Origin of the sequence: Pseudomonas sp. efr-133-TYG-103a (assembly GCF_030209235.1) — a bacterium.
Taxonomy (GTDB): domain Bacteria; phylum Pseudomonadota; class Gammaproteobacteria; order Pseudomonadales; family Pseudomonadaceae; genus Aquipseudomonas.
The window spans coordinates 1-57,159 of record NZ_JARVSK010000025.1; the positions used below are offsets into that span (position 1 = coordinate 1).

Genomic DNA, 57,159 nt, shown 5'->3' on the forward strand with positions numbered 1-57,159 from the left:
CTGTAGGAGCGAGCTTGCTCGCGAAGGCTGATTTCCAAACACTGCATAGCCAGCGATGTACCGGCCTCTTCCCGGCTGAAGCCGGTCCTACAGGCGCGGCAACCTTTCCGTAGGACCGGCTTTAGCCGGGAAGGCTGATTTCTCTTATTCCACAGGTGCCAGCCGTTCGCGGCTGTTGCTCAGGTGTGTCCACATTGCGGCGCGTGCGGCGTCGGGGTCCTGGCGGCGGATGGCGGCCAGGATCGCCTCGTGTTCGAGGTTCGCCAGGTAAGCATGGTGAGTGAGGCTCGACCCTGCGCGCTCGCTCGAGGCGATGCGGCTGCGCGGAATGACGGCGTTGCCGAGGTTCTGCAGGATTTCGACGAAATAAGGGTTGCCTGTCGCTTCGGCGATCAGCAGATGAAAGCGCCGGTCTGCTTCCACGCAGCTGTCCTCCTTGGCGAGCAGATCCTGATAGTCATCGAGCGCCGCGCGCATCGCCACCAATTGCTCCTGAGTACGACGCTGTGCCGCCAGGGCAACGGCCTGGGTTTCAAGCCCCATGCGCAGTTCGATGATGTGCCGCACGCTGAACACGGTTTCCATTTTCAGGTGCAAGCCGCTCTGCTCCGAACGTGGCAACACGAAGGTGCCCTTGCCCTGATGGGTTTCCACCAGCCCTGAAGCCTGCAACTTGGAAATGGCTTCGCGCACGACTGTCCGGCTGACGCCATGCTCGCGGACGATTTCGCTCTCGGACGGCAGCTTGGCACCCGGCGCGATGCTGCCCATCAGGATCCGCTGACTCAGATCGGTGACCAGGTCAGTGGCGAGGTTGTGCTGGCGTCTTTTTGGAGCAACATAAGCTGGCGTCGGCATGGAGGTTGTCCGATCAGTGGCAGATTTCACGCCGGAACCGCATCCGGCGCACTTGTATTTTTCCGGGCTGGATGAGTTGGCTCAATCGCCGCTTGCGAATATCAGCAAGCGCTCGGCGCAAGGCCAGACCCCCGCAAAGCAGGGCTTCTCAAGGCTGAGAGGCACTCATCCAACTTGTCAGACAAGCAAGATTATTCCGGCAAAAAAATTCCTGCAAGCCCGGTAAAACCGGTTGCGGAAGACGCCCTTACTTGTATGATGACTAACAACAAGGCGCACACACCTTGTCACACACAGAAGCTCCAACCCGCATAAAAATAATCAGTGGGAGTTAATCAGAGTGAATACATCCTCATCTCGGGTGCATGACGCGGACGATTCCGTCTTGCTGTCGGCGGTCTCGAAAGTCAAACGGCACATCCTGCCGCTGTTCGTCATCATGTTCATCGTCAACTACATCGACCGGGTCAATATCGGCTTCGTACGTAGTCACATGGAACATGACCTGGGCATCGGCGCCGCCGCCTACGGCTTTGGCGCCGGCTTGTTCTTCATCGCTTACGCGCTGTTCGAAGTCCCCTCCAACATCCTTCTGCAGAAGGTCGGCGCACGCATCTGGCTGACCCGCATCATGCTGACCTGGGGTCTGGTGGCCGCCGGCATGGCGTTCATCCAGACCGAAACCCATTTCTACATCCTGCGTTTTCTGCTGGGTGTGGCCGAGGCAGGCTTCTTTCCCGGGGTGATCTATTACTTCACCCGCTGGCTGCCAAGCGTCGAACGGGGCAAGGCGATTGCGATCTTCCTCAGCGGCTCGGCATTCGCCTCGCTGATTTCCGGACCGCTCTCCGGCCTGCTGCTACAGATCGAAGGCCTGGGCATGCACGGCTGGCAGTGGATGTACTTCATCGAGGGGATGTTCTCGGTCGGCCTGTGCTTCTTCGTCTGGTTCTGGCTGGACTCCAAACCCCACGATGCCAAGTGGCTGAGCGCCGCCGAAAAGGACGCGCTGGTCGAGGCCATCGACGCCGAACAGCGTGCCCGTGAGGCCGCAAGCCCGGTCAAGCTGACCATTGGCAAGCTGCTCAAGGATCCGCAGATCATCCTGTTCTGCCTGATGTATTTCTTCATCCAGCTGACCATTTATGCCGCGACGTTCTGGCTGCCCAGCATCATCAAGAAAATGGGCGATCTGAGCGACTTCCAGGTCGGCCTGTTCAACTCGATTCCCTGGTTCATCGCCATCGTCTGCATGTACGGCTTCGCCTCGTTGTCGGCCAAGTGGAAGCATCAGCAGGCATGGGTCGCGACGGCATTGCTGATCGCTGCCGCAGGGATGTTCATGTCCACCACCGGCGGCCCGGTCTTCGCGTTCATCGCCATCTGCTTCGCGGCCATGGGCTTCAAATCGGCTTCGTCGCTGTTCTGGCCGATCCCGCAGGGCTACCTGGATGCACGCATCGCCGCAGGCGTCATCGCGTTGATCAACTCGGTGGGCAACCTCGGCGGCTTCGTTGCGCCGACCACCTTCGGCATCCTCGAACAGCAGACCGGCTCCATCCAGGGCGGCCTCTACGGCTTGACCGCGACCTCGATCATCGCCGCGATTCTGGTGTTCACCGTGCGCACGACGCCAAAGCCCGGTGCCGTGCCGGTCGAAAAAGTCAGCGCAACCGCCAGCCATTCCTGATCCCTGAAACCTCGTTGCTACGGCTTCACGTACCACTAAGGATTTAGCCATGACCACACAGAACTCCGGCAGCACTCCCGTCATCACCGAGATGCAGGTCATTCCGGTTGCCGGCCATGACGACATGCTGCTCAACCTGAGCGGCGCTCACGGGCCTTATTTCACCCGCAACATTGTCATCCTCAAGGACAACGCCGGGCACACCGGCGTCGGCGAGATTCCAGGCGGTGAGAAAATTCGTCAGACCCTGGAAGACGCCCGCTCGCTGGTCGTCGGCAGCACCGTTGGCAACTATCAGAAAATTCTCAATGACGTGCGCCGCACCTTCGCTGAACGCGACGCCGGCGGTCGCGGCCTGCAGACGTTCGACCTGCGCATCACGATTCACGCAGTGACGGGCATCGAAGCGGCGGTGCTCGACCTGCTTGGCCAGCACCTGGAAGTGCCGGTGGCGGCCCTGCTCGGCGAAGGCCAGCAACGCGACCAGGTGAAAATGCTCGGTTACCTGTTCTATGTCGGCGACCAGAAGAAAACCAACCTGCCCTACCGCACGGAAAACGACGCCGAGAACGACTGGTTTCGCGTGCGTCACGAGGAGGCCCTGACCCCGGAAGCCGTGGTGCGTCTGGCCGAGGCTGCGTACGCGCAATACGGTTTCGAGGACTTCAAGCTCAAGGGCGGCGTGCTCAGCGGCGATGCGGAAATCGAAGCGGTGACCGCGCTGGCCGAGCGTTTTCCGAAAGCGCGCATCACCCTTGACCCGAACGGCGCCTGGTCGCTGAAAGAGGCCATCCGTCTGTGCCGCGATCAACATAAGGTGCTGGCGTACGCCGAAGACCCGTGCGGTGCGGAAAACGGTTACTCGGGACGCGAAGTGATGGCCGAATTCCGCCGCGCCACCGGCCTTCGCACGGCCACGAACATGATCGCCACCGACTGGCGCGAGATGGGCCACGCGATCCAGTTGCAGTCGGTGGACATCCCGCTGGCGGACCCGCACTTCTGGACCATGCAAGGCTCGGTGCGCGTGGCGCAGATGTGCAACGAATGGGGCCTGACCTGGGGCTCGCATTCCAACAACCACTTCGACATCTCTCTGGCGATGTTCACCCACGCGGCCGCCGCTGCGCCGGGCAACATTACCGCGATCGACACGCACTGGATCTGGCAGGACGGCCAGCGCCTGACTAAAGCGCCGTTGCAGATCATCGGCGGCAACGTGCAAGTGCCGAAGAAGCCGGGGCTGGGCGTGGAAATCGACATGGACCAGGTGGCCAAGGCGCATGAGCTGTACAAAGGCATGGGCCTGGGCGCGCGCGATGACAGCGTGGCCATGCAGTTCCTCGTTCCAGACTGGAAATTCAACAACAAGCAGCCGTGCCTGGTTCGCTGAACCCGGCCTGCCCGCCCGCTTGAACCGATCCACGTAAATTGCCGACTGGCGACCGGCGCGTAACCCCTTGCGCGCCGTTTTTCTTCACCCGCCGGTGCCATCACCGCATGCTATGGTTTGCCCATTCCACTGCTGCGACGCCGTCCATGTCCCATCTCACCCAGACTCATCCTCGCCTGACCATCGCCACCGGGCTCGGTATTGCCGCCGGGATCGCCGCTTCATTCATCGCACCCGACATCACACTGACCAGCAAATGCCTGATTGCGTGGAACGTGGCCGGGTGGATCTACATGATCCTGATCATGCAGCGCACGTTCAAATCCAATGCCGAAGACGTCAGACGCATCGCCGAAGTCGAAGACGAAAACGCCGGTCTGGTGCTGATGGTGGTGAGCGTTGCGGCGCTCGCGAGCCTGGCCGCCATCGTTCTGGAGCTGGCCGGCATCAAGGGCATGACACCCAGCGACAAGGCGCTGCATTACGCGTTTACCGGCTTCACGATTATCGGTTCGTGGCTGCTGACCGGCGTGGTGTTCAGCCTGCACTACGCGCGGATGTTCTACACCTGGAACGGAGAAAAGGCTGCCCTGCGCTTCGCCGACGGCGAGCAGAACCCTGATTACTGGGATTTCCTTTACTTCTCCTTCACCATCAGCGTTGCCGTGCAGACGTCAGATGTCGGCGTGGCCACCCGAAGCCTGCGAAAAGTGGTGCTGGCGCAGTCGCTGATTGGCTTCCTGTTCAACACCTCGATACTCGGGTTCTCGATCAACATTGCCGCCGGCCTGTTCAACTGAGCCACTTCGCAAGACGCCGGGGCACTTGCATCCCCCTGTTGCCTGCACCCTCTCATCGCGAAAAAATTCGCTCCGACACTTGCTCAGGCGTACTGTGAGCGCCACAAATCCAATGTGCTCCTTGAACGAGGCCTAGATAGATGACTCAGGATTCCGCGCTGAGAATTGCCGTACTCGATGACTGGCAATCCGTTGCACAAGACGTGGTGGACTGGACAGCCCTCAAGCCGATCGGCAACGTCACGTTCCTCCACGACTATCCTGCCGACACCGCGACGATGGTTGCCCGCCTGAAAGATTTCGATGTGATCTGCGTGATGCGCGAGCGCACGATCTTCGACGACGCCCTGCTCAGCCAACTGCCCGATCTGAAGCTGCTGGTCACCGGCGGCATGCGTAATGCCGCGCTGGACCTCAAGGCCGCAGCGCGTCTGGGCATCACGGTCGTGGGCACTGACAGCTACAAATATGCAGCGCCCGAGCTGACCTGGGCGCTGATCATGGCGCTGACGCGCAACATCGTCGACGAGGCCAATTCGCTGCGCGCCGGAAACTGGCAGATCGGCATCGGCAGCGACCTGTACGGCAAGACGCTGGGCATCGTGGGTCTGGGCAGCATAGGCCAGAAGATCGCCCGTTACGCTCAGGCGTTCGACATGAAGGTGATCGCCTGGAGTGAAAACCTCACCGCCGAGCGCGCTGCCGAGCACGGCGTGACTTACGTCAGCAAGCAGGCACTGTTCGAGCAGTCGGACGTGATTTCGGTCAATCTGGTGCTCAGCGACCGCAGCCGCGGTGTGGTGGACGCACAATCCTTGAATCGCATGAAACCGACGGCCTATCTGGTCAACACCGCGCGCGGCCCGATTGTCGATGAAGAAGCCCTGATCGAGGTTCTCCAGCAGAAGAAGATCGCCGGCGCGGCGCTGGACGTCTTCGGTATCGAGCCGCTGCCCAAGGACCATCCGTTCCGCAGCCTGCCGAATCTGCTGGCAACGCCGCACGTGGGCTACGTCACTCAGAACAACTACCAGATGTTCTTCAGCCAGATGATCGAGGATATCCAGGCCTGGCATGCCGGCAAGCCGATCCGCGTTTTCGCCTGACGAACCGGCCGCCACTGACGTGAATACCGGCCCGCGCGGGTCTGTGCGTCAATGGCGGTGTTTCCAGACACTGCTCAAGGACTCAGAGGATGACCACTTCCCTCGACCTGTTGCCCGGCGACCCGCGTGCTGCGCTGCTGGTCATCGACATGCAATACGACTTCATGCCCGGCGGCGCGCTTGCGGTGGCCGAGGGCGATGCGCTGGTGCCGCTGATCAACCGCCTCGGCGCGCAGTTTCGCAACGTGGTGATCACCCAGGACTGGCACCCTGCCGGGCATATTTCCTTCGCATCGAGCCATGCCGGGCGCAGCCCGTTCGACAGCATCACCCTGCCTTACGGCGCGCAGACGCTGTGGCCTGACCATTGCGTGCAAGGCACGCAGGGCGCCCGGCTGCACGCCGACCTCGACATCGCTCATGCCCAGCTGATCCTGCGCAAGGGCTGCAATGCCGGCATCGACAGCTATTCGGCATTCGTCGAAGCAGACCGCAGCACCCAGACCGGCCTGGCCGGCTACCTGAAGGAGCGCGGCATCGACAGCGTGTTCGTGGTCGGTCTGGCGCTGGATTTCTGTGTGGCGTGGTCGGCGCTGGATGCGCGAGCGGCCGGGTTCAACACGTGGGTGATCGCTGACGCGTGCAAGGCGATCGACCTCGGCGGGTCGCTGGAAAAGGCGTGGCAGGACCTGACGGCAGCGGGTGTGGTGCGGATTGATAGTGCTGATGTGACTGGCTGAACCCGCTTTTGAACATCAACGCGCTTGCTTTGTAGGAGCGTGGCTTGTCCCGCGAACTGGCGCGAAGTGGCAGTAAAACCAGACTGCTCGGTGTATCAGACACACCGTGGAAACAGGTTTTACGACCGCTGCGCAGCCGTTCGCGGGACAAGCCACGCTCCTACAGGATCTGATTTAAACGATAACTCTTCGTCAATCCTGCCCCGACGCAAACCGCTTCAGTCCTTCCCCTTCCATCCGATACCGCACCCACTCGTCCTGCGGCTCGGCGCCAATCGATTTATAGAAATCGATCGCGGGCTGGTTCCAGTCCAGCACGCTCCATTCGAAACGACCGCATCCGGTGTCATGGGCGATCTTCGCCAGATGCCGCAGCAGTTGCTTGCCCGCGCCAATCCCGCGCTGGCTGGCAGACACGAACAGGTCTTCCAGGTACAGCCCCTTGCGGCCCTGCCACGTCGAATAGCTGAGGAAATACACCGCAAAACCGATGGGCTGGTCGTCCAGCAGGCAAATCAGCGCCTTGGCCGGTGACGGCTCGTCAAACAGGCTGCGCTCGATGTCGGCGACGCTGGCCTTGACCTCGTGCTCGGCTTTTTCGTAGATCGCAAGCTCGGTGATGAAGCCCAGAATCACGGCGGCATCGGCGCGGCTAGCGTCTCGAATATGAAGGGTCACGGCGGGGTCTCCCGAATCAATGAAAAGCCGCCGCGCAGGGGCGAACGACGGGGAGCGGATTGTGTCTCAACCAACAGCACGGCGCAGCAGGTACACCGAAAAAACTGACCGTCTCCCTCAGCAAACCGCCAGACTACCCAAGAGAAGCAGCATGGACACTGAACAAGACGGCAAAACCCCCGGCCTGACGCCCGAAGAAGAACGCGATATCGATGAAAACCAGCCGCCCCGGGCCGCCGTTCTGCACGAGACGATCCGCATGCAGGGCGATCAGGAACTCGAGCGCAACGTCGCGGCGCTGTTCTGGTCCGCACTGGCAGCAGGTCTGACCATGGGCCTTTCGCTGATGGCCATGGGGCTGCTCAATTCCAGACTCCCCGACGGCGAAGGTTTCAAGGCCATCGCCAGCTTCGGTTACAGCGCAGGCTTTCTGGCGGTGATCCTGGCACGTCAGCAACTGTTCACGGAAAACACCATCACGGCGGTTCTGCCGGTGATGACCAAGTTCACCCTGAGCAATATCGGTCGCCTGTTCCGGCTGTGGAGCGTGGTGCTGGTGGGCAACCTGTGCGGCACCCTGCTGGTGGCCTACGTCATGCTCCATCTGCCGATCTTCGATCCAAAGACTGACGCGGCTTTCCTCGAGATCGGCCGCAAGGTCATGGAAAACGATGTGAACACAATGTTCGCCAAAGGCATCATTTCAGGCTGGATGATCGCGACGATGGTCTGGATGATTGCGTCGATGGAGAACGCCAAGATCGTGATCATCGTGATGATCACGTACCTGATGGCACTGGGCGATTTCACCCACATCGTCGTGGGTTCGGCGGAAGTGTCGTACCTGGTCTTCGCCGGTGAGCTGAGCTGGAGGGAGTTCTGGATGGTGTTCGCAGGCCCGACCCTGGCCGGCAATATCATCGGTGGCAGCTTCATCTTCGCGTTGATCAGCCATGCGCAGATTCGCAGCGAGAGCGGCGCGCCGAAGAAGCAAGGGGCGCAGCGCAAGCAACCCACGGGGCAGGATCGGGAAGACAACGGACGCAAGGGCGTATGACGCAGAGTCGCAAGACCCTGTGTTGAGCTGAAAACAATGCCCTTCGCCCTTCTTAAATTATTTTTAAGAAATTTTGGCTACGTTTAAAGGCAAAATATGGCCTTCAGTCACTACGTGGTTCAGACATCCAATGACCCGAATCCTGACAATCGAAGACGATGCCGTCACCGCCAAGGAAATCGTGGCTGAGTTAAGCAGCCACGGGCTTCAGGTGGATTGGGTCGACAACGGCCGCGAAGGCCTGGTGCGCGCGGTGAGCGGAGATTACGACCTGATCACCCTGGATCGCATGCTGCCGGAGGTCGACGGCCTGGCGATTGTCACGACCATGCGCGCACTGGGCATTGCCACGCCGATCCTGATGATCAGTGCCCTGTCCGACGTCGATGAACGGGTCCGCGGCCTGCGCGCCGGGGGCGACGACTACCTCTCCAAACCGTTCGCATCCGACGAGATGGCTGCTCGTGTCGAGGTCCTGCTGCGCCGCAGCAACCCCGTTACTCAGGCGGAAACCATGCTCAGGGTCGCCGATCTGGAGCTCAACCTGATCACCCGCGAAGCCAGCCGCGCCGGCCAGCCGCTGAACCTGCTGCCCACCGAATACAAGCTGCTGGAATTCCTGATGCGCAACAGCGGCCAGATCATCACCCGCATGATGATTTTCGAAGAAGTCTGGGGTTATCACTTCGACCCCGGCACCAACCTCATCGATGTGCACATCGGTCGCTTGCGCAAGAAAATCGATCCTCCTACCCTGACGCCGCTGATACGTACCGTTCGAGGCTCAGGTTATGTCATTGCCGAACCCGTCTAAGGGCTGGCGCTCCTCCAGCAGCCGACTGCTGGCGCTGTACAGTTTCCTGTTCGTGGCCTGGAGCAGCATCCTAATGGGGGTGCTGTACTGGGAAGTCACCAGTTATCTGAACACTCTCGCGCGCCATTCACTGATGCAGCGCCAGCAGCTGTTTTCCCGGTTCGAAGGCGCGCAGCTCGATGACGCACTGGCCACCAGCGACAAGTTCGACATGCGCTCGGTCGACGCCTACGGGCTTTTTGACAAAGACCTGAAACCCATCAGCGGGCCGATCCGCGAGATTCCCGAGGGCCTGAAGCTCACCGGCGAGATTCAGGAACTGGACACCTGCATCGACTCTGACGACCCCGATCTGCCCCGTGCCAGCTGCGATGCGGTGGCCATTCACACCCTCGATGAACGCTGGCTGGTGCTGGTGCGCGACAACGGCTCGCTGTTCGCCGTGACCACGCTGATCCTGCGGGCGCTGCTGTGGGGCATCTCACTGACGATCATCCCGGGCGCTGCGGGCTGGCATTTGCTGCGACGTCGGCCGCTGCGGCGCATCGGTGCGATTCAGGCGAGCGCGGAAGCCATCGTCACCGGCGACCTGACCCGACGCCTGCCGGTGTCCGATCGACGTGACGAGCTGGACATGCTCGCCGACATCGTCAATGCCATGCTCGACCGCATCGAGCGGTTGATGAACGAGGTCAAAGGCGTCTGCGACAACATCGCCCATGACCTGCGCACGCCCCTGACCCGCCTGCGCGCGCAGCTTTACCGGATTCAGCAGCAATCGCCGGAAGACTCCGCCCAAGGCGAGCAAATGGCCCAGGTCATTGCCGACGCCGATACATTGATGGCGCGCTTTCGCGGCCTGTTGCGGATTTCCGAGCTGGAAGATCATCAGCGTCGCTCGGCCTTCGGCCAGCTGGATCCGCTGCCGTTACTGCAGGAACTGCATGATTTCTACTTGCCGCTGGCGGAGGAAGGCCGCGTCTCGCTGCAACTGAAAGTCGCCGAATACCTGCCGCCGGTAGTGGGCGACCGCGCGCTGCTGTTCGAAGCCCTGTCGAACCTGCTCAGCAACTCGATCAAATTCACCCCGCCGGGCGGCCAGGTGCTGGTCATCGCCCGGGCCGAAGGCGACACCACGTTCATCGAAGTACAGGACACCGGCCCCGGCATCCCCGACGCCGAACGCGAAGCGGTTTTCAAGCGTTTCTACCGCAGCGAGACAGGCAATCAGCAAAGCGGCTTCGGCCTGGGGCTGTCCATCGTCGCGGCGATCGTCAACCTGCACGGCTTCAAACTGCGCATCGGCAACAGCCCCTCCGGCGGCGCAAGCCTGGTGCTGGAGTGCCGGCAGGTGTTGGCGTTGGGGTGATACAACAAAGCCGCCTCAGGGGCGGCTTTGTCATTGGGGGGGCGTTACATTTTTCGGGCTTGTTCGATGATCTTTTCCTGCCGCGCCCAGGCTTTCTCCATGACCTCCAGGTAAACGCGCTCCTTCTCCTCGAAAGTGGCGTTGCGGACGAAGTCGGATAACGGCGTCGACTTCACTGTTTTGAGTTTTTGTGGAGCAGCCATTATCCAAACCTCCTGGAGTTGAGCGTGCACTCAAGCGATGCCCGATCATAGGTTTCGGGTACATGAGAGTCAATTTGCTGAATGTTCTGGCGGTAGGACTTGGTGGAACCATCATGGTTCTTGATAAAAATATCGACGGTCACTGCATGGCCAAACTCGTATTTCAAACGATTCACCACCTCCCGGGCGGCGAAGTACTGATCCACGAATCCACGTATGGGAATGTTCCGCCCCCGCGCAGTATTGGCGAGGGTTTGGACTGCGCCTATTCGACGTCACAAAATGAAACAGGATGCGCGGGGAAGCATTCACATATCCGGAATCCTGCCGAGATATCGCACAGGAAAATGCGAAAAACCCAACCGCTTCCCGGCTAAAGCCGGTCCTACGAAAAACTCGCGGCGTCTGTAGGACCGGCTTCAGCCGGGAATAGGCCGGCGCATCTGGCAAGCGTGCGGCCTCTGTAAGACCGGCTTTAGCCGGGAAGAGGCCGGTGCATCCGGCAGGCGTGCGGCGTCTGTAGGACCGGCTTCAGCCGGGAAGAGGCCGATGCATCCGGCAGGCATGCGGCGTCTGTAGGACCGGCTTCAGCCGGGAAGAGGCCGGTGCATCCGGCAGGCGTGCGGCGGTGGGAATTCAGTCTTCGCGAGCAAGCTCCTCCCACCTGGATCGCGCTTCTGCCCCTGCAGCGACATTACCCGGATCACAAACCAGCTTTCCCATCACCCCGGCATACAGGTGAAATCCTTGCTACGCCCAATCTGATGCCCCCGCGAATCCTCAAGCTTCACCCGGTACTCTTCGCCCAGGCTCGATTCCACCAGCGTGTAATGCTCGCCCGCTTTGAATTGGCCGAAGCGAATGCCCGTCTCGCAATTCATTTGCCCGTCGTCCCCGCCCCGCTCCACGATCAGATCCAGGTCGAGGGTGTGGGCGCCGGGTCTGACTTCGAAATAGCGGCCGTCATTCAGGCGCTTGCCGTCCAGATCCTCGGCCATCAATACCCCGGAAGGCTCTTCCTGCAGGCCGATCCATGCTTCGCTCGGGTCGGCTTTGGGCATGGGCCCGGCACACGCCGACAGCACGCTGACGAGTCCTAACATGGGGATGAGCAACAACGATCTGGCTTTCATGAACACCTACCTCGGCAGTTGAAAAAGTCCCTGTGGCGCAGGGTGAATTTCGATGGGGCCAAGGCTGCGCGGCGCCCGCATGAACAACAAATGAATCCCCCATGAAAGCTCCTTGTGCACCGGACTAACTATTTGTTCATTCGCTCGAAAGCTGCCTGTTAGGTCGGCGCAACAAGACTGCGCTGATTCGAAATGGGAGGTTTCCGGCATGCTCGGGCTGGTCAAGACTGCATTGCTCAAGCCATACACGTTCATCGTGTTGGCGATTTTCATCTGTATCGTCGGGCCGATGGCGGCCGTGAAGACGCCGACCGATGTGTTCCCCGACATCGGTATTCCGGTGGTCGCGGTGGTCTGGCAATACGCCGGCCTGTCGCCCGATGCCATGGCCGGTCGGGTGATCTACACCTACGAGCGCTCGCTCAGCACCACGGTCAACGACATCGAGCACATCGAGTCGCAATCGTTGCCGGGCATGGGCATCGTCAAGATTTTCTTCCAGCCGGGCGTCGATATCCGGACGGCCAACGCCCAGGTAACGGCGGTCTCGCAGACCGTGCTCAAGCAGATGCCGGCCGGCATCACGCCGCCGCTGATCCTCAATTACAGCGCCTCGACGGTGCCGATCCTGCAGATGGCGTTTTCCAGCCCGACGCTGTCGGAAGCGCGGATCCGCGACCTGGTGCAGAACAGCATCCGTCTGCCGCTCAGCGCCGTGCCGGGCCTGGCGATGCCGACACCGATGGGCGGCAGACAGCGTCAGATCACCCTGGACCTCGACCCGCAGGCGCTGGCGGCCAAAGGCCTGTCGGCGCAAGACGTGGGCAATGCCCTGGCTGCGGGCAATCAGATCATTCCGGTGGGCACGGCGAAAATGGGCAGCGACGAATACACCGTGCTGCTGAACAACAGCCCCAAGGCCATTGACGAACTCAACGACCTGCCGATCAAGACCGTGGACGGCGCGCTGATCACCATCGGCCAGGTTGCCCACGTGCGCGACGGCTCCCCGCCGCAGACCAACGTCGTGCGCGTCGACGGCCGTCGCGCGGTGCTCATGCCTGCGCTGAAGAACGGCAATATTTCGACCCTGTCGATTGTCGACGACATCCGCAACATGCTGCCGCTGATCAACGAAACCCTGCCGCCGGCGCTCAAGACGTCGCTGCTCGGCGATGCCTCGGTATTCGTCAAGGAATCGGTCGGCAGCGTTGCCCGCGAAGGCATCATTGCCGCACTGCTGACCAGCGTGATGATCCTGCTGTTTCTGGGCAGTTGGCGCTCGACGCTGATCATCGCGGCATCGATCCCCCTGGCGGTCCTGTCGGCCATCGCACTGCTGTCGCTCAGCGGTCAGACACTCAACGTCATGACCCTTGGCGGCCTGGCGCTGGCGGTGGGGATTCTGGTGGATGACGCGACGGTGACGATCGAGAACATCAACTGGCACCTGGAACAGGGCAAGGCGGTGAAGGACGCGATCATGGATGGCGCGCGGCAGATCGTCGGCCCCGCGTTCGTCTCGCTGCTGTGCATCTGCATCGTCTTCGTGCCGATGTTCATGTTGCAGGGCATCGCCGGTTACCTGTTCCGGCCGATGGCGCTGGCAGTGATCTTCGCCATGGGCAGCTCCTTTCTGCTGTCGCGCACCCTGGTGCCGACGCTGGCGATGTTTCTGCTCAAGCCCCATGTGCTGGAAGGCGGCCCCGGCCACCATCCGGAAGATGCGTTCATCAACCATCACGAAGGCGATCAGCACGGCCGTCAGCACAACCTTTTCCTGCGTAGCGCGCTGCGATTTCAGCAAGGGTTCGAACATCGCTTCTCGGCGATTCGTGACGTCTACCACGGCCTGCTCGGGCTGGCGCTGAAGCGTCGCAGGGTCTTCCTCCTCGGTTTTCTCGCCTGTGTGCTCGCCAGTTTTGCGCTGTTGCCAAGCCTGGGCGAGGACTTCTTCCCGGCCACCGACGCGGGCGCGCTGTCGATGCATGTGCGTCTGCCTCTGGGCACACGGATCGAGGAAAGTGCAGCGGCGTTTGACCGGATCGAACAGCGCATCCGCGAGATCATTCCCGCTGATCAACTGGAAACGGTGATCGACAACATCGGCATTCCCCTCAGCGGCATCGACATGGCCTACAGCAGCAGCGGCACCATCGGCCCACAGGACGGCGACATTCAGGTCACCCTCAAAGAAGGCCACGCGCCAACCGCCGACTACGTCAAACGCCTGCGCGAAGCCCTGCCGCAGAGCTTCCCCGGCAGCCAGTTCGCCTTTCTGCCGGCGGACATCAGCAGCCAGATTCTCAACTTCGGCAATCCGGCGCCCCTGGACGTGAAGATCTCCGGCCCCAATGGCGAAGCCAACCGCGCGTATGCGCTGGAGCTGCAACGTCGGCTTGAGCATGTTCCCGGGATCGCCGACTTGCGCATTCAGCAGTCCACCGGTTACCCGTCGCTGCAAGTGAACGTGGATCGCCTGCGCGCCAAGCAGCTGGGCATCACTGAGAAAGACGTGACCACCAGCCTCGGCGCTTCCCTGGCCGGGACTTCGCAGGTGGCGCCGACGTACTGGCTCAACCCGAAAAACGGCGTGTCGTACTCGGTGGTCGCCGCCACGCCGCAATACCGGCTGGACAGCCTGCCAACCCTCGAAGCCTTGCCGATCACCGGCAGTGACGGCCAGTCGCAGATTCTCGGCGGGCTGGCGACGATCAAGCGAGTAAACAGCCCGGCAGTGGTCACCCACTACAACATCGAACCGACGCTGGACCTGTTTGCCAACGTTCAGGGACGTGATCTGGGTGGCGTGGCGGCCGACGTGCAGAAGGTCATCGATGGCATGGCGCACCTTCGGCCCAAAGGCGCCGTGGTGAGCCTGCACGGTCAGATCGACGCGCTGCACGAAGCCTTCAGCGATTTGAGCCTCGGCCTGCTCGGTGCCGTGGTGCTGATCTATCTGCTGATCGTGGTCAACTTCCAGTCGTGGGTCGACCCGTTCGTGATCATCACCGCCCTGCCCGCGGCGCTGGCCGGAATCGTCTGGATGCTGTTCCTCAGCGGGACGTCGCTGTCGGTGCCAGCGCTGACCGGCGCCATTTTGTGCATGGGCGTGGCCACGGCCAACTCGATTCTGGTGGTCAGCTTCTGCCGGGAACGTCTGGCCGAACATGGCGATGCCCTGCTCGCTGCACTGGAAGCGGGTTACACGCGCTTTCGCCCGGTGTGCATGACCGCGCTGGCCATGATCATCGGGATGCTGCCGCTGGCGCTTTCCCAGGAACAGAACGCGCCACTGGGACGCGCGGTCATCGGCGGTCTGATTCTGGCGACCACGGCCACGCTGCTGTTCGTGCCCGTGGTGTTCAGCCTCGTGCACCGCCACTCGAAACCTCAATCCGCCGACACCCCGGCAAGCGCCATCGATGGAGAAACACCCCATGTCGTCTGAACACGTCCCTACGCGCAAACGCCTCATGCTGACCGGGATCGGCGGCCTGACGCTGGCCGCGCTGCTGGTCGCCAACGGCCTGGCCGCGCGCACCCGCCACGAACACGCCGTCGCGGACTGGACCGAGCGCCAGTCGGTGCCGGTGGTCACCGTGGTCTCACCGTCGCAGAATGCTCAGGGAAATACCCTGCGCTTGCCGGCGCGACTCGAAGCCTGGAGCAACGCGGCGATCAACGCCCGTGTGAGCGGCTACCTCAAAGACTGGAGCGCCGACATCGGTGCGCAGGTTCAGGCCGGTCAGGTGCTCGCCCACATCGACAGCCCCGAACTGGATCAGCAACTGGCGCTGACCCGCGCGCACCTGGCCCAACAACAGGCCAACGCACGGATCGCCCAGACCACCGCCGAGCGCTGGCAGCATCTGCTTGCAACCCAATCGGTGTCACAACAGGAAGTCGACGAGAAGGTGTCCGCGGCCACGGCGGCAAAGGCCGATGTTCAGGCGGCCGAAGCCGACTGTCAGCGCCTGTCGGACCTCGCGGCTTACAAAACCATTCGCGCGCCTTTCAGCGGCACGATCACCGCGCGCAACACCGACATCGGCCAGTTGATCAAGGCTGACGATGGCGGCGGCCGTCCGCTGTTCAGCATGGCCGACACGCGCCGCCTGCGCCTGTACGTGCCGATCCCGCAGAATTACGCCAGCGTCATCCATCCCGCGATGCAGGTGCAACTGAGCGTTCCTGAGCATCCGGGCGTGACGTACCACGCCACGCTGCTCGGCGACTCCACCGCGGTCGATCCGCGCTCAGGCACTCTGCTCGCGCAGTTCGTGGCCGACAATCCGGACGGTTCGCTGCTGCCCGGCGATTATGCCGACGCGACCCTGCCCGTGGCGGCCGGCGGTCGGGGCGTCAGCATTCCCGCCAGCGCACTGATCTTCCGCGCCAAAGGCACACAGGTCGCCACCCTCGATGCAGCAGACCATGTGCACCTGCGCGACATCCATATCGCCATGGACCTGGGCGACCGGCTGGTGATCGATCAAGGCCTGCACGCCACCGACAAAGTGATCGACAACCCGCCCGACGCCTTGCGCGAGAACGACCCCGTACACATGGCCGATGCCGGAGGTGAGCATGCGCCCAAGGCTTGAAGGTCTGGCCCTGATCATCGCCATGACTCTGCAGGGCTGTTCGCTGGCGCCCGCCTATCAGACGCCGACGGTGTCGCTGCCGGCGCATTACAAGGAGGACGCAGGCCCGTGGCACCCTGCACAGCCCGCCGACCAGCTCCAGCGCCAGTGGTGGCAGGTATTCGAGGACCGACAGCTCGACGACCTGCAACAGCGGTTGCTCGCGGCGAACCCTGATCTGGCAGCGGCGCTGGCGCATTACGATGCTTCACAGGCCTACGCCAGTCAGTTGCATGCCGGGCTGTTCCCGCAGGTCGGGGCCAGTGTCGCACCATTGCGTCAGCGCCAGTCGGATCGCCGACCGCTGCGCGGCACCACGCAGCCTTCGATCTACAACAGCGACACGGCCGGTCTCAGCCTGAGCTTCGACATGGACCTGTGGGGCCGGATCCGCAATCAGGTCGCCGCAGGCGATGCACAGGCTCAGGCGTCTGCCGATGATCTGGCGGTCGCGCGGCTGAGCCTGCAACGCCAGCTCGCAACGCTTTACGTTCAGGCGCGCGGGCTGGATGCACAGGCGAAGATTCTCAGGGCGTCGCTCGACGATTATGGCCAGGCGCTGCAGCTGACCCGGGATCGCTATGAAGGCAAGATTGCCTCGCAACTTGACCTGACCCGCGCGCAAAGCCAGCTGGCGCAAGCGCAGGCGCAGCTGGACGACGTCAACGCCCAGAGCGACCTCAGCGAACACGCGATTGCCGAACTGGTGGGCGTGCTGCCCAGTGAATTCACGCGGGTGCATGACGCACAGCCGTTGAAACTGCCTGACATCCCTCAAGCATTGCCCGGCGATCTGCTGCAGCAACGTCCGGACATCGCCGCGGCAGAGCGTCGGGTGTTCGCCGCCAACGCCACTATCGGCGTGGCGAAGGCGGCGTGGTATCCGGATTTCAGCCTGAGCGGACTGCTCGGCGGGCAGACCCAGGGCAGCGGCAATCTGCTCGCTGCGGCCAATCGGTACTGGGCGTTGGGACCGCTGGTCAATTTGCCGCTGTTCGATGGCGGACGGCGCAGTGCCAACGAACGCCAGGCCAGGGCGGAGTTTGAAGAAGCCGCCGCGCAGTACCACAGCCAGGTGCTCAAAGCGGTGCGTGAAGTGGAAGACAATCTGGGGCAACTGAAGGACTTGCAGCAGGAATCGCAGGACCAACAGGCCGCGGTGGATGCCGCGAACAGCGCCGAACGCATGGCGACCAGCAGCTATCAGGCAGGCGCTGTGAATTACCTGGATGTGGTGACCGCCCAGACCGCCGCCCTGGACGCACAACGACGCTTGCAGGCGGTGGACACCAGCCGGTTGCAGGCCAGTGTCGGTCTGGCTGTCGCATTAGGCGGTGGCTGGCGTACGCAAGATGCACCAACGGAATCGACGCGCCACGCCTGGGCTGCGCATAGCCAGAATGTTGCGCGCCGATAGCGTAAATCTGAGGGGAGATTGCAGCGCGGCGCTTGATTAATCCAGCCGGTGAGCCTAACTGCTAAGTGCGACGTCGAGAAACGACGCGCGTCTTAATCACCATGCAAACGCTGAGGAGATTTTGACATGGCCACCACTGCTGCACTGGCGCCGCTGTTCCGCCAATCCGTGGGGTTCGATCGCTTCAATGAATTCTTTGAATCTGCCCTGCACAGCGAAACACCCCTTTGCTATCCGCCGCATAACGTCGAACGCTACGGCAGCGACCATTACCGGATCGTGATTGCCGCGGCCGGGCTGAGCGCCAGTGATCTTGAGTTGAAGCTTGAAAAGGATGTGCTCACGGTCTGTGGAAGCAACCCCCACTGCGATGAAGGTGCGACCTACCTGCATCAGGGCATCGCTCACGGGGCGTTTCGGCTGGTGTTCCATCTTGCCGACCACATTGAGGTTCAGGGCGCGACGTTCGAAAACGGCCTGCTGATCGTGTTCCTGCTGCGCAATGTGCCGGAAGGCGCCAGCGCCAGACGGATCAGGATCCAGTGCCCCGGAGACGGTCATGACCGGCTCATGCGCCCTTGATCCGCCAGCGCCGGCCGCGCAAGCCCGAACGGTTGGCCTTCCCGCACGATGCGCCCCCGATCGGCCCGACGCCTGCCCCGCGCATTACCGCCTGATCAGGCCTCGACCGGGGCGAAATCGAACAGCACCTGCGGTGCCTCGATGAGCAGCGAACGCATCACCTGAGGCGAGCATTCCAGCGCTTGCAACTGCTCCGTCACCGTCCGGTAACTCACCGTGCCTTCATGCTGGGTGTGCGGCCAGTCGCTGCCCCACACCATGCGCTGCGGGCCAAAGCTCTGCACCAGCAGCGGCAAGGCTTCGCGGGCGAAGCTCAGGTTCTGTCGCTCGTCGCCTTCAAGGCGATAAATGCCCGACACCTTCATCCACAGCTGACCGCCCAGCGCCAGTTCGAGCAGTTCCCGAAAGCCAGGCTGGTCCAGGCCCAGACGAGCGTCCGGCCGGCCGAAATGGTCGACCACGATCTTCACCCCGAACGGCATCAGCGCGCGGACCAACCCCGGCAGGTCCGCGACATGGCGATGCAGCTCGACATGCCAGTCCAGCTCGGCGATGTGGCCGAACAGGGTTTTCCACTGCGGATCGGAAAAGTCCGGCAGCGCCTTGCCCATCAGGTTCAGACGAATGCCGACCACGCCCAGGTGGTCCATCTCCTGCAGCGTGGCGCGGTCTGCGCTGCGATCGACCACCACCACGCCGCGCAACTGTTCAGGGGCCTGGTGCAGGGCGTCGAGCAAGTAGCGGTTGTCAGTGCCGAGAAAACTGGGCTGAACCAGCACGCCGTGGCTCAGGCCATGGGTGCGCAGGTTGCCTTGATACATCGCCAGCGTGGCGTCGTAGTCGGGTGAATAGCGTCTTGCCGATGTCAGATCCAGCTCCCTGCTGAATACGTGTGCGTGGCCGTCGATGCCAAGTATCGACGAGGGAAAAGTCTCGGACATGGGTCTCATCTATCGAAAATCGCGCGGCGTCCTGAAGCAAGCCTCAGGCCGCCGCGCAGGAAGGAACATCAGGCGCTGGCGGCCTCTTTGCGACCGGTCGAATCCTGTGCGGCAGCGGCGCTGTCTTCCAGGCTGCGGCCACGGGTTTCCGGCAGGCACAGGGCGGCGATCACGGCCACCCCGTAAGCGATGCCTGCATCGATGCCGATGGCGGAGCCCAGCGACATCGATTCACTCATGTGCCCGACCAGAAACGGGAACACCGAGGACAGCACGCGACCGAAGTTGTAGCAGAAGCCCACCCCGGCACCGCGCACGTCGGCCGGGTACAGTTCGTTGAACAGCGCGCCGAGGCTGGCCGGAATGCCGGCGGCAAAGAAGCCCAGCGGGAAGCCCAGGAACAGCATCTGGGTGTTGGTCAACGGCAGGAACACGTAGCACTGCACGGTGATCACGCAGCACAGGGCAAACAGCACGATGTTCATGCGGCGGCCGATGCGGTCGATCAAAAAGCCGCTGGCCACGCAACCGCACCAGAACGCGAAAATGATGACGGCCAGGTACCCGCCGGAGTTGAGCACCGACAGGTTGCGTTCGGTCTTGAGGAACGTGGGCAGCCAGGTCATCACCGCGTGATAACCGCCGTGTGCGCCCAGTCCCAACAGGCCGCCGAGCAGCGTGACGCGCAGCAGCTCAGGGCGGAAAATGCCCGCCAGCGATTTGAAGAAGCTTTGCGGAATCGCATTGGTTTTCTGCAGGCGCTGGAAGCTGTCCGGCTCCTCGACATTGCGACGCACCCAGATGATCAGCAGCGAAGGCAGCAGACCGACCAGGAACATCACTCGCCAGGCCATGTCTTGCGGCACGAACGAGTAGATCAGCGTGAACACGCCCACCGCCAGGCCCCAGCCCACGGCCCAGGCGCTTTGCACGGTGCCCATGACCTTGCCGCGGTATTTGGGGTTGATGGTTTCCGCCATCAGCACCGCGCCCGCTGCCCACTCGCCGCCGATGCCGAAGCCCTGCAGCGCCTTGACGATCAACAGAGAATGGAAGCCGGTGACGAACGCCGAGAGAAAAGTGAAGAACGAGAACCAGAGGATCATCCACTGCAGGGTGCGCACGCGGCCGTAACGGTCCGACAGCGTGCCGCCGACCCAGCCGCCCAGCGCCGAGGTGATCAGCGTCACGCCGCTGATCAGTCCCGCATCGCCTTTGCTCAGGGCGAACGCGGCGATCAGCGCGGGGATCGCGAGGCCGAACATTTGAACTTCGAGGGCGTCCAGCGACCATCCGCCGAAACAGGCCCAGAACGTCTTGCGCTCCCGAGGAGTGACTTGGCGATACCAGTTGAACATGGTTCTTGTCCTTATACGTTGTGAGGCGGCAGTTGTTGTGGAGCCTGCTCTGGGTGGCAGGTTGGCTTGAAAGCATGGGCCGCTCGCTGCCCTGCGGGATTGAGCTGGCTCACTCCCACGGGTCGGCGGTCGACGGTAAAGGGTATGTCGGGCTATCTGATATCGACGCTGTAACGAAAATGGCTGGCGTGCCCGCGAGAGCGGCGCCATTCCAGAGGCTGACCGGCGTAATTGCGAGCCAGACGCTCGATCACCACCACCGGGCTGCCGGCCGGCACCTGCAACAGGCGCCCGTGCACATCATTGACGGCCTCGGCGGTGAGGCTCTCTTCGGCGTAGGCCACGACCTGACCGCAGAGTTCTTCGTAGATGGGATAGAGCAGCGGGCCGTGCTGACTCAGATCGGTTTCCAGCAATGTCTGGAACTGCACTTGCGGCAACCAGATTTCTTCAGCCAATACCGGTTGCGCATCGAGCAGACGCAGGCGGATCATGCGAATCACCGGGGCGTCCAGCGACAGGCCGAGGGCCTGAGAAACTGCAGACGGCGCGCTCATCGGCTCGATGGACAGAATGCGGCTTTCCGGCACCTGACGCTCACCGGCCAGCCCCTGAAAGCGGAAGAAGCGAAACAGTGAAGATTGAAACTGCGGCCGACGAATGAAAGTGCCTCGGCCCTGTTGGCGCTCCAGGATATGCTCGTTGACCAGCATGTCGATGGCTTTGCGCACAGTGCCGGTGGACAGGCAATATTCGCTGGACAAGGCAGCTTCAGTGGGGATGGCTTCACCCGGGCGCCAGCGGTTGTTGGCGATCTGCTCAGCCAGTTGATCGCGCAGGCGTTGGTAAAGCGGCAGGCGGACATCACTCGAAAGACGGTTCATGGAGGCGCTTCGCTCTTGTATTTATCTAGTCATCTATATGAATCTGCGCGAAGTATTGTCCCGTTACAAATGATCGTCAAGGGTGCAACCGGGCACTGGCAGATGAGCGGCGGTTCGCGCACTCAGGGCGGCCTATCCTTGACCGCCGATAGCTCGGCGAAATTCAGGAATTGCAGACGGCGCCCTGCCGATAACAGGACGCCCCGCGTCCATGCCGCCGACAGCACTCAGCGATTGGCGACCTTACGCTCTTCAACCGCGCCGACGATGTGCTCGACCACGTACTCCGCATCCCGCGCCACGCCTGAGAAACGCCCCGATCCCCAGGTGTACAGCCACGGCAGCCCGAGGAAATACAGACCCGGCTGCGTGGTCACGCCGCGCACATGGCCCGGATGACCACGGCCATTGAACACCGGCGCCTCGACCCAGGTGAAATCCGGCGTGAAGCCGATGCACCAGATGATGCTGGTGATGCCCTGCTCGGCCAGATTCAAGGTGTGGCGTTCCTGCTCAGGTGTCCACACCGGCTCATAGCGCCCGCCTTCCGGCGCGTCGATGCCTTGCTCGGCGATGTATTTGTCGATGGAGCCGTTGATCCGGTTATAGACGGCATCGGCGCTGTCCAGGCTCTCGCGCAGGTTGCCCGAGAACTGCAATGTCTCGCCGTGCAGATCATTCAATCGGCCGAACAACTCCATGCCTTCCAGGGCGAACTTGCGCAGATCGATATCGCGGCCACCATCACGCCCGGTGACATAATGGTTGGTGTTGTCGCGCACGCCTTCGCGCAACGGATGGGTGTCGACGCCGATCTGGTAGTAGCCCATCTGCGCCAGCCAGTCGACCACATCCTTGCCACGGTAGAAGCGCGCGCAGCGCGGGGCGTCGCCAACGGCCAGGTACACCTTGCGCCCGGCCAGGTGCAGATCCTCGGCGATCTGCGCCCCCGACTGCCCCGACCCCACCACCAGAACGTTGCCCTCTGGCAAAGCCTGCGGGTTGCGGTACTGCTCGGAATGAATCTGCGTGATGCCGACGGGGAGCCGCTCGGCCAGACGCGGAATGATTGGCGTGTGATAGCCGCCGGAAGCGCAGATCACCTGATCGGCTGTGAATTCGCCCTGAGACGTGTGCACCTCGAAACCACCCGCCGCCCGCGGCACCACCCGCTTGACGGCAACGCCTTCTCGCACCGGCGCGTTGACGGCGTTGACGAAGCCGGCGAGGTAGTCGTTGATTTCGTCCTTCTTCATGAACCCGTGAGGGTCCTTGCCACCATGCTCCTCGCTGTAGCGATACCCCGGCAGCGCACACTGCCAGTTGGGCGTCACCAGACTGAATGCATCCCAGCGCTGATTGCGCCAGGTGTGGGTCAGGCTGTGTTTTTCCAGTACCAGATGGTCCACGCCCTGCTGCTGCAGGTAGTAGCTGGCGGACAACCCGGCCTGCCCGCCACCAACGATGATCACACTGTGGTGAGGAATTTTGAGGGGAGTGATTGAGCTGGGCATGGTCGGGGTCTCCGGGAGGTGCACTGTGTAGGGCAAACATCGATGGAATGGCGAGGGCTTCATGCGCAGGCTGAAGAAAGCGTCTGTACGCACAAGGCCCGGTTCAGATCGAAAAGCCGGTTGAAAAGCAGACTAAAAAGAACTCCAGCCAGCACCGGTCACCCGGCCGCCGCCTTCGGTGCGCATGCTCAGGATCTGCACTGGCCCGTCTTCCTGATAATGAGCCTGCCCTTTGAGCATGCTGAGGGTGTCCATTGCCGAACTGCAGTAGAACCCCTTGACCTGTTTCACCCGCTCGGAGGCGTTGTTCAGGCCGCCTTCGATTCGGGCGAGAAAGTCGGCCAGCGGGTAACTGGCGCCTTCCTGCAAGTGTTCGTAGATCACAGTCGATGGCGAGTAGCAGGCGGCTTCTTTGCCGTTGGGCCAGCGAATCTTGAAATTGACGGCGGGCATGTCAGTGCTCCTGGGTAGCGGACAAGGGTGAGAGGTCGAGGTCGGCGTAGCCGAATCCGGTGAACGGCTGTTGCTTGAGGTCCCAGAACGTACGGCGCTGCAGGCCATGCTGAACGCTGAGCTCGGCCGTGTCGGTGACATGACCGATGCGCTCGCAGCGCAGCCCTTCGAAGGCGAACGCGGCCTGCACGTTCGGCCAGTCGGCCTCATCCAGCGTCATGAGAAAGCCGTAGCTGGGAAACACCTGCAGCCAGCGCGCCCAGTCGAAATCCGCGCCGGCGTCCGACGGGCAGGGCAACTGCAGCAGGTCGATATCGCCGCCGCAGCCGGTGGTTTCCAGCAGCATTAGCAGGCTGCCGAGCACGCCGGCGTTGCTGATGTCCTTGGCCGCCTGCAGCAGTTGTGCTTCTGCCAGGCGCGGCAGTACTTCGAGCTTGCTGCGCAGGCGCTCGGCGGGAACGCCTTCGAAGGCTTTCCAGTACGTGCTGTCGGCATGCCAATAGCCTTCGAGATCCACCGCCATGGCGATGACCTGACCGGGCCTGACATGAAAGGTCGAGAGCAGCTTGCTGGCGACACCGGTGATCGCCACCGCCAGCGCCGTGGGATTGCCGTGCGCAAGGCTGGTGTGGCCGCCGGCAAGCATCAGGCCGTAGGCTTGGCACGCCGCGCGGATCCCGGCGAGGATCTCCTGCGCTGCGCTGTCGTCGTGGTGCCAGTACGCGTTCACCACCGCTGTCGCGCGACCGCCCATGGCAGTGATGTCGCTGACATTGGCCATCACCGCCGACCAGCCGGCGAACCAGGGCGCCGCCTTGACGAAGCCCGGCAACATGCCTTCGATCGCCAGCAATTGAAAGTGGTCGCCGCAGGCAATCGCTGCGGTGTCGTCGCCCGGCAGCGCATAGAGCTCGGCCCGTGAAAGGGTTTTCGGCGTCGCTCCCAGAACAGCGGCCGGCTGCTGGATTGCCTGTTTGGACAGCATCGCCGGGGTGCTGCGCAGCGTCTGCAACAGCGCAGTCAAATCCAATGAGTCAGCCATGGCGAGGCACCCTCAAGGCGCGCAGCGAAACCTGACGCGGCATCAGCGGATAGCTCGCCAGATCCGCCTGCATCAGGCAGTGGGGCTGGCCGAGCAATTGCAGATGGTCGAGCGTCTGCCACTGCAGCCCTTGGAAATACCCTTCGTTGGGCGCCTGTACGGTTGCGCGGAACACCTGACAACCAAGCTCTTTGGCCCGCGACACCGCCTCATTCACCAGCGCCTTGCCGATCATGCTGTGCCGGCGATAAGGCTGGGCCACGCACAGCCGCCCGCCGAACCAGAGGCCGGGTTCGGGCTGGTAGATGCGAACCGCGCCCACCACCTGATCGGCCATGCCGCAACTGCCGGCCAGCGCGACAATGGCGATGGCCTGGAAATCGTGGCTGTCCTTGTCCTGCGGGAGCAGTTGTTGCTCATCGGAAAACACCGAGCGACGCAGGGCGAAATACGCCTGCTTTTCCCAGTTTTCGGTCGCAGGCTTGACGACCAGTTCGCCAGCCCGAAAAGGCTCGAACGTGCTGTCGACGAGGGCAAAGGCCAGGTTCTGCATGATCCGTCTCCCAGATTCAAATGTCTCAAGTACGGGCCCGTTCCTGTGCAAGCGAGCGTGCTGGCGAAAGCGCAGTGCCTTCGATAGGAAACAACCCGATAAACCCGTTCGCATCAGGCTCACCTGTTATCAGGCGTGGCGACGTTCTATTCGTGATTCTTCAGTGCCGAGCACGCACCGCATTTGGCACAGCCCGCGTTGATATTTTCCGAGTGCAGACCGTGCCGACGCAGGCTCGCGCCGATCTGCGGGTACAGGCGCGCCATCATCGCGCTGTCGGGTTTCGGGTGATGGGCCAGCGGCGTCCCGTCGATGGGCACGAATGGCACCACGAACGGGTAAACGCCCAACGCGCTGAGGCGCTCGCTCATCTCGGTGATCGCCGTTTCACTGTCGCCCAGCCCGGCCAGAATGTAGGTGCTGACCTGGCCGCGACCGAACACCTTGACGGCGGCTTCGAACGCCTCGAAATAGCGGCTCAGCGGCACCTCCGCCTTGCCCGGCATGATGCGCTGGCGCACTTCATCGGTGACCGCTTCCAGGTGCATGCCCAGCGACACCACGCCGCTGTCCTGCAAGCGCTGGAACCAGATGTCATCGTCCGGCGGCTCACACTGCGCCTGGATCGGCAGGTCGACCGCGGCGGTCACGGCGGCGGCTGATTCACACAGGATCGCCGCGCCGCGATCGGGCGTCTGCGGTGTGCCCGTGGTCATGACCATGTGTTTGACGCCGTCGAGCTGCACGGCCGCCTTCGCCACTTCGGCCAGTTGCTGCGGGCGCTTGCGGGCGATGGTCTTGCCCGCCGCCAGTGACTGGCCGATGGCGCAGAACTGACAAGAGGTGCTGCGATCGTTGAAGCGGATGCAGTGTTGCAGCACGGTGGTCGCCAGCACATCGGCGCTGTGCAAGGTGGCGATCTTCCAGTAGGGAATGCCGTCGGCGGTGCTCAGCCCATAGAAGTTCGGCACGCCGGGCATCTTCACCTGCCCCACCTGCAAACCTTCGCGGAAGATCAGCGCCAGGCTGCCGTCCTCGCTCGGCTGCGCCTGATACGGCGAGCTCCGCGAGGCCTGATTGAGGATCGGCACCATCATGGTCCGATCGCCGAAGGTCAGCGCCTTGTGGTCCGAGGGGCCAGCGCCGCCCTGCCGGGAAAGGCCGTTCTGCGCCGCCGGCCAGCGCACGCCATGGCATTGCAGTTCGGCGAGCAATTCATTGGTCTGCATGGTCGAGCTCCTCGCGTGCAGGGATCATCGGGTGGGCCGCGCGTTCATGGAGCCTGGCGGTGGGTGTGCGGTCGATGAGCAGGCTGAGCAGTTCGGGGCGGCTGTAATGACCGACCGAGTCCATCATGCGTTTGCGTTTGTCGATCAACTTCAGGTCCAGGTCGGCGATCACCCAGCCCTCGCCCGTTCTCAAGGGCTCGCCGAGCAATCTGCCTTCCGGCGAAACGATGGCGCTAAAGCAGCCGCCGGAAATCGGCCCCAGCGCACAGCCCGTGTCGTGCATGATCTGGCCCTGTTGATCGGCATCCAGCCACGCCGTGGCGTTGACCACGAAACAGCCGGATTCGAGTGCGTGATGGCGGATGGTGACTTCGATCTGCTCGGCAAAAATGTCGCCCACCAGAGAGCCGGGAAACATCGCCACGTGAATCTGCTCGCCGTCGGCCATCAGGGCATAACGCGCCAGCGGGTTGTAATGCTCCCAGCAGGCCAGCGAGCCGATGCGACCCACCGCGCTGTCGACGGCGCGCAGGCCGGAGCCGTCGCCTTGCCCCCAGACCATCCGCTCGTGATAGGTCGGGGTGATCTTGCGGCGGTGTTGAATCAGCGCGCCGTCCGCGTCGAACAGCAATTGCGCGTTATAAATCGTGCCGCCTTCGCGCTCGTTCACACCGATCGACGCGACGATGCCCGCTTCCCGGCACGCCTCGCCGATCTGGCGGGTGACATCGGAAGGCACGGTGACCGATTGTTCCAGCAGTTGCAGGTGTTCCTTGCCCATCGCGAATGGCGGCTGAACGAAGGAGAAATAGGGGTAGTACGGCACCACGGTTTCCGGGAATACCGCGAACTGCACACCCTCGCGCCCCAGCGCCAGCAACGTGCTGCACAGTTTGTCGACAGTGGCTTGGCGAGAGTAAAGCACGGGGCTGAACTGAACGGCGGCGGCGCGGATGGTGGTCATGGGGTTGTCCTGTTGTTTCGTTAAAAGTGCTGGAGGCCACTTCGTTCAGCGCGGTGGCGGACCTCTTCGCGAGCACGCTCGCTTCCACCGGGATTTGCAGCGATTCGGGAATCAATTCCTTGATCGTTCCCACGGTCCCCGTGGGAACGCCGTTGCAGGCGCTCCGCGCCGACTCAGAGGACGCGGAGCGTCCAGAGACCCGTTCCCACGCAGAGCATGGGAACGATCACCGGGAAGTCAGGCCGTCCAGGTATCGATGATCATTGCCCCCTCGCGGCGCATCAGCAGACGCAGGTCCATGACGTCCAGCGGGTTGATCGGACGAATGCCTTCGATCAGGGCTTTTTCGGTCTGGCCGTACAGCGCCTGCAAGGCAAAGCGGCAGGCGTAGACTTCGCCGCCTTCGGCCATGAACGCCTTGATCTGGTTGTTCACGGCCAGATGGCCCGGGAACGCTTCGGCACCCAGCGTCGGGAAGCCACGTTGCACACCCAGTTGCACGCCAGGTCCGTAGAGCAGCACTTTGGTTTCGAAACCCTTGCGCAGCAGGCGCTTGGCCTGAAGCATGTTGACCAGGCCAATCGACCCTTCGAACGCGATGGTGTGGAAGGTCAGCAGGGCTTTTTCGCCCGGCTCGGCTTTGACATCCTCGAAGACCTTCTCTTCGTAATTGACCAGAAAGTCGCCATCTTGATAGTGGTTGATGTCTACGCTTGGCATGTCGTCGCTCCGTTGGTTCAGGTGTTTTCGGTGTCTGGGTCGATCACCGGGTGACACAGAGACCAGAGCGAACGCCGTGCCAGAAAATAAAAGAATGTGCAGCGCAGGCGTAACCGACTGATATTCCTCGAAATCGCCATCTGATCCGGTATTCCGGGGCATTTCTGATGCTTTCAGGAAATTACGCATTCCCGTAGAAATACGATTATTCGTAATCGCAAATCACGAGATTTCGTCATGAACGAGCCCGATTCGCTGATCGGCTGGGCCGACCTCGCTTATTCGTCGCGGCACATGGTCTTCGAGCACTGCGCCGAGGCCATCGCCCTCCTCGACCCGTTCTCCGACCATTTCGGCGATCTCAACATCGCCGCCTGCAAGCTGTTGGGCTATCCACGCCAGGAATTGCTGGCGCTGCCGGTGAGCAAGCTGTTCGGTCACCAACTGGCGGATCTCATCGTCTTCACCCAGGCCGTGATGGACAAAGGCCGGGGCTGGACCGACGATTTGAGTTGCAACATCAAGACCGGCGAGCGCATCGAGCTGGAAATGTCGGCCACCACGCTGCAGATCAAAGGCAGCCCGCAACTGATCCTGGTGATGCGCGAGGCCAGTCAGCAGAAGTATCAGCAGGATCAGGCGCACACCGAACGCACCATGCGCGGCGGGCTGATCGAGTGGCGCAACATTCTCAATCTGTTTCAGGAATCGGAGCGCGACAACCAACTACTGCTCAGCTCCGTGGGTGATGGCATCTATGCGATCGACAGCGATGGCCTGGCCACCTTCGTCAACCCGGCCGGCGCGCGCATGCTCGGCTGGGCGCCCAAAGACATGCTCGGCAAGAACATCCACCGCATCCATCATCACAGCCATGAGGACGGCAGCCATTACCCGGTCGAGGAATGCCCGATCTACAAGGCGGTGCATGACGGCGTGGTGCATGAAGGCCGCCAGGAAGTGTTCTGGCGGCGCGACGGCAGCTGCTTTCCGGTGGAATTCACCAGCACGCCGGTGATCTCCGACGGGCGCATCGCCGGGGCCGTCGTGGTGTTTCGCGACATCACTGAGCGGCGCACCACCGAGAGCCAGTTGCAGACCGCGCTGGAAGAGCTGAAGGTGCTCAAGCACCGGCTCGAAGAGCAGAACGCCTACCTGCAGGAAGAAATCCACATCGAGCACAATTTCCGCGAAATCGTCGGTCAGAGTGCGCCAATCCTGAAGATCATCAAACAGATCGATGTGGTCGCGCCCACCGATGCCAGCGTGCTGATCAACGGTGAGTCCGGTACCGGCAAGGAGCTGATCGCCCGGGCGATACATCAGGCCAGTCGGCGCAGCGCGCATCCGCTGATCCGGGTGAACTGCGCGGCAATTCCGACCGAGTTGTTCGAGAGCGAATTCTTCGGGCATATCCGCGGGGCCTTTACCGGCGCGGTGCGCGACCGGGTCGGCCGTTTCGAACTCGCCGACGGCGGCACGCTGTTTCTCGATGAGATCGGTGAAATTCCGCTGGAGCTGCAAAGCAAGCTGCTGCGGGTCCTGCAGGAAGGTCAGTTCGAACGCGTCGGCGAGGAGCGCACGCGCAAGGTGGATGTGCGGATCATCGCCGCCACCAACCGCGATCTGCGCCAGGAAGTCGCGGCGAAACATTTTCGCGAGGATCTGTACTTCCGCCTCAACGTGTTTCCGATCCAGTCACCGGCCCTGCGTGACCGCCCGATGGACATCGCGCCGCTGGCCGCGCACTTCCTCAAGCAGGTCGGCAAACGTCTGAACATGCCAGGCCGGCGCCTGCGCAACAGCGATATCGAACGGCTGCAGAACTACTCCTGGCCCGGCAATATTCGTGAGTTGCAGAACGTGATCGAGCGCGCGCTGATCACCTCAACCGGCGCGGACCTGAACCTGGACCTGCCGGATGAGCCGAAAACCCCGGATAACCTTTCCAAAGGGACACTGCCCGAACAGGGCTTTCTCACCGAAAACCAGATGCGCGACCTGGAGCGCAACAACATGCACGCAGCGCTCAAGGCGGCGCAGGGCAAGCTGTTCGGAAAAGGCGGCGCGGCAGAATTGCTGGGGGTCAAACCCACGACACTGGCCTCGCGGCTGAAGCGGCTGGACATTGACGTGCCGTGACCGTGCAGCTGCGCAGATGCCACTGCACGCCCCGGCCGCCACCCCAACGCCCGTTAACGGCGGGTGATCAAGCTCACTGCTGCGGCAAAAAAAAGAGCGCCCGAAGGCGCTCTGGTCACTGCATGTGACGAGGGTCAAAACCCGACGCTCGCCTGCACGAAGAACGTGCGTGGCTGGCCCAGGTAGATGCCGGCATTGTTGTCGCTGGAGCGGGTGAAATACTGGTGGTCGAAGACGTTTTTCACGCCGGCGGCGAGTTTCAGGTTCGACAGTTGCTTGCCAAAGTCATACGCGCCGCGCAGGTTCCAGGTGACGTAACCGGGAATGTTGCCGTACTGACCGTCAGCTGAGGGCTCGGTGATGTAGTTGCCGTTGAAGCTGCCGTCCGCATTGGTGCCGGTGCCAGGCGCGCGTTGTCTGGATTGCGCGTAGCCGTCGACGTTGTAGGTCCAGCGATCGACTTCGTAGCGCAGCCCGACCGTCGCGACCTGACGCGAATAAAACGGCAGGTCACGCCCCTTGAAACCCGGAATATCGCCCTCGTACGTGGCGCGCGTATAGGTGAAGCCGGCGTTGGCGGTCAGGCCCTGCAGGCGCGCATTCAGGTCGCTCAGGTCGTAGTGGGCCGACGCCTCGATGCCCAGATGCCTGGTAGCGCCCAGGTTGGTCCAGCCCACGTCGTTGCTGATGTACTGCAGTTCGTCGTCGAAGTCGAGGAAGAACGCCGTCAGCTCTGCGCCCCACGTGCTGTTGTCGTAACGGGTACCAAGCTCATAGGTCTTGGCCTTTTCCGGCTGCAGGCCGTTGGCCGTGTCGTTGCCGATGCCGCCTTGCGCCACCTGGAAATACTGCAGGCTGCCGAACGAGGTCTCGTAGTTCGCGAACAGTTTCCACTCATCCGAGAGGTGATACATCACGCTCAGCGCAGGCAAGGGCTCGTTGTTGTTGACGCTGCGATCTTTCTCCAGCACCCGCACGCCGTTGGTGCCGGGCACCGGCCGATCATGCCAGTCGGTGCTGATGCGCTCGAAGCGAATGCCGGGCGTGACCGTCCATTTGCCGATGTCGATCTTGTCATCGATGTACAAGGCCGTCGCCTCGGTTCCACCGGTGCGGTCCTGATAGACATGGCCGTCTGATCCGGGAATCGCCACGGGCGTGTTGTTCACCAGCCCCAGTCGCGACGCCTGCTCGTGCATGGCTTCCTTCAGATAACGCGCACCCACGCTGACTTCCTGCGTGGTCGGCCCGAGGTCCAGTACGTGGGAAACCCTCGGCTCGATACCGAAAGTGTGATAGCTGCGCGGGAACGAACCCAGCGTGCGCTGATCACGGGCCGCGATGTTGCTGCCGCGAAAACTGTCGGTGTAATAGGTCAGGACTTCAGCCTGGGTCGACTCGTCGATCTGGCGCTTGTACTTGATCGAAACGTCCTTGCGCCGGCCGCTGAAGTTGTCGTAGTCGCGATCGGACTGATAGGGATTGGCGTCGTATTGCGCCTGGGTCAAACCGCCCGGCATGTCGGCCTTGGCGTCGTAATAATGAAAATTCACCGACAGATCGTCATCTTCGGTCAGAGCCCAGTGCGTCTTGAGCAGCACATCGTCGATGTCGTTGTCATTGTTGCTCGAACGATAGCCCGACCCGTTAACCGTGGAATACAGCAGCGCCGCGCCCAGGCCGTTGTCCGCGGTGCCGCCCAGAAACAGGGTTTCCATGTTCTTGTAGCCGCCGTGACGACTGGTCTCGATGGTGCTGCTGAGGTCGCCGCTGAGCTTTTCCGGGATCGCCCGGGTGACGAAGTTGATGACGCCGCCGACGTTCTGCGGTCCGTACCGCACAGAGCCCGCGCCGCGCACGACGTCGATGCTGTCCAGGTTGCCCGACGAAATCGGCGCCATCGACAGCTGTGGCTGACCATAGGGCGCAAATGCCGCTGGCACGCCATCGATCAACACAGTCGAACGCGGCGAAAGGCGCGACGTCAGCCCGCGGACGCCGACGTTGAGGGAAATATCGCTGCCCCCGGTGCCGTTGGATTCCTGCACTTGCACACCCGGGATACGCCGCAGCACGTCACCAACGTTCTGCGCGCCCTGCTCGACCATCGCCTGGCGACGCACCACGGTTCGCGCCCCCGGGTGGTTCTGCACCACGGCCTCATCCGCGTCGCCCAGCCAGTCGCCGACGACGTTCACTTCCATGGGGGCAATTTCGAGATTGCCGGGTGTGGCCGAGGCGCTTGCCCCCTGAGGTTTGAGCACAACGGTGTCGTCGGAGATTTCGTAGTCCAGGCCGCTGCCTTTGAGCAGTGAGCGCAACGCCTGCTCGGGCGACAGATTGCCATCGACCGCTGGTGCCTGTTTTCCGGCGACAAGATCAGGGCTGAAGAACAATTGCAAAGACGTCTGCTGTCCCAGTTGACTCAATGCCGCGCCCAACGGTTGCGCCTGGATATGAATGACCGCAGGCACACTTTCAGCATAACTGTTGCCAGCACTGGCGCCGACCGCAAGCGCCAGCGCCCAGGGCAACCAGCGGGAAGATTGCGACCCTGCCACCGCACGGCTGACGGCCAGTTCAAGCGCATTGAGTGTGTTGTTTTTCACGTCGGGTCTTGTCCTGAAGGTTCCAGATACGGAGCGAATCTGCGTTGTTATGAATGCTAAGCAATCGCAGTTGGACAAGAAGACGAAGGACGCTGAAAAAACCTGAATCTATCGCGAAAATATTTCCTGACTGCCGTCGGCCAGGGTTCTGACGGCGACCGGCAGGATGCTTGGCAAGGCTCGCAACAGCGCGTCCGTGTCGTCGGACTTGAACACGCTGGTCAGGCGCAGACCGGCGGTTTTTCCTTGGGCAACCCGCAACGGTTTTTCCCGGTAACGGGACACCTCGGCCACCACGTCACTCAGCGTGGCATTGTCGAATACCAGTTTGCCCCTGCGCCAGGCGGTAATCGCTGCCGTGTTCACCGAAGCCGCCGGCGTCACGTTGCCGGCGGCGTCGATGCTTGAACCCAGTCCGGCCGTGAGCGTGACCTGATTGCCCGGCTCCGCATCGCGGCCTTTGACCTTGACCGTGCCGGATTCCACGACCACAGAGGTCCGCGCCTGATCGCGTCGAACATCGAAGCGAGTGCCGGTGACCGTTACCGTGCCGTTACCGGTCTGCACCACGAATGGCCGCGAGGTGTCGTGCTCGACACTGAACATGGCCTCGCCCTGAACCAGTTCGACCTGCCGGCGCTTGTTGAAGAATTGCACATTGATGCGTGTGCGCGCGTTGAGATCGAGCACTGAACCGTCGGGCAGCGCCACCTGCCGCCGCTCGCCAGTCACCGTCGCGAATTCGGCACTGTAATCAGGCTGCCGGTTCAGGCCGACGTACGCACCCCCTGCCACTACCATCGCCACCAGACTGGCAGCGACCGCGTATCGGATGAATGATCGACGCGTCGTTGAGGGCACCGGCAACGCTGCAGGCGCGTCGGCTGTGCAGAGCGCCTGAAGGCGTGCATCGGGCAACAGATCCACCGCGCCCCAGAGATTCTGCAGCAAGCGGAACTCATGGGCATGCTGGTCATGCTGAGCGAGCCAGGTCTGGAAGCCGGCATGCTCTTCCGGGGAGAGGGCACCGTCGCGCGACCGGGCAAACCAGAAGGCCGCCTGATCCCGCACGGCATCTGCGCCGCATGCGCACTCACGGTCCATCGTCATGAAAAATCCCGGGCAGATAGAAGGCGGGCATGTTCCCGCAGGCAATGCTTCATGGCAGCGACGAATCCAGCCGGTCGCGCAAATGGCGAAGCGTGCGGATCATATACTTTTCCACCATGTTTTTGCTCAGCCCCAGTCGCTCGGCGATTTCAAGCTGCGTCAGGCCTTCAAGCTTCTGCCAGATGAACACCTTGCGACAGTTGAGCGGCAACTCGGCCAGCGCACGCTCGATGGAATCCGCCAGCTGAATGGCATGCATGAAGGCTTCAGGGTCGTCTGCCTGGGTGACCGCATGGTCGTGGGATTCTCGCTCCAGTTCCGAACGCCGGTCCTCTCGACGCCAGGTGTCGACGGCGATATTGCGCGCAGTCTGGTGCAGATAGGCACGTGGTTGCTCGACGCTCGCTGCCCCCGATTCCAGAACCCGCACGAAGGCGTCATGGGTCAGGTCTTCTGCCTGATGACGGTTTTTCAGACGACGGGTCCACGTGCCCACGAGCTCTTCGTAATGATCAAGAAAGCCTTTGCCACGGGGCAGCTTGAGAGTCATGGGTCGGCGACAGTGGAGGGGCGGAGGGCGCGAATAATAATGGTTCTTATTAAAGCGTGCAATCCGCTCCAGAGCCCGCCGATCAAGTCGGAGAGATGGTCGCCAGTACACCGATCATCAAAGTCAACGCCAGAAAACCAACCAGAAAAATTGCGAGCTTGGCCATGAGGCCTCCTACACGAAGTTTGCGGTACAGAAGAATTCGAGCCAGGTGCAGCGTTCCGGTCAGGCTCGAAGAGATGGCCGGGATTGAGCTCATTGTCGGCCGCGCATCTGTTTCAGTACAGATTCAGCTAACGGTAAAAAATACGGATCAGATGAGCGCTGGGCAGCTGTCGGCGTGTCTGAATCGGCGTTGAGGCGCGCTTGCACCTGACCATTGCGCCCTCGCCGGCCGCGGCGACGCAGCGGATTGACGGCCACCCGCGGCCCAGAGCATTGGCGCCCGGATCTGCGGCCTGGCATGAAGGAGATACTTCATAAAAAAGCTGAAACGGTTGGAATTTCCGTCAGCGGCGACGCTCGAACAGAAGACCATGGCCTTTTGCCGTTACGCCGGCCGCAGTGGGTACAACGTTCCAGCACATCATTCACTTCTCTGACGCATTCGGTCAGTGCACGAGGACCAGGTTATGCAAAACAGCGAAATCACCCCGACATTGCTTCACGCCATGTTGAAGAATCAAAGCGCCCTCACCGACGCCCTGCAGGGCATTGCCAACTGGATCGAAGACCAGAATGGTTCGGTGGTTGCCTTCTCGGTCAGAGAGTCACTGCGTTCGATCGAAGAAAACCGCAAAGTCATCGGCACCTGCATCAGCCAGCTGATGAACCCGAACTGACACTTTCACCTCGAAAAGCCCCTTTTCGACAGGACCCGATCGGCTCGTCCCCATGAAAAAGCCCGGTCAACGGCGCGCCGATGCAAGGGCGGCCGGTGACCGGGCTTGGGTCCTCAAGGCAATGTCAGTGAAGATCGAAGCGGTCCAGATTCATCACTTTCGTCCACACCGCAACGAAGTCTTTGACGAATTTGTCTTGCGCGTCTGCGCTGGCGTACACCTCGGCGATGGCGCGCAGTTGCGCGTGAGAGCCAAACACCAGATCCACCCGGGTGCCGGTCCACTTGACCTCGCCGGTCTTGCGGTCCCTTGCCTCGAACGTGTCTTGGGTGTCTGACGTCGCTTTCCACTCAACGGCCATGTCCAGCAGGTTCTTGAAGAAGTCGTTGGTCAAGGCCCCGGTCCGATCGGTCAGCACCCCATGCCTGCTCTGCCCGACATTGATGTCGAGCACCCGCAACCCACCCAGCAGCACGGTCATTTCGGGGGCGGTCAGCGTCAGCAACTGCGCCTTGTCGACAAGCAGCTTTTCAGCCGACACCGTGTATTGCCCTTTCAGATAGTTGCGGAAGCCGTCGGCAATGGGTTCAAGAAAACCGAACGACTCCACGTCGGTCTGCTCCTGCGAAGCGTCCATGCGCCCGGGCGTGAACGGCACCGTGACAGCGTGGCCGGCATTTTTGGCAGCCTGCTCGACCCCCGCACTCCCTGCCAGCACGATCAGGTCCGCCAGAGAGACTTTCTTGCCGCTCGACGCACTGTTGAACTCGCGCTGAACGCCCTCAAGCACGCCCAACACTTTAGCCAGTTGCTCAGGCTGGTTGGCCGGCCAGTCTTTCTGCGGCGCCAGGCGCAGCCGCCCGCCATTGGCACCACCGCGCTTGTCGGAACCGCGGAAGGTCGAAGCGGCCGCCCACGCCGTGGACACCAGTTGTGAGACGGAAAGCCCGGCGGCGAGGATTTTGCTTTTCAGCGCGGCGACATCGTTGTCGTCCACCACGGCATGATCACGCTCAGGAATCGGGTCCTGCCAGAGCAATTCTTCAGCCGGCATTTCCGGGCCGAGGTAGCGCGCCAGTGGCCCCATGTCGCGGTGCGTCAGCTTGAACCAGGCGCGAGCGAAGGCGTCGGTGAGCTGCTCCGGATTGTCGCGAAAGCGACGGGCAATCTGCTCGTACGTCGGGTCGAAACGCAGTGCCAGGTCGGAGGTCAGCATGCGTGGTTCCTGCCGCTTGGCAGGATCATGGGCATGAGGAATCTGTCCGGCACCGGCGCCGCCCTTCGGCTTCCACTGATGCGCCCCGGCCGGGCTTTTGGTCAGCTCCCAGTCGAAGGCGAACAGGTTTTCCAGGTACTCGTTGCTCCACTGGGTAGGCGTTGAAGTCCAGGTCACTTCCAGACCGCTGGTAATGGTGTCGGCGCCTTTGCCGCTGCCAAACGAATTGCGCCAGCCAAGCCCCTGCTCTTCGAGCCCGGCCGCTTCCGGCTCCGGACCGACGTTATCGGCGGGCCCTGCGCCGTGGGTCTTGCCGAAGGCGTGGCCACCGGCGATCAACGCGACGGTTTCCTCGTCATTCATCGCCATGCGGCCGAAAGTCTCGCGGATGTCGTTGGCGGACTCCGCCGGATCAGGCACGCCTTCCGGGCCTTCGGGGTTCACGTAGATCAGCCCCATCTGCACGGCGGCGAGCGGGTTTTCCAGGTTTCGCGGTCCGGACAGGGTGCGGCTTTCTTCTTCGCCATGCTTTTGCGGCTCCGCAACCAGATCGCCATGTCCGGGCTGTTCCATGTCCTTGTGCGCGCCGTAGCGGTCCTCGCCGCCGAGCCAGGTGGTTTCCGCGCCCCAGTAAACGTCTTCGTCCGGTTCCCACACATCAGGGCGTCCGCCGGAATATCCGAACGTCTTGAAGCCCATGGTTTCCAGCGCGACGTTACCCGTGAGGACGATCAGATCGGCCCAGGAGATCTTGCGCCCGTACTTCTGCTTGACCGGCCAGATCAGCCGCCGCGCCTTGTCCAGGCTCACGTTGTCGGGCCAGCTGTTGAGGGGCGCAAAGCGCTGCTGCCCGGCCCCCGCGCCGCCGCGCCCGTCGCCTGTGCGGTAGGTGCCTGCACTGTGCCAGGCCATGCGCACGAACAGCGGGCCATAGTGCCCGAAGTCCGCCGGCCACCAGTCCTGGGAACGGGTCATGACCTCGCGCAGGTCCTGTTTCACTGCCTCGAAGTCCAGACTCTTGAACTCTTTGGCGTAGTCAAACGCCTCGTCCATGGGGTCGGACAAGGACGAATGCTGATGAAGAATTTTAAGGTTCAGTTGGTTCGGCCACCAGTCACGGTTCGTGGTGCCACCGCCGGCCGCGTGATTGAAAGGGCATTTCGATTCTGTTGCCATGATGGGTCTACCTTTGGTCGTGTTCACCTGGCGCCCGCCGCTGCGCAGCCAGGACGACCATGGGTGAACTCAGTAGCAGAGAGTGCGGCCAGCCGGCACATCGTCCAGTCAGGCCGGTCATGAAGCACAGCGGATCGACGAAATGATCGCCGAAACCCGGTTTCACGACCCAGGCAGCAAGCTTGAGCTCATTCTTATCTCCTTATCAGGTTCGAACCGGTCGGACTTCGGCCGACGCAGCATCAAGACTAGCCGCCTTCGGCCAGACTTCTAATAGCCAGAGCATTGATCGGTAATAGAGGGAGTCTTTCAGCGACGGCGAGCCAGAGCCCAACCCGGTGCCAGGCGCGTCATGACCGGCTTTGGGTCACTCTGCTAATCTGCACGGCCGACCTTCATGCAGGCTGCGCCAATGATCAATATCCGCACCATGACCATGGACGACTACGACAATGTCATCGACCTCATGCGCCACACGCCGGGCATCTCCCTGCGCGATGCGGATTCACGCGAGGCAACGATGCGATATCTGCAGCGAAATCCCGGCATGAGCTTCGTCGCCGAGGCCGAATCGGGCCTCTGCGGCTGCGTCATGTGCGGGCACGACGGGCGACGCGGGTATTTGCAGCACCTGTTGGTGCTCCCGCAGTTTCGCCGTCAGGGCATCGGCGATGCACTGGTCAAGCGTTGCCTGGCCAGCCTGGAAGAACAGGGCGTGCATAAATGCCACCTCGATGTGCTGAAGACCAATGAGTCCGCCGCTCGCCACTGGCATAACCGGGGCTGGCAACTGAGGCGCGACATCGACCGGTATTCGTTCACCCGTCCAGGCAACGAAAACGCCTGAACGGCGTATGGCCGGGCCTGGGTGCCCGTCCCCTACTGCGCAGCAGCCGCGGGCTGGCGTCTGCCATACACCAGCAGGCCGCTGATGAAAATCAGGCCGATGCCGAACACCGAACTGGCGACCGGGTAATTGCCGAACAGCAGGATGCCGTAGATCGTCGCAAAGATGATCTGCAGGTAACCCAGCGGCGCCAGCACCGACGAGGACGCAAACCGGTAGGATTGCGCCATCAGGAAATGCGCGCACAGGCCGAGCCCGCCCAGCACCAGCAACAGTCCCACTTGCAGCCAGTCGGGTTGCGCCCAGTAAAACGGCACGATGACGCTCAGGATCAGCGTGCTGAACACGCCCACGTAAAAACTGCACACCGAGGGGCTGTCGGTCTCACTGGCCAGCTGGGTGAGCAGTTGGTACAACGCGAAAAACAGCGCCGTGGCCAGCGGAAACAGCATCCACAGCGTGAACGAATCGCTGGCCGGATTGATGATCACCAGCACGCCGATGAACCCGAGCACCACCGACAGCCATTGCAAACGGTCAGCCTTGATGCCGAAGAAAAACGGCGACAGGATCGTGACGAACGCAGGCGCGAGAAACACCAGCGCGGTGGATTCGGCGATCGGGACGTGGGTCAGGCCAAACAGAAAAGTCAGGCTGTCGGCCAGCAGACAGACCGCCCGGAGCAAATGCAGCCATGGCCGTCGGGTGTGGAACACCTTTTCACCCTTGCTGCGCAAAATCACCGTGGTCACCAGCGCCGAATGCACCAGGTAGCGCGCCCAGGCCACGAAGATCACCGGGAGCGAGAAGATCAGCGTCTTGGAAATGGCGTCATGACTGGCAAACACCAGCGCCACGCCGGCCATTAACCACATGCCGATGACGTGACGGTGGGAACGGTGGTCGGAAGTCATTTCAGCGCCTGATGGTCGAAGGAGTGCCGAATACACACTGAAGGGTCTGGCACGTCAAGGGCCCGCTGGCGCAAATGCAGCAGGCTTGAACGCAAATGCAGCCTGTCTCCCGCCTGGCAGGCCCGACGAGCGCTGATCAGCTGCGCTCCGGGTCGCCTTCGGCCTGCTCGACGTTGCGCTGACTTCTGCGCCCCAGGCCGATGCCGGTCAACACCACGAGCACGGCGGCAATCCCGCTGGCCGCCCAGTGCAGCCACGCAGCATCCGGCAGATAAGGCTGCAGCGACGGGTCACTGATCGCCATACCGCCAGCGATCCAGCCGATCAGCCCGCCGCCGGCGATCACCAGCCAGCTGAAGCGTGCCATCACCGCCAGCACGAAACGACTACCGATGACGATGATCGGGATACTGACGACGACCCCCGCCGCCACCAGATACACATTGCCGTTACCGGCTGCGGCCACGGCCAGTACGTTGTCCAGCGACATCACGACGTCGGCGACGATCACGGTCCTGATCGCCGTCCACAGCCGCGTGCCGCCGTCGATCTGCTCCTCGCCCTCCTCCTGATTGGCGGCCAGCTTGATGCCGATCCATAACAGCAGCGCGGCGCCGATCAGCTTCAGAAACGGCAACGCCAGCAGGTGAACGGCGAAGAACAGCATGACGATGCGCAGCAGGATCGCCCCCAGCATGCCTCCGTAAATGGCTTTGATCTGCAACTCGCGAGGCAGGCGACGGCACGCCATTGCGATGACCACTGCGTTGTCGCCGCCCAGCAGCAGATCGATGAGGACGATCTGTGCCAGGGCGGTCCAGATGAACGGATCTTGAAGCCAGGCCATGGGCGAGAAACCTTGTCGAACGCGTAAAGGAAAAGGTGCCCGCTCAACAGCATGAGCCGGTCAAATGAGACCACCGGCGAGCGCCCTTGCCTTCGCGCTGGCGCTTTATCGCGGGCAATAAAAAACCCGCATGAGCGGGTTCTTTTATATCAACACCATTCCAACGTCCTGTCAGTAGCCTTCCGGGCAAATGGTCGATCATCCATGACCAGCAAAGCACATCCAGCGCCTCGGTCGATGGATCCAATACTGAGCTTCTCGGGGCCGCCCGTACAGGGCGAGTTGGCTCCCTGTCGTGTAAGCCTTTTGCCATAGCGAATGGCGGCAATCGCCCGCGTCATGCGCAAGCTGCAAGGTGAAGGCATAATAGGCGCCATCTGAACGCAAGCCTGCCGACCTGTTGCACGCACCACGCAAGGGTCACACGCACAGGCGCGAAACACAGCGCAACGGGAAGCGATATGACACACCGCCTTGAGACACATGACGCCCTGGTCCTCGGGACTCGGGCCGACGCCCTCCTCCGCCCTGCCACTCTGCCGTGGGTGAACGCATGATTGAAGTCACCGAAGCCTCCATCGCCCAACTGCGTGCCGCGCTCGAGTCGGGTCAGACCACGTCGGTCGAACTGGTCCAGGCCTACCTCGCTCGCATCGACGCCTACGATGGCCCGGCAACCGCCACCGCCCTCAATGCGGTCGTGGTGCGCAACCCTGAAGCGCTCAACGAAGCCCGGGCCAGCGACGCGCGCCGGGCCAGCGGCCAGACCCTCGGTCCGCTCGACGGCATTCCCTATACCGCCAAGGACAGTTATCTGGTCAAAGGGCTGACGGCGGCCTCCGGCAGCCCGGCATTCGCGAACCTCGTCGCCTGTCGTGACGCCTTCACCATCGAACGTCTGCGCGCGGGCGGCGCGATCTGTCTGGGCAAGACCAACATGCCGCCGATGGCCAACGGCGGCATGCAGCGCGGCGTGTATGGTCGTGCAGAAAGTCCCTACAACGCTGACTACCTGACCGCACCGTTCGCCTCCGGCTCCTCGAACGGCGCGGGCACGGCGACCGCCGCCAGCTTCTGCGCATTTGGCCTGGCCGAAGAAACCTGGTCCAGCGGACGCGGGCCAGCGTCGAACAATGGCCTGTGCGCCTACACGCCGTCGCGCGGAGTGATTTCGGTACGTGGCAACTGGCCGCTGACACCGACCATGGACGTCGTCGTGCCTTACGCCAGAACCATGGCCGACCTGCTCGAAGTGCTGGATGTCGTGGTCGCCGAAGACCCGGACAAACGCGGCGACCTGTGGCGCCTGCAGCCCTGGGTGCCGATTCCGTCGGTTGCCTCCGTGCGACCTCAGTCCTACGCAGCGCTGGCCACCGGGAGCGAAGCGCTCGCCGGTAAACGCTTCGGCATCCCGCGCATGTACATCAATGGCGATCCCGAGGCGGGTACCTCAGCCGCGCCTGGCATCGGCGGCCCGACCGGGCAGCGCATCAACACCCGAGCGTCGGTGATCGATCTGTGGGAGCAGGCGCGCAAGGCGCTGGTGGCCCATGGCGCCGAGGTGATCGATGTGGATTTCCCGCTGGTGTCCAATTGCGAGGGGGATCGTCCCGGCGCGCCGACCGTGTTCAATCGCGGTCTGGTGTCGAAAGCGTTTCTGCACCATGAACTGTGGGACCTGACCGCCTGGGCCTTCGACGATTTCCTGCAGGCCAATGGCGACCCGAACCTGAACCGGCTGGTGGATGTGGACGGTCCGAAGATCTTCCCTCACGACCCCGGCACCCTGCCCAACCGCGAGGGCGATCTGGCAGCCGGCATGGACGAATACGTCAGGATGGCCGAGCGCGGGATCACGCCGTGGGACCAGATCGACACGCTGCCCGATGGGTTGCGCGGGCTTGAGAAAACCCGGCGCATCGATCTGGAAGAATGGATGGAGCGATTGGGCCTGGACGCCGTGCTGTTTCCCACCGTCGCCGACGTCGGCCCGGCCAACGCCGATGTCGACCCTGCGTCGGCGGACATCGCCTGGAGCAACGGCGTCTGGGTCGCCAACGGCAATCTGGCGATCAGGCACTTGGGCGTGCCGACGGTCACGGTGCCGATGGGCGTGATGGCCGACATCGGCATGCCGGTCGGGCTCACCTTTGCCGGTCGCGCCTACGACGACTCGGCGCTGCTGCGCTTCGCCTCGGCATTCGAGGCGGTGGGCAGCAAGCGAATGATCCCGCCACGCACGCCGCCGCTGTCGAACGTCAGACAGTGACCTGATCAGGATCGGGGCGGCGCACGCCCCGACGCTTTCAATCTCCCTCTCCAAGACGTCGGACGACGGCACGAAAAACAACGTGCCGGCGATCGCCAGGCTGATGTCCGGCAGCCGGTCGCAGGGTCACATTGGCGTGCACTGAGCAACAGATGGAGACAGGTCTTGTCGTTTGATGACAATTCGTGAAACATTTGTCGCCTTCCCGAGGCCAGCGACAGACCCCGCGGTCAACCGCGTGGACGAAACGGTCTCATGATCCGATACGCTGCCGGAACGCTCAGCGTCAGGCGCGTCAAACCTCAGGAGAAGCGTTCATGAGCAAGGCCCCTTACGTACTGCCGAAAGTGTGGAAATACGAAGCGCCTTCCGGCGGTCAGTTCGCCAGCATCAACCGCCCCACCGCAGGGCCGACCCATGAAAAGGTATTGCCGGTGGGCAAGCAGCCATTGCAGCTGTATTCACTGGCCACGCCCAACGGCGTGAAGGTCACGATCCTCCTCGAAGAACTGCTCGCCCTGGGGCACACGGACGCGGAGTACGACGCCTGGCTCATCCGTATCGGTGAGGGCGATCAGTTCGGCAGCGGCTTCGTCGACATCAACCCGAACTCGAAGATTCCGGCACTGCTGGACCGCAGTGTCGAGCCGGCGATCCGGGTGTTCGAATCCGGTTCGATCCTGCTGTACCTGGCAGAAAAATTCGGTGCGTTTCTGCCCGAAGACCCTGCCGGTCGCACCGAGACGCTGAACTGGCTGTTCTGGCAGATGGGCGCCGCGCCGTATCTGGGCGGCGGCTTCGGGCACTTCTTCGCCTACGCGCCTGAGAAGCTGGAATACCCGATCAACCGTTTCACCATGGAGGCCAAGCGGCAACTGGACGTGCTCGACCGACGCCTCGGCGAAAGCCGTTATCTTGCCGGCGAGCACTACACCATCGCCGACATTGCAGTGTGGTCCTGGTACGGCCAGCTGGTGCGCAATACGGTCTATTCGGCTGCTGAGTTCCTTGCCGCGCAGGACTACACCCACGTGCAGCGCTGGGCCGAGGAAATCGCCAACCGGCCTGCGGTGGTTCGCGGTCTGCGGGTCAACCGGACCTGGGGCGAGGAAAGCCAGCAAGTAGCGGAACTGCATTCGGCAGCCGATCTGGACTGACCTTCGCTACCGGCGGGAACCCGCGCCGGGTTCCCGCTGCGGCATTCACGCCGCTTCCAGCTCGGCAAGCAGATCAGCGGGAATCACCCGATCACTGGCGGTGAGGTTTTCGCGCAGATGCGTCACCGATGAAGTGCCAGGGATCAACAGGATATTCGGCGCATGTTGCAGCAGCCAGGCCAGCGCCAGGCAGAGGGGTGAAGTGCCCAGGCGCTCGGCGACGCTGGACAAGGTCTGCGATTGCAATGGCGTGAAGCCTCCCATCGGGAAGAATGGCACGTAGGCGATGCCCTGCTTGCCCAGTTTGGCGATCAGTTGTTCGTCATCGCGATGGGACAGGTTGTAGTGATTCTGCACGCACACCACGTCCGCGATACCCTGAGCCTGCACGACCTGCTGCGCGGTGACATTGCTCAGTCCCAGATGACGAATGAGGCCTTGACGTTGCAGCTCGGCAAGCGCGGTGAACTGCGCTTCGATGGATCCCTCGCCGGGCGCATGCATGTTGCCCCATGCCCTGAAATTCACCACTTCCAGCACATCGACCCCCAGATTGCGCAGGTTGTCATGCACCGCTGACACCAGCTCGGCGGGACGCTGCGCAGGATTCCAGGAGGCGTCCGCGCCACGGGATGCGCCGACTTTCGTCACGATCACCAGATCGTCCGCATAAGGATGCAAGGCCTCGCGGATCAAGCGATTGGTGACGTGCGGCCCATAAAAATCAGACGTATCGATGTGGTTAATGCCGCTGTCGACCGCTTCGCGCAGGACAGCGATCGCCGCCTGTGGGTCTTTCGGCGGCCCGTAGACTTGCGGGCCGGCAAGCTGCATCGCCCCATAGCCCATACGATTGACCGTGCGGTCGCCTAACCGGAAAGTACCCGCTTTGCTCGCTTCGTTCATGCGTAATGCCCTCGTTTTCGGTGTGTGCAGGCACTATAGGCATTGACCACCTTCATGATAATCAGGTGCAATCGGCACGGGTTGTACGGATGAGCGAACAATGGCGACAGACATTCAGGACTTGCTGGCCTTCGTTGCCGTGGTCAACGCGGGCGGTTTCAGGGAAGGTGCGCGGGCGAGCGGGAAGTCAGCCTCCAGCCTGAGCGATGCAGTGCGACGCATGGAGGCACGCATGGGCGTGCGGTTGCTCAACCGGACCACGCGCAGCGTCGCGCCGACCGAAGCGGGGGCGCGCCTGATGGAACGCATCGTGCCGGCACTGGGCGAAGTAGAGTCGGCACTGGACGTGGTCAACGATTTTCGTGACCGGCCCTCCGGAACGCTCAGACTCAATGTGCCGGTCAGCGCGGCGCGGCTGGTGTTGCCGACGCTCATCACGCCTTTCCTGCAAGCCCACCCCGACATTCGTCTGGAAGTGGTGGCCGAAGAAAGCTTCGTCGACATGCTGGCTGCTGGCTGCGATGCCGGTATCCGCTACGACGAGCGTTTGGAACAGGACATGATCGCCGTGCCCATCGGGCCACGCACTCAACGTTTCGCGACCGCAGCCTCGCCGGCCTACCTGGCTGCGCGTGGACGCCCCGGACACCCCAGAGATCTGCTCGAGCACAGTTGCCTGCGCGGTAAATTCCCCAGCGGGGCGATGCCGCTCTGGGAATACGAGCGAGACGGCGAACTCGTCCGCGTCGATCCATCAGGACCGCTGATCGTCAGGATCGGCGGGGCCGTCGATCTGGCCGTGCAGGCGGCTGTCGATGGTCTGGGCATTATCTTTCTGTTCGAGGACTGGCTGCGTCCCTACCTGGACAGCGGCGCGCTGGAGCCTGTCCTCGAACCCTGGTGGCAGCGTTTTTCCGGACCGTTCCTTTACTATCCGGGGCGACGCTACCTGCCCTCTCCGCTGCGTGCGTTCATCGACTTCATCAACGCTCAGCGCTGATCAGTCCCGAAACCCGATCAAACGGGCTCACTCGCCAGCCCTGGCCTGGACATGACAAGCCCGAACATCGCCAGCAGCGCAAGCATGATCACCAGGGATCCGAACACCTGGGCGGTGGCGATGATGTCGATTCCGCTGGCAACCGCGTAGCCGGCGGCGATTGCCGGTGCGCCCATGCCCAGATAGCAGCAGACGAACGCCACCGAGAGCACGCCGGCCAGCTGATGAGCGAGCGCCTTGGCGACGACCAGGCGAATGCCACCCTGGAAACCGGTGCCGAATCCGGCCCCGGCCAGCGCTACGCCACAGAAAAAGACCGTCACCGACTGCGCGTGCAGTGAGGCCAGCGACAACGCCATGCCCGTCAGCAGACCGGCGCTGCCGGCCCAGGACAGCTCGCGCGCGGTTCGCGTTCTGAGGGCCAGAATCGCGACCACGCCGCTGCCGGAAAACACTGCCAGCGCCACGCCTCCCATCAGCGACGCGGGCAAGCCGAAAACGGTTCTGATCAGAGCCGGCCCCAGCGATGCATAAAAGCCTGCCAGCGCCCATCCGGCGACGAACACCGCCGAGGCGACCAGCATGGCACCGCGTACCTGAGGGGGAACCGCAAACTGCGGGATCAATGATCGCAGCATTCCCGACCGCGCCGTGACCGTGTCCCTGATCAACAGCAGCCCCGCGAACTGAGCGATGAAGATGGCGCCCAGTACCGCGAAAACCGTGTGCGTGGGGAACGGCAGAAACTGCACCAGAACACTGCCCACTAGCGCACCCAGCGCGCTGCCGCTGACCGGTGCGATGGCGTTGGCGACTGCCCCGCGCTGTCGGTCGATATCGATCAGGCCGGCCCCGACCGCCGAGACCGCCGCGCCGGTAGACAACCCTTGCAGCACCCGTCCACCGATCAGGTCGCCCAGACCGTCGGCAGTGCCCATCAGATACATCGCGAGCATTTGCGCGAGCGTGGCGACCAGCAGCACTGGCCGCCGTCCGATGTAGTCCGACAGCCTGCCGACCACCAGCAGCGCGACCAGCACCGACAGCGAATACACGCTGAAGATGTAGGTGATCGTCACCGGGGAGAAATGCCACTCGCTCTGGTAAATCGGGTAAATCGGCGTCGGCACGCTCGAACCCGCCAGGAAAGACAGGGTGATCGAGGCCAACAGGTAGAAACGCATGCGGGGCGAAAGACGCTGTTGCGTCGGGAACACGCCAGCAGGCGCCGATTGGGCTGAGATATCACTCATGTTTGCCTCACTTCAGCACAGATGATTGATCAGCAGGCAAGCGCCAGACGCGAAAATCGCCATGCCCACGCTCAAACGCAACACTCGCCAATGGCGGACTGGCGCACTGGCCACGAACGCCATCCTTACGCCCCGATCAGCGGCGAATAGGCGCAGGCTTTGGTGACATCCGCGCGCGGGTTGGAGATGGCGTCGTGCATTAACCCCACCACCTTGCCACCGCTGATCAGGGCCGGAACGTCATGGCTGGGCAGAAGAAATTTGCTGTCGGCCAGCGCGCGTTTGATGGCTTTTTTCTCTTCCAGCGTCGACATCGCACGGTTAGCGGTAATGGTCGGCTCGTGGGCCGCCTGATCGAGAATCGGGTCGATGATTTGGTCTTGCAGGTTGTACGCGATGTCGCCACAGATGTTGGCCATGCCTTCATCGGTTTCGACCAGAATCGACAATGAGCCGGGCGTATGACCGCCGGCCAGTCGCACGGCAACGCCCGGGATGACCTCTTCTTCGAAGGTGCCATCGACATCGAACAGGCGAATCGCGCCTCGGGTGTGCAAGCGGTCAATCAGGTGCTTGGTGTCGGCAGCGGTGTACATCAACGGGCCCATGATGCCCGACGCAGCAAACTCCAGTTCGCGGCGGGAGATGCCCACCGTCGTCGCCATCGGGAACAGATCGGTCATGCCGACATGATCGATGTGTGCGTGGGTGTGCAGGATGTGCCGGATGTCTTGCATCCGCAGGCCGTGCTGAGCGAGATGGTATTCCAGCGTCATCTGCGGCGTGACTTCGTACGGCAGCCCGAATGCCGCGTATTGCTCGACGCTGCGGGAGCCGGTGTCAACCAGAATGGGCTCCTGACCGCCGGTGATCAGAAAGCCCAGCACAGGAATAGTCACCTGCTGGCCGGGGTTGCGGAACATGACCAGACCACTGGAATCAAGCTGCATATTGCCGAGGTTGATCGGGTGGATTTTCAACGCCATGGTGATTCTCCTTACAGATGAATACCTGTTGTCAGGCAAGGCTTCGCCGTCGCCGGGCTGCGAAGCTCGAAGCTGTGGTTGAAAGGCTCATTGGGTGTGGCGCGAGCGGCACGGGCTAACCAGCCAAATGCAGGACCACCTCACGCCGTTTAGAACCGACCGGTTCAATATAGATCGAGTGAACAGCTGTCTGCAACATATACAAACGATTAGTTCAAAACTATTTTGGGTTAGCTTGCCGCTCAGAGCATCCGCACGGCCTGCATGAATTGCCCCACCGGATCGCTGTTTTCAGCCTTTGGCAGGCTGCTTTCAACGCACACCCCGGAGAAAAACGTCATCACGATATCGGCGATGACCTGGGGTGGCAGCGTAGGGTTTTCGGCGCTGATATTCGCGGCGATTTCGGGAAGCAGGCGTCGGTGGCATTCCGCCAGGACGTGACGGATTTCGTCGGAAAGAAGGGCGAATTCGCGCAATGCATTGACCGAGAAACAGCCCACACAACCGCTCTCCTGCGGCTCGCAAAGGCGCAGGAAGCGCTCGACGTTGTACCAGCCCAGCGGCTCCTGCGCCAGAATCCCCAGCGCACCGCGGTTCTGGTAGTAGTACACCAGGGCGTTGAAGAACAGATCCTGCTTGTCCTTGAACTCCGAATAGAGCCCGGATTTGTTGACGCCGGTCGCCTGTTCGAGGTGCTGCAGCGACGTACCGGAGAAGCCGTATTTCCAGAATACCGGCAAGGCTTTTTCGAGGACGGTTTCCCGATTGAATTTCCTGGGTCTGCCCATGACATCTCTCTCGTAAATCAGCGGCAATCAAAAAACATAGTGAACCAATCGGTTTATTATGCTACTTCTTTGCTGGCTGTTTCAGGATTATTTCCGTGAGCCCGCATTCTCGCCTTCTCATTTTCACTGCTGCAGTGAAGCTGCTGGCGTCATGCATGGCTTTTTCAACCACCTGTAATCGCCCAGCATGCCACATGCAACCTTCGCGCAGATGCGTCAGAACGAGAAGATTCACGCCCATGATCCGACTGGATGACCTCGACATCTTCGTAAAAGCCGCTTCGCAGGACAGTTTCTCTGCCGTGGCGCGCAAACTCGACGTGCTGCCGGCGCAGGTCAGTGCTGCGATCAAGCGCCTGGAGCGCGAGCTGGATATTCGCCTGTTCGCCCGCTCTACGCGCAGTCTGCGCCTGACTGCCGAAGGCGAGTTCTATCTGCCGTTCGCCCGCGAAGCGCTGCAGGCGCTGCACGCCGGGCATGAAGGCATTCGCACCGACGAAGACCAGTTGCAAGGCATGTTGCAGATTGCCTGTTCATCCGATCTGGGCCGCAACGTGTTGCTGCCGTGGCTGCTGGAATATCGGCAGAACCACCCAGGCTTCGGATTGCGCCTCTCGGTGTCGGACAAACTGGCGGATGTCTACCGCGAACCGGTGGATGTGGCGATCCGCTACGGCACTCTGCAGGACGCCAATTATGTCTGTCTGCCGCTCATTCCGGACAACCGCCGCGTGTTGGCGGCGTCGCCTTCGTACATCGCCCGACACGGCAAGCCGCACTCCCCTGCCGATCTGATCCACCATGCCTGCCTGCAGTACGAACTGAACGGCAAGGTCTACGACAAGTGGAGATTTCCCACTGCTGACGGCGTCCTGTCGGTGACCGTCAAAGGCCCCGTGATCAGCGATGACGCCGACGTCATCCGACGCAGTGCGCTGGCCGGCCAAGGCATCGTTTACAAGTCATGGCTGGACATCAGCGCGGACGTGAAAAGCGGCGCGCTGGTGGTGCTCTGCACCGATCATCTGAGCGAAGCGTTTCCGCTGAATTTCATCTGCCCGCATCGCAAGCAGTTCTCCCCTGCGATTCGCCAGCTTTACCGCTGGATCAAGGACCGATGCGTTGCGCTGTCGCTTGAAATGCCGCTGTTCACGCGCCCGCCCGACGAAGCCCCAGGCCGCGACGGCATAAGCATCGACAAGGCGTCAACAGCTTTGCCCGTCTGCAACGGCGCTGCTCATACGAAGGACTAGGGTCCACCTTCCGTTGGTACAAGTGTTTCCGCCGGGCCCTTTGCATACAGTTTCACGACGCAATCAACGGCAAACTTCCAGGAGATCGGGCAATGGCACGTTTCACAGCGGTTTCGGCAGATCAGGCAAGCGGCGCAACCGCCGAGGTCTTCGCCAGCATCAAGCAGGCGCTGGGCAAGGTTCCCAACGCGTATGCCACCCTCGGCACCCTGGCGCCAGAAGCGCTGAAGGCGATGCTGGCGGTCGACAAAGTCCTGGCCGGCGGTCCGCTGAGCAAGCAGGATCAGGAAACCGTGAAAGTGGCGATCAGCGAACTGGCCGGTTGCGACTATTGCGTGGCGGCCCACAGCATGGTCGGCAAACTGGTCGGCCTGTCCACCGACGCCCTGCACCAGATCCGCGAAGGTCAGTCGACCGGCGACGCCAGGCGCGATGCGCTGGTGACGTTCGTGCGCTACCTGGCGCTCAATCCCGGCACGCTGCCGCAGGCGCAGGTGGATGCCCTTCTGGAAGCTGGCTACAGCGGCGAAGAGGTCGTGCACATCGCTCTGGCAATCACGGTCATCACGTTCACCAACGTGTTTAACCGGATCAACGATACCGTCGTCGACTTCCCCAAACCTCAATGACACATCAGCAGCATCTGCGCGTTCGAAGGGTTCACCGATGAATATGATCCACAACCTGCTGTCGTCCGACCCGGGTATCGCGGCGGCCTGCAAGGCATTCGCCATTCCCGACCGGGTCCCGGCTTCGCCTCAGGAGCTTGATTGCCTCGGCAAAGGGCGACACGCAACGTTGTCGGTCGGCGGTGATGACGTCGCGTTCTGGACGTTCGGCAAGGGCCCACGAATTCTCCTGATGCACGGCTGGTGCAGTCGAGGCTCGCACCTGGCGGGCTTCGTCAAGCCGCTGCTCGACGCCGGGTGTTCCGTCGTATTGTTCGACGCCCCGGCCCATGGGGAGTCCGCCGGAGCGGTGTCGAGCATGATCCACGCGGGCCGCGCCGCGCTGGCCATTGCCTCGCACCTGGACGATGTGGCCGGCGTCATCGCACATTCGGCCGGGTCGACTGCGGCGCTCTGGGCATTCGCCAACGGGCTGTCGGTACGCGGCAGCGTGCACATCAGCGGGCCCACTTCGCTGACTCAGGTGGTCATGGGCAATGCCCGCGCCCACGGACTGGATCAGAAACAGACCCAGGCCTTTCGCGACTGGGCGCAGGTTTTCGTCGGCGTACCGCTCGATTCGGTCGACCTTCCCACGCTGACCGCACGTCTGGCCCATCCGGGGCTGATCATCCACGACACCGAGGACCGGATCGTCACGGTGGCGCAGTCGCTGGCCCTGCACGGCGTCTGGTCGACCTCGGGCCTGGTCACCACGACAGGGCTGGGGCATCGGCGCATCCTCGGCGATGCCGGGACCGTGGAAAATGCCGTCGAATTTCTCAAAAACCATGCCTAGCCGCTCGATGCGAGTGCCCCGCCCACCCCGCTGACGCCTTCTCAGATGCGTCACGTCTTCACTTTCGTCGGCGCAGTGCAGGTGCTGCACTGGTTTGCATATTTCTCCGCTACTATTGTTCGACGATCATGCGTTCCTATGGATAAAGGCCGCACAACGGCTCGCCACAGCCTTCTATCGCCACCCAATGGCACCCGTGATGGAGCACGACATCCCTGAGGGGGAAGACATGCCCGATCCGAGTGTACTGCGGCATCTTTTAAGTAGTCCCAAGGGAGGCAAAATGCCGCGACCTATCACTCGCGCGGAGGCCGAAGTTCTCGAGCTTTTTCACGATTCGGTATTCGTACGAGACATGGGCGGGACGATCCATTTCTGGAACTCCGCATCAGAGTCGCTCTATGGCTGGCCTTCCCAGCAGGCTGTGGGCAACGACACGTTGGCCATGCTCAAGTGCGAGCCGGCGAAAAGCGTCGAAGATCCCTACACCCGACTGCTTGCCGACGGCCAATGGCAAGGCGAGCTGTACCGCACGACCGGCTCGGGCGATCGCTGCCTGGTCAATGCGCGCTGGTCGTTGCGCCGCGATGCTGCCGGCAATCCGATCGGCATTCTCGAAACCGCCCACGACATCTCCTCGGCCAAAGAAACCGAGCAGCGCCTGAAGGAGAGCGAATACCGCTACCGCAACCTGTTTCAGGCCATGGCGGCCTCGTTCTGGGAGCTGGATTTCACCGGCGTCGGCGTGCGCCTCAAAGCCCTGCTCGAATCCGGTGTCACGGACCTGGAAAGTTACTTCCTCGAACACCCGGAAGTGATTCGCGAGTATTTGCGCAACACCCAGATCGTCGACCTCAACGATCACAGCGTCAGGCTGTTCGGGCGTGGCGACCGTGAGGAGATGCTCGGCTCGGTTGACCGATACTGGCCCGACGCGAGCCTGCAGACCTACGCCCGCTGTGTCGTCAAATCCCTTGCGAAACAGCCCAACAACATTGAAGTCACGCGCCTGAAAACCATTGATGGGCGCGAGCTGGAGTGCCTGTTCACCGCATGTTTCTCCAAGGAAAACATTGCGAAGGGCATCATCCTGATCGGCATCATCGACCTCTCCGAGCAAGTCGCGGCGCGCCACGCGCTGGAAGTCATGCAGACCGAGCTGGCCCACGTCGCACGCATTTCCAGCCTGGGCGAAATGAGCGCCTCCATCGCCCACGAGATCAATCAGCCGCTGGCGGCGATTTCCACCTACGCCGAAGCCGGTCTGCGCTGGCTGTTGCGTCCGGAACCCGATCTGAAAGAAGTCGAGATCGCGCTGCGGCGTATCGTCGATGACGCGCAGCGCACGGATGATGTGATCAAGCGCATTCGCAGCATGGCCTTGCGCAGGCCGGCCGAAGAGGTCGAAGTGGCGCTCAATGAGGTGATTCGCGAATCGTTGCAGTTCACGCGGCACGAGCTGACCAGGAATGCCGTCGAACCGGTGCTGAATCTGGCCCCGACGCTGCCGATGGTCCGCGCCGATCGCGTGCTTCTGCAACAGGTGATCGTCAACCTGCTGATGAACGCAGCTCAGGCGATGGCCTCGGCCAATTCGCCGACGCGCGAGCTGACCCTCCAGAGCAGGCAATTGCGCAACGGCGCCATAGAAGTTCAGGTCATCGACAGTGGCCCCGGCATCGCAGCCGAGCATCTGGAAAAACTTTTCGAGAGCTTCTTCACCACCAAGCCGACAGGCATGGGCATGGGCTTGCCGATCTGTCGATCGATCATCGAGGGCATCGGTGGAACGATTTGTCTGGCGAACAGAGAAGATGGCCGAGCAGGCGCGCGAATTACCCTGACGTTTCCCGGTGTACCCGCCAGCACACAAGCGGTTTGAAGGACGGCAAGCGCGCATTCACGACAGCGCGAGTTGCCGCCCCGCCCGGACCAGATCGGCCAGTGTGCCGACGCCCATCTTGCGCATGGTATTGGCGCGATGAAGCTTGACGGTGATCTCACTGATCTCGAGATTGCCGGCAATCTGCTTGTTCAGCAGGCCATCCACCACGCCATGCATCACTTGTTTCTCCCGAGGCGTCAGGGACTCGAAGCGATGACGCATCATCTGCAGATTGCGCTGCTTCTCGACGCGTTGACGATGGTCTTCGACCGCTCGGGCAACCGAGTCGAGCAAATCCTGCTGACGAAAAGGCTTGGCGAAAAAATCCACCGCGCCGGCTTTCATCGCCCGCACTGACATCGGAATATCGCCGTGGCCGGTCATGAAAATGATCGGCATGCCGCTGCCGGATTCCGAAAGCGCCAGCTGCACATCGAAGCCGCTGTAGCCCTGTAAACGCACGTCCAGCAGCAGACACCCGGCCGACTCGACAAGCGGGTGATCGAGCATGGCCTGGGGACTGGAAAACTCGGCGACGGTGTAACCCACTGACCTGAGCAGGCTGCCCAGCGCGCCGCGCAATACATCGTCGTCATCGACGACAAAGACCACTGGGGCTTCAACGGTTGCGGCTTTTGAGGCTTTCGCGGTGCCCATCCTGAATTCCATGCGTGACTGAGACGGAGGCGGCGCTTCTAGCGTGCGTCGAACGTTGAGCGTTCGACGCAGCCTGCGCCTGATAAGGGATTAGCTTACCGGAATCGGATTGTCCACCAGCGACTGATTGAATCCATGAATCAACCCGTGTTCCTGCGAGCCCGGGTTGTCACGCAGCGGACGAATGGCTTCGACGATCACTTCCGGCGTGTCAGTGGCCAGGCCCGCCATGGTTTCGGCGATGAATGCATCGAGCGGCATGGCGCGTGGATCATCGCCCTTGTGGATCAGGTCGGTGTTCACCCATGGCGGCGCGATTTCCTGAACGGTTACGGTGGTGTCGCGCAGGGTAAAGCGCTGGGACAGCGAATAGGAGTGCAGCGCCGCCTTGGTTGCGGAGTAGACGGCGTTGCCGGCCAGCGGCACGAAGGCCAGCACCGACGTGTTGTTGATGATCACCGAACGCGGTTGCGACTTCAGATGCTCGATCAGCGCGGACGTCAGTCGCACGGGGCCCATGAAGTTGGTGGTCAGCGTGCCGACCATCGTCGCGTCGTCGATGTGCCCCGCCGCGTCGTCGAACGGCATGATGCCGGCATTATTGACCAGCACGTTCAGCGCCGGATAACGCTGGATCAGGGTCTGCGCCACGTCGTTGATGCTGGCGGGGTCGTTGATGTCCAGCTCGATGCTCTGCATGCCCGGGTTGGCAGCGGTGACTTCATCGAGCAGCGCCTTGCGACGGCCAGCGATGATGACGGTGTTGCCCAGTTTGTGAAAAGCCTCCGCCAGACCGCGGCCGATCCCGGACGCCCCGCCGGTGATGAAAATAGTGTTGTCGGTCATGTGCATGGTATTCATTCCTGATTCGGCGCATTTAATTAAGGCGCGGATCTAAATAGTTGCGTTGCCTGATAGTGGCTTTGCCTGACAGGCACGCGCAGGGAAGTTATTTGCCTTGTCAGAGGGGCAAATGACGGGATGCAATGATTGAACGGTAGTGACCAGAGCGAAGTTAGGCCCGATTGATCATCAGGGTCAATTCATACCATGGGTTAGGGTTGTCGACGCTAACAGGGTGCTATTGTAAGCAGCATCGCGCGGGCGATAGTCGGTCGAACGCAGCAGCACTTTCGTTCTTGCACTGAAAATCGGGAATCTGAAGGTCGCCCGGACCGGCATACGCGATGTGCAGGCAAAAAAAAACGCTGCATGGACTGCAGCGTTTTTCAGGGGGATCGATCCGTCAGCGGGCCTTGAGGGCCGTGACGATCAACCATTTTGACGACCGTAGCCCATGATGGTGTAGTCCAGAGTGCGAGTCACACCGGCGCCATCGACATAGACCATTTTGGAGTTTACCAGGCCATCGACATTTTCAGGATCCTGGGCGTTTTTGATGCTGATGACTTTGGCAACATCGATGCCTTTGTGACGGTTATACTGCTCGACCTGGCTCAGTGGCTGGGCGCTGACAGAAGTGCTGGCAACTTCATTGGCCGATGCAAATACACTGACCATCGAAAGAGCGGCGAAGGCTAAATATTTCATTTTGAATCTCCAGAAAGTAGGTATGTTCAGTAAGTAAGCAAAGCGTCTTGTCGTTTGCTTCTGGTGCCCATTCTTGCTGGAAACTTCGAAGATGATAAATGTTTAAAATCGATAGGATCCATCAGCGCTATTGATGGCTAAGTTGATTACATCAATACCAGTAATAGACCCTTACCGGTTGTGCTGTTAACCCACTGAATAGAACGATAACGACCCGGCCCTGGCACGGGACGAACGAGAACAAACCGAAGCCTGCGCAGGCCACAGAAGACCCTTCTGCCAGCCATGCGCGTCAACCGTGATGACCTTCAGAGGTTGCGATGCAGAAATTGATGATCAATGGTCAGGAGCACCAGCTGGATGTCCCCGACGACATGCCACTGTTGTGGGTCCTGCGGGATGTGATGGGTCTGACCGGGACCAAATACGGGTGTGGCATTGCGCAGTGCGGCGTCTGCACAGTGCATCTGGACGGCCAGGCCGTGCGCTCCTGCGTGTTGCCCGTGAGTGCGGTTGCAGGTCGCAAGGTGACCACGATCGAAGCGGTCGGCGAACAAGCCGTCGGCCAGGCCGTACAGAAAGCCTGGCTTGAACATGAAGTCGTGCAATGCGGCTACTGCCAGTCCGGGCAGATCATGTCGGCCGTCGCGCTGTTGCAGGAACATCCCAAGGCCAATGACGAACAGATCGTCAATGCCATGTCGGGCAACCTGTGCCGCTGCGCCACCTACACGCGCATTCGTGCCGCCATCAAAAGCGTCAGTCAGGCCTGAAGGAAGTCATCATGTCCGATACACAAACATCCGCCACGATGCTGTCGCGTCGAGGGCTGCTCAAGGGCGGTGCATTGCTCGGCGGCCTGGTCGTCGGCACCTACCTGCCGCCGATGGTGTCGCGCAGCTTCGCGGCCGGCGCAATCAAGGGCGCGAATCTGGGCGACAACGCTGAAAAAGGTTATGGCGCCTTCGTGCGCGTCGATCAGACCGGCGCCGTGACCGTCATCTCGCCCAAGATCGAGATGGGCCAGGGCGTGCAGACCGGCATCGCGATGATGGTCGCCGAGGAGCTCGAAGTCCCGCTCAGCCAGGTCACCATCGCCGAGGCGCCGCCCAACGCGGCGCTGTACACCGACCCGTTGCTGACCTTCCAGGCCACCGGCGGCTCGACGTCCACCCGCTACACCTGGGAGCCGCTGCGCAAGGCCGGCGCCGGTGCGCGCATCGTGCTGGTCCAGGCGGCGGCCATCCGCTGGAACGTCGCGCCCAGCCAATGCCGTGCCGAGAACGGCAGAGTCATCGGGCCCAACAACCAGAGCGCGGGCTATGGCGAGCTGGTCGACGCCGCCGCGGCGCTGCCCTTGCCGACCGATATCCCGCTCAAGCCGGTCGCCGAGTTCAAGCTGTTGGGCAAACCCGCCCAGCGTCTGGACACGCCGCACAAGGTCAACGGCAGCGCGAAATTCACCATCGATCTGCAAGTCCCGGACATGCTGATCGCGTCCACCCTCACCTGCCCGGTATCGGGCGGCAAGCTGCGCACTGTCGGCAATGAGGACGCTGCGCGCAAAGTGCCCGGCGTGCGCGACAT

General features: G+C 62.1%; 52 protein-coding genes (1 of these 52 only partly in view). 25 read left to right on the plus strand and 27 right to left on the minus strand.

Annotated features, from left to right (window positions below):
- Nucleotides 1-144: 144 nt before the first annotated feature.
- Entirely contained in the window at nt 145-858 is a 714-nt protein-coding gene (locus QRN36_RS19775) for a FadR/GntR family transcriptional regulator (RefSeq protein ID WP_285425619.1), read from the minus strand.
- Nucleotides 859-1,198: 340 nt separating this feature from the next.
- On the opposite strand from QRN36_RS19775, the gene QRN36_RS19780 reads away from it, so the two are divergent.
- From QRN36_RS19780 to pncA, 5 genes are all read left to right on the plus strand, one after another.
- Entirely contained in the window at nt 1,199-2,548 is a 1,350-nt protein-coding gene (locus QRN36_RS19780) for an MFS transporter (RefSeq protein WP_285425620.1), read from the plus strand.
- A gap of 49 nt (nt 2,549-2,597) precedes the next feature.
- Nucleotides 2,598-3,941 carry a glucarate dehydratase gene (gudD, locus tag QRN36_RS19785; protein ID WP_285425621.1) on the plus strand — a complete coding sequence of 448 codons (1,344 nt, stop codon included), beginning with the start codon at nt 2,598-2,600 and terminating at the stop codon, nt 3,939-3,941.
- Between the two features lie 146 nt (nt 3,942-4,087).
- On the plus strand, nt 4,088-4,741 hold the full coding sequence (locus QRN36_RS19790; RefSeq protein WP_285425622.1) for a DUF1345 domain-containing protein: 654 nt from the start codon (nt 4,088-4,090) through the stop codon (nt 4,739-4,741).
- Between the two features lie 140 nt (nt 4,742-4,881).
- Complete coding sequence (locus QRN36_RS19795) at nt 4,882-5,847, plus strand: D-2-hydroxyacid dehydrogenase family protein (RefSeq protein WP_285425623.1); 966 nt, start codon at nt 4,882-4,884, stop codon at nt 5,845-5,847.
- 89 nt (nt 5,848-5,936) lie between these two features.
- Nucleotides 5,937-6,587 (plus strand): bifunctional nicotinamidase/pyrazinamidase, encoded by a 651-nt coding sequence (pncA, locus tag QRN36_RS19800; protein ID WP_285425624.1) that lies wholly within the window; start codon nt 5,937-5,939, stop codon nt 6,585-6,587.
- A 192-nt stretch (nt 6,588-6,779) separates the two neighbouring features.
- On the opposite strand, the gene QRN36_RS19805 is transcribed toward pncA, so the two are convergent.
- A complete protein-coding gene (locus QRN36_RS19805; protein WP_285425625.1) occupies nt 6,780-7,265 on the minus strand; it encodes a GNAT family N-acetyltransferase in 486 nt (161 codons plus the stop codon).
- A gap of 151 nt (nt 7,266-7,416) precedes the next feature.
- Here QRN36_RS19805 and QRN36_RS19810 point away from each other — a divergent pair, with 151 nt between their 5' ends.
- From QRN36_RS19810 to QRN36_RS19820, 3 genes are all read left to right on the plus strand, one after another.
- Nucleotides 7,417-8,322: a formate/nitrite transporter family protein gene (locus QRN36_RS19810; protein WP_285425626.1), complete on the plus strand. Its 906-nt coding sequence runs from the start codon at nt 7,417-7,419 to the stop codon at nt 8,320-8,322.
- Nucleotides 8,323-8,452: 130 nt separating this feature from the next.
- The gene (locus tag QRN36_RS19815) at nt 8,453-9,136 is read left to right on the plus strand and encodes a response regulator transcription factor (protein WP_093467438.1); all 684 of its coding nucleotides are present in this window, start codon (nt 8,453-8,455) and stop codon (nt 9,134-9,136) included.
- Nucleotides 9,114-10,505 carry a HAMP domain-containing sensor histidine kinase gene (locus tag QRN36_RS19820; protein ID WP_285425627.1) on the plus strand — a complete coding sequence of 464 codons (1,392 nt, stop codon included), beginning with the start codon at nt 9,114-9,116 and terminating at the stop codon, nt 10,503-10,505. Before QRN36_RS19815 ends, QRN36_RS19820 begins: the two co-directional genes overlap by 23 nt.
- Before the next feature lie 44 nt (nt 10,506-10,549).
- Here the strand turns inward: QRN36_RS19820 and QRN36_RS19825 are convergent, their stop codons facing one another.
- Nucleotides 10,550-10,708, minus strand: coding sequence for a hypothetical protein (locus QRN36_RS19825; protein WP_285425628.1), 159 nt, complete (start codon nt 10,706-10,708; stop codon nt 10,550-10,552).
- A gap of 62 nt (nt 10,709-10,770) precedes the next feature.
- Here QRN36_RS19825 and QRN36_RS19830 point away from each other — a divergent pair, with 62 nt between their 5' ends.
- A complete protein-coding gene (locus QRN36_RS19830) occupies nt 10,771-11,085 on the plus strand; it encodes a hypothetical protein (protein WP_285425629.1) in 315 nt (104 codons plus the stop codon).
- Nucleotides 11,086-11,430: 345 nt separating this feature from the next.
- On the opposite strand, the gene QRN36_RS19835 is transcribed toward QRN36_RS19830, so the two are convergent.
- Entirely contained in the window at nt 11,431-11,841 is a 411-nt protein-coding gene (locus tag QRN36_RS19835) for a hypothetical protein (protein WP_285425630.1), read from the minus strand.
- A 208-nt stretch (nt 11,842-12,049) separates the two neighbouring features.
- Between QRN36_RS19835 and QRN36_RS19840 the strand changes: the two genes are divergently transcribed.
- The 4 genes from QRN36_RS19840 to QRN36_RS19855 all read left to right on the plus strand — a co-directional run bounded on the left by QRN36_RS19840 (nt 12,050) and on the right by QRN36_RS19855 (nt 18,486).
- Complete coding sequence (locus tag QRN36_RS19840; protein WP_285425631.1) at nt 12,050-15,292, plus strand: efflux RND transporter permease subunit; 3,243 nt, start codon at nt 12,050-12,052, stop codon at nt 15,290-15,292.
- Complete coding sequence (locus tag QRN36_RS19845; protein WP_285425632.1) at nt 15,282-16,448, plus strand: efflux RND transporter periplasmic adaptor subunit; 1,167 nt, start codon at nt 15,282-15,284, stop codon at nt 16,446-16,448. The genes QRN36_RS19840 and QRN36_RS19845 overlap by 11 nt, the downstream gene beginning before the upstream one ends.
- On the plus strand, nt 16,432-17,904 hold the full coding sequence (locus tag QRN36_RS19850) for an efflux transporter outer membrane subunit (RefSeq protein WP_285425633.1): 1,473 nt from the start codon (nt 16,432-16,434) through the stop codon (nt 17,902-17,904). Before QRN36_RS19845 ends, QRN36_RS19850 begins: the two co-directional genes overlap by 17 nt.
- 126 nt (nt 17,905-18,030) lie before the next feature.
- Nucleotides 18,031-18,486 (plus strand): Hsp20 family protein, encoded by a 456-nt coding sequence (locus QRN36_RS19855; protein ID WP_285425634.1) that lies wholly within the window; start codon nt 18,031-18,033, stop codon nt 18,484-18,486.
- 95 nt (nt 18,487-18,581) lie between these two features.
- On the opposite strand, the gene QRN36_RS19860 is transcribed toward QRN36_RS19855, so the two are convergent.
- The 10 genes from QRN36_RS19860 to QRN36_RS19905 all read right to left on the minus strand — a co-directional run bounded on the left by QRN36_RS19860 (nt 18,582) and on the right by QRN36_RS19905 (nt 28,144).
- Nucleotides 18,582-19,427 carry an amidohydrolase gene (locus tag QRN36_RS19860; RefSeq protein ID WP_285425635.1) on the minus strand — a complete coding sequence of 282 codons (846 nt, stop codon included), beginning with the start codon at nt 19,425-19,427 and terminating at the stop codon, nt 18,582-18,584.
- A gap of 68 nt (nt 19,428-19,495) precedes the next feature.
- A complete protein-coding gene (locus tag QRN36_RS19865) occupies nt 19,496-20,785 on the minus strand; it encodes an MFS transporter (RefSeq protein WP_285425636.1) in 1,290 nt (429 codons plus the stop codon).
- 152 nt (nt 20,786-20,937) lie between these two features.
- A complete protein-coding gene (locus QRN36_RS19870) occupies nt 20,938-21,669 on the minus strand; it encodes a GntR family transcriptional regulator (RefSeq protein WP_285425637.1) in 732 nt (243 codons plus the stop codon).
- A gap of 227 nt (nt 21,670-21,896) precedes the next feature.
- A complete protein-coding gene (locus tag QRN36_RS19875) occupies nt 21,897-23,183 on the minus strand; it encodes an MSMEG_0569 family flavin-dependent oxidoreductase (RefSeq protein ID WP_285425639.1) in 1,287 nt (428 codons plus the stop codon).
- Between the two features lie 132 nt (nt 23,184-23,315).
- Nucleotides 23,316-23,636 carry an MSMEG_0570 family nitrogen starvation response protein gene (locus QRN36_RS19880; protein WP_285425640.1) on the minus strand — a complete coding sequence of 107 codons (321 nt, stop codon included), beginning with the start codon at nt 23,634-23,636 and terminating at the stop codon, nt 23,316-23,318.
- Between the two features lies 1 nt (nt 23,637).
- A complete protein-coding gene (locus tag QRN36_RS19885) occupies nt 23,638-24,678 on the minus strand; it encodes a sll0787 family AIR synthase-like protein (protein WP_285425641.1) in 1,041 nt (346 codons plus the stop codon).
- Entirely contained in the window at nt 24,671-25,231 is a 561-nt protein-coding gene (locus QRN36_RS19890; protein WP_285425642.1) for an MSMEG_0567/Sll0786 family nitrogen starvation N-acetyltransferase, read from the minus strand. Before QRN36_RS19890 ends, QRN36_RS19885 begins: the two co-directional genes overlap by 8 nt.
- 146 nt (nt 25,232-25,377) lie before the next feature.
- Entirely contained in the window at nt 25,378-26,460 is a 1,083-nt protein-coding gene (locus QRN36_RS19895) for an MSMEG_0568 family radical SAM protein (RefSeq protein ID WP_285425643.1), read from the minus strand.
- Nucleotides 26,447-27,424, minus strand: a complete 978-nt coding sequence (locus tag QRN36_RS19900; RefSeq protein ID WP_285425644.1) for a Nit6803 family nitrilase — start codon at nt 27,422-27,424, stop codon at nt 26,447-26,449. The genes QRN36_RS19895 and QRN36_RS19900 overlap by 14 nt, the downstream gene beginning before the upstream one ends.
- A gap of 237 nt (nt 27,425-27,661) precedes the next feature.
- Entirely contained in the window at nt 27,662-28,144 is a 483-nt protein-coding gene (locus tag QRN36_RS19905) for an MSMEG_0572/Sll0783 family nitrogen starvation response protein (protein ID WP_062387355.1), read from the minus strand.
- 237 nt (nt 28,145-28,381) lie between these two features.
- Here QRN36_RS19905 and QRN36_RS19910 point away from each other — a divergent pair, with 237 nt between their 5' ends.
- Nucleotides 28,382-30,286, plus strand: coding sequence for a sigma 54-interacting transcriptional regulator (locus QRN36_RS19910; protein WP_285425646.1), 1,905 nt, complete (start codon nt 28,382-28,384; stop codon nt 30,284-30,286).
- Between the two features lie 134 nt (nt 30,287-30,420).
- Here the strand turns inward: QRN36_RS19910 and QRN36_RS19915 are convergent, their stop codons facing one another.
- From QRN36_RS19915 to QRN36_RS19925, 3 genes are all read right to left on the minus strand, one after another.
- Nucleotides 30,421-32,847, minus strand: coding sequence for a TonB-dependent receptor (locus QRN36_RS19915; RefSeq protein ID WP_285425806.1), 2,427 nt, complete (start codon nt 32,845-32,847; stop codon nt 30,421-30,423).
- A 156-nt stretch (nt 32,848-33,003) separates the two neighbouring features.
- Nucleotides 33,004-34,005 carry a FecR family protein gene (locus tag QRN36_RS19920; protein WP_285425647.1) on the minus strand — a complete coding sequence of 334 codons (1,002 nt, stop codon included), beginning with the start codon at nt 34,003-34,005 and terminating at the stop codon, nt 33,004-33,006.
- Nucleotides 34,006-34,054: 49 nt separating this feature from the next.
- A complete protein-coding gene (locus tag QRN36_RS19925; protein WP_285425648.1) occupies nt 34,055-34,555 on the minus strand; it encodes a sigma-70 family RNA polymerase sigma factor in 501 nt (166 codons plus the stop codon).
- A gap of 632 nt (nt 34,556-35,187) precedes the next feature.
- On the opposite strand from QRN36_RS19925, the gene QRN36_RS19930 reads away from it, so the two are divergent.
- Entirely contained in the window at nt 35,188-35,397 is a 210-nt protein-coding gene (locus QRN36_RS19930) for a hypothetical protein (RefSeq protein WP_285425649.1), read from the plus strand.
- Between the two features lie 124 nt (nt 35,398-35,521).
- Here QRN36_RS19930 and katG read toward each other — a convergent pair whose 3' ends face one another.
- Complete coding sequence (gene katG, locus QRN36_RS19935) at nt 35,522-37,789, minus strand: catalase/peroxidase HPI (RefSeq protein WP_285425650.1); 2,268 nt, start codon at nt 37,787-37,789, stop codon at nt 35,522-35,524.
- Nucleotides 37,790-38,201: 412 nt separating this feature from the next.
- Between katG and QRN36_RS19940 the strand changes: the two genes are divergently transcribed.
- Complete coding sequence (locus tag QRN36_RS19940) at nt 38,202-38,636, plus strand: GNAT family N-acetyltransferase (protein ID WP_285425651.1); 435 nt, start codon at nt 38,202-38,204, stop codon at nt 38,634-38,636.
- 32 nt (nt 38,637-38,668) lie between these two features.
- Here the strand turns inward: QRN36_RS19940 and QRN36_RS19945 are convergent, their stop codons facing one another.
- Nucleotides 38,669-39,550, minus strand: a complete 882-nt coding sequence (locus QRN36_RS19945; RefSeq protein ID WP_285425652.1) for a DMT family transporter — start codon at nt 39,548-39,550, stop codon at nt 38,669-38,671.
- 136 nt (nt 39,551-39,686) lie between these two features.
- Nucleotides 39,687-40,397 (minus strand): TerC family protein, encoded by a 711-nt coding sequence (locus QRN36_RS19950; RefSeq protein WP_285425653.1) that lies wholly within the window; start codon nt 40,395-40,397, stop codon nt 39,687-39,689.
- Nucleotides 40,398-40,950: 553 nt separating this feature from the next.
- Here QRN36_RS19950 and QRN36_RS19955 point away from each other — a divergent pair.
- Nucleotides 40,951-42,666, plus strand: a complete 1,716-nt coding sequence (locus QRN36_RS19955) for an amidase (protein ID WP_285425654.1) — start codon at nt 40,951-40,953, stop codon at nt 42,664-42,666.
- A 317-nt stretch (nt 42,667-42,983) separates the two neighbouring features.
- The gene (gene yghU / locus QRN36_RS19960; RefSeq protein WP_285425655.1) at nt 42,984-43,823 is read left to right on the plus strand and encodes a glutathione-dependent disulfide-bond oxidoreductase; all 840 of its coding nucleotides are present in this window, start codon (nt 42,984-42,986) and stop codon (nt 43,821-43,823) included.
- A gap of 45 nt (nt 43,824-43,868) precedes the next feature.
- Here yghU and QRN36_RS19965 read toward each other — a convergent pair whose 3' ends face one another.
- Nucleotides 43,869-44,729, minus strand: coding sequence for an aldo/keto reductase family oxidoreductase (locus tag QRN36_RS19965; RefSeq protein ID WP_285425656.1), 861 nt, complete (start codon nt 44,727-44,729; stop codon nt 43,869-43,871).
- 100 nt (nt 44,730-44,829) lie between these two features.
- On the opposite strand from QRN36_RS19965, the gene QRN36_RS19970 reads away from it, so the two are divergent.
- Nucleotides 44,830-45,729, plus strand: coding sequence for a LysR family transcriptional regulator (locus tag QRN36_RS19970; RefSeq protein ID WP_285425657.1), 900 nt, complete (start codon nt 44,830-44,832; stop codon nt 45,727-45,729).
- Between the two features lie 17 nt (nt 45,730-45,746).
- On the opposite strand, the gene QRN36_RS19975 is transcribed toward QRN36_RS19970, so the two are convergent.
- From QRN36_RS19975 to QRN36_RS19985, 3 genes are all read right to left on the minus strand, one after another.
- Nucleotides 45,747-46,982, minus strand: a complete 1,236-nt coding sequence (locus QRN36_RS19975; protein WP_285425658.1) for an MFS transporter — start codon at nt 46,980-46,982, stop codon at nt 45,747-45,749.
- Nucleotides 46,983-47,107: 125 nt separating this feature from the next.
- Entirely contained in the window at nt 47,108-47,968 is an 861-nt protein-coding gene (locus tag QRN36_RS19980) for an N-acyl homoserine lactonase family protein (RefSeq protein WP_285425659.1), read from the minus strand.
- Nucleotides 47,969-48,210: 242 nt separating this feature from the next.
- Nucleotides 48,211-48,759 carry a TetR/AcrR family transcriptional regulator gene (locus tag QRN36_RS19985; protein ID WP_285425660.1) on the minus strand — a complete coding sequence of 183 codons (549 nt, stop codon included), beginning with the start codon at nt 48,757-48,759 and terminating at the stop codon, nt 48,211-48,213.
- A 239-nt stretch (nt 48,760-48,998) separates the two neighbouring features.
- Between QRN36_RS19985 and QRN36_RS19990 the strand changes: the two genes are divergently transcribed.
- The 4 genes from QRN36_RS19990 to QRN36_RS20005 all read left to right on the plus strand — a co-directional run bounded on the left by QRN36_RS19990 (nt 48,999) and on the right by QRN36_RS20005 (nt 53,361).
- Nucleotides 48,999-50,012 (plus strand): LysR family transcriptional regulator, encoded by a 1,014-nt coding sequence (locus QRN36_RS19990; protein WP_285425661.1) that lies wholly within the window; start codon nt 48,999-49,001, stop codon nt 50,010-50,012.
- A 92-nt stretch (nt 50,013-50,104) separates the two neighbouring features.
- A complete protein-coding gene (locus QRN36_RS19995) occupies nt 50,105-50,641 on the plus strand; it encodes a carboxymuconolactone decarboxylase family protein (protein WP_093467359.1) in 537 nt (178 codons plus the stop codon).
- A 37-nt stretch (nt 50,642-50,678) separates the two neighbouring features.
- The gene (locus QRN36_RS20000; protein ID WP_285425662.1) at nt 50,679-51,479 is read left to right on the plus strand and encodes a S9 family peptidase; all 801 of its coding nucleotides are present in this window, start codon (nt 50,679-50,681) and stop codon (nt 51,477-51,479) included.
- Between the two features lie 283 nt (nt 51,480-51,762).
- Nucleotides 51,763-53,361: an ATP-binding protein gene (locus QRN36_RS20005; protein ID WP_285425663.1), complete on the plus strand. Its 1,599-nt coding sequence runs from the start codon at nt 51,763-51,765 to the stop codon at nt 53,359-53,361.
- 18 nt (nt 53,362-53,379) lie between these two features.
- Here the strand turns inward: QRN36_RS20005 and QRN36_RS20010 are convergent, their stop codons facing one another.
- From QRN36_RS20010 to QRN36_RS20020, 3 genes are all read right to left on the minus strand, one after another.
- Complete coding sequence (locus QRN36_RS20010; protein WP_285425664.1) at nt 53,380-54,021, minus strand: response regulator transcription factor; 642 nt, start codon at nt 54,019-54,021, stop codon at nt 53,380-53,382.
- A gap of 90 nt (nt 54,022-54,111) precedes the next feature.
- A complete protein-coding gene (locus QRN36_RS20015) occupies nt 54,112-54,873 on the minus strand; it encodes an SDR family oxidoreductase (RefSeq protein WP_285425665.1) in 762 nt (253 codons plus the stop codon).
- 420 nt (nt 54,874-55,293) lie between these two features.
- Nucleotides 55,294-55,572, minus strand: a complete 279-nt coding sequence (locus tag QRN36_RS20020) for a DUF2790 domain-containing protein (RefSeq protein WP_285425666.1) — start codon at nt 55,570-55,572, stop codon at nt 55,294-55,296.
- Between the two features lie 320 nt (nt 55,573-55,892).
- Here QRN36_RS20020 and QRN36_RS20025 point away from each other — a divergent pair, with 320 nt between their 5' ends.
- Complete coding sequence (locus QRN36_RS20025) at nt 55,893-56,345, plus strand: (2Fe-2S)-binding protein (protein ID WP_285425668.1); 453 nt, start codon at nt 55,893-55,895, stop codon at nt 56,343-56,345.
- Between the two features lie 11 nt (nt 56,346-56,356).
- Nucleotides 56,357-57,159, plus strand: the 5' portion of a protein-coding gene (locus QRN36_RS20030) for a molybdopterin cofactor-binding domain-containing protein (protein WP_285425669.1). The gene runs 1,390 nt beyond the window's last position; the window shows 803 of its 2,193 coding nt (coding positions 1-803); it begins with the start codon at nt 56,357-56,359; its stop codon lies beyond the right edge, outside the window.

Bases quoted from the DNA above. Each gene is read 5' to 3' on its own strand.
- QRN36_RS19775 (WP_285425619.1), bottom strand. From the start codon at position 858: ATGCCGACGCCAGCTTATGTTGCTCCAAAAAGACGCCAGCACAACCTC.
- gudD (WP_285425621.1), top strand. From the start codon at position 2,598: ATGACCACACAGAACTCCGGCAGCACTCCCGTCATCACCGAGATGCAG.
- QRN36_RS19790 (WP_285425622.1), top strand. From the start codon at position 4,088: ATGTCCCATCTCACCCAGACTCATCCTCGCCTGACCATCGCCACCGGG.
- QRN36_RS19795 (WP_285425623.1), top strand. From the start codon at position 4,882: ATGACTCAGGATTCCGCGCTGAGAATTGCCGTACTCGATGACTGGCAA.
- pncA (WP_285425624.1), top strand. From the start codon at position 5,937: ATGACCACTTCCCTCGACCTGTTGCCCGGCGACCCGCGTGCTGCGCTG.
- QRN36_RS19810 (WP_285425626.1), top strand. From the start codon at position 7,417: ATGGACACTGAACAAGACGGCAAAACCCCCGGCCTGACGCCCGAAGAA.
- QRN36_RS19815 (WP_093467438.1), top strand. From the start codon at position 8,453: ATGACCCGAATCCTGACAATCGAAGACGATGCCGTCACCGCCAAGGAA.
- QRN36_RS19820 (WP_285425627.1), top strand. From the start codon at position 9,114: ATGTCATTGCCGAACCCGTCTAAGGGCTGGCGCTCCTCCAGCAGCCGA.
- QRN36_RS19825 (WP_285425628.1), bottom strand. From the start codon at position 10,708: ATGGCTGCTCCACAAAAACTCAAAACAGTGAAGTCGACGCCGTTATCC.
- QRN36_RS19830 (WP_285425629.1), top strand. From the start codon at position 10,771: ATGAGAGTCAATTTGCTGAATGTTCTGGCGGTAGGACTTGGTGGAACC.
- QRN36_RS19835 (WP_285425630.1), bottom strand. From the start codon at position 11,841: ATGAAAGCCAGATCGTTGTTGCTCATCCCCATGTTAGGACTCGTCAGC.
- QRN36_RS19840 (WP_285425631.1), top strand. From the start codon at position 12,050: ATGCTCGGGCTGGTCAAGACTGCATTGCTCAAGCCATACACGTTCATC.
- QRN36_RS19845 (WP_285425632.1), top strand. From the start codon at position 15,282: ATGTCGTCTGAACACGTCCCTACGCGCAAACGCCTCATGCTGACCGGG.
- QRN36_RS19850 (WP_285425633.1), top strand. From the start codon at position 16,432: ATGCGCCCAAGGCTTGAAGGTCTGGCCCTGATCATCGCCATGACTCTG.
- QRN36_RS19855 (WP_285425634.1), top strand. From the start codon at position 18,031: ATGGCCACCACTGCTGCACTGGCGCCGCTGTTCCGCCAATCCGTGGGG.
- QRN36_RS19860 (WP_285425635.1), bottom strand. From the start codon at position 19,427: ATGTCCGAGACTTTTCCCTCGTCGATACTTGGCATCGACGGCCACGCA.
- QRN36_RS19865 (WP_285425636.1), bottom strand. From the start codon at position 20,785: ATGTTCAACTGGTATCGCCAAGTCACTCCTCGGGAGCGCAAGACGTTC.
- QRN36_RS19870 (WP_285425637.1), bottom strand. From the start codon at position 21,669: ATGAACCGTCTTTCGAGTGATGTCCGCCTGCCGCTTTACCAACGCCTG.
- QRN36_RS19875 (WP_285425639.1), bottom strand. From the start codon at position 23,183: ATGCCCAGCTCAATCACTCCCCTCAAAATTCCTCACCACAGTGTGATC.
- QRN36_RS19880 (WP_285425640.1), bottom strand. From the start codon at position 23,636: ATGCCCGCCGTCAATTTCAAGATTCGCTGGCCCAACGGCAAAGAAGCC.
- QRN36_RS19885 (WP_285425641.1), bottom strand. From the start codon at position 24,678: ATGGCTGACTCATTGGATTTGACTGCGCTGTTGCAGACGCTGCGCAGC.
- QRN36_RS19890 (WP_285425642.1), bottom strand. From the start codon at position 25,231: ATGCAGAACCTGGCCTTTGCCCTCGTCGACAGCACGTTCGAGCCTTTT.
- QRN36_RS19895 (WP_285425643.1), bottom strand. From the start codon at position 26,460: ATGCAGACCAATGAATTGCTCGCCGAACTGCAATGCCATGGCGTGCGC.
- QRN36_RS19900 (WP_285425644.1), bottom strand. From the start codon at position 27,424: ATGACCACCATCCGCGCCGCCGCCGTTCAGTTCAGCCCCGTGCTTTAC.
- QRN36_RS19905 (WP_062387355.1), bottom strand. From the start codon at position 28,144: ATGCCAAGCGTAGACATCAACCACTATCAAGATGGCGACTTTCTGGTC.
- QRN36_RS19910 (WP_285425646.1), top strand. From the start codon at position 28,382: ATGAACGAGCCCGATTCGCTGATCGGCTGGGCCGACCTCGCTTATTCG.
- QRN36_RS19920 (WP_285425647.1), bottom strand. From the start codon at position 34,005: ATGACGATGGACCGTGAGTGCGCATGCGGCGCAGATGCCGTGCGGGAT.
- QRN36_RS19925 (WP_285425648.1), bottom strand. From the start codon at position 34,555: ATGACTCTCAAGCTGCCCCGTGGCAAAGGCTTTCTTGATCATTACGAA.
- QRN36_RS19930 (WP_285425649.1), top strand. From the start codon at position 35,188: ATGCAAAACAGCGAAATCACCCCGACATTGCTTCACGCCATGTTGAAG.
- katG (WP_285425650.1), bottom strand. From the start codon at position 37,789: ATGGCAACAGAATCGAAATGCCCTTTCAATCACGCGGCCGGCGGTGGC.
- QRN36_RS19940 (WP_285425651.1), top strand. From the start codon at position 38,202: ATGATCAATATCCGCACCATGACCATGGACGACTACGACAATGTCATC.
- QRN36_RS19945 (WP_285425652.1), bottom strand. From the start codon at position 39,550: ATGACTTCCGACCACCGTTCCCACCGTCACGTCATCGGCATGTGGTTA.
- QRN36_RS19950 (WP_285425653.1), bottom strand. From the start codon at position 40,397: ATGGCCTGGCTTCAAGATCCGTTCATCTGGACCGCCCTGGCACAGATC.
- QRN36_RS19955 (WP_285425654.1), top strand. From the start codon at position 40,951: ATGATTGAAGTCACCGAAGCCTCCATCGCCCAACTGCGTGCCGCGCTC.
- yghU (WP_285425655.1), top strand. From the start codon at position 42,984: ATGAGCAAGGCCCCTTACGTACTGCCGAAAGTGTGGAAATACGAAGCG.
- QRN36_RS19965 (WP_285425656.1), bottom strand. From the start codon at position 44,729: ATGAACGAAGCGAGCAAAGCGGGTACTTTCCGGTTAGGCGACCGCACG.
- QRN36_RS19970 (WP_285425657.1), top strand. From the start codon at position 44,830: ATGGCGACAGACATTCAGGACTTGCTGGCCTTCGTTGCCGTGGTCAAC.
- QRN36_RS19975 (WP_285425658.1), bottom strand. From the start codon at position 46,982: ATGAGTGATATCTCAGCCCAATCGGCGCCTGCTGGCGTGTTCCCGACG.
- QRN36_RS19980 (WP_285425659.1), bottom strand. From the start codon at position 47,968: ATGGCGTTGAAAATCCACCCGATCAACCTCGGCAATATGCAGCTTGAT.
- QRN36_RS19985 (WP_285425660.1), bottom strand. From the start codon at position 48,759: ATGGGCAGACCCAGGAAATTCAATCGGGAAACCGTCCTCGAAAAAGCC.
- QRN36_RS19990 (WP_285425661.1), top strand. From the start codon at position 48,999: ATGATCCGACTGGATGACCTCGACATCTTCGTAAAAGCCGCTTCGCAG.
- QRN36_RS19995 (WP_093467359.1), top strand. From the start codon at position 50,105: ATGGCACGTTTCACAGCGGTTTCGGCAGATCAGGCAAGCGGCGCAACC.
- QRN36_RS20000 (WP_285425662.1), top strand. From the start codon at position 50,679: ATGAATATGATCCACAACCTGCTGTCGTCCGACCCGGGTATCGCGGCG.
- QRN36_RS20005 (WP_285425663.1), top strand. From the start codon at position 51,763: ATGCCGCGACCTATCACTCGCGCGGAGGCCGAAGTTCTCGAGCTTTTT.
- QRN36_RS20010 (WP_285425664.1), bottom strand. From the start codon at position 54,021: ATGGGCACCGCGAAAGCCTCAAAAGCCGCAACCGTTGAAGCCCCAGTG.
- QRN36_RS20015 (WP_285425665.1), bottom strand. From the start codon at position 54,873: ATGCACATGACCGACAACACTATTTTCATCACCGGCGGGGCGTCCGGG.
- QRN36_RS20020 (WP_285425666.1), bottom strand. From the start codon at position 55,572: ATGAAATATTTAGCCTTCGCCGCTCTTTCGATGGTCAGTGTATTTGCA.
- QRN36_RS20025 (WP_285425668.1), top strand. From the start codon at position 55,893: ATGCAGAAATTGATGATCAATGGTCAGGAGCACCAGCTGGATGTCCCC.